Genomic DNA, 56,287 nt, shown 5'->3' on the forward strand with positions numbered 1-56,287 from the left:
CCACGTCATCAACGTTTGTCACGCCCAAAAGCTGAGCAGCCACCTCTCCTGCCGGGTAATAGCGTTTGTATTCACGCTGGGGATAAACGCCCGGCGTGCGCAGGTCCAGAATTCGCTGCGCAGCCTCTGGCGTCATTTGCCGCCGTAAGTACATGAATTCACGGCCACTAAAACGCTCCACACGGGAATCGAAATCATCCAGCGTCATCCCTAGTGCCTGTGCCAGCATTACACGTTGGATGGCATCTTCCGGCAGCTCTTGAGGGTTCGCCCATAGGGTGACAACAGGCGTGGAAATAGCCAGAGGCTCACCATTGCGGTCGGTAATCATTCCCCTATGGGCAGGGATAGCCTCGTGGCGTAGCGTGCGGGCATCGCCCTGACTTTGTAGAAACGGCCGGTCAATCACCTGAAGCAGGGTAATACGCCCAATCAGGATGCTTGAGGCCAGGGCAACTGCAATCAATATAAATAAAAAGCGGCCACCACCCAGTGGAGGCGCAATTGGTAGTTGCCGGGATACCCCACCCCGCCGCTCTCGATTCATGGCCGAATGACCTCGACATCATTTACATCGGGAATGCGCATATCCAGCCGTTCCGTGGCGATTTGTTCAATGCGCGCAGGTGTAGACCACGCGCCCTCTTCAAGTAGCAGTTGCCCCCACTCCGTCTGGAGCTGGTTTTTCTCCTGCTCCAACTGCTGAAGCTGGGCAAACTGCATTCTGGTCATATGAGTGGTGGCAACAACAGCCAGACCGGTTGCCATACATGCAAAGAAAAGCAGGCTAATCACTACAGGCCACGTGCGCAAGCGCAACTTGAACGGCCATTCAGCGCGTAATGATGAGACCCAATGCTCAATCCGATCCATGCTCATGGTCACACTCGTTTACGTGCGGCTCGCATCACTGCACTGCGTGCACGAGGGTTAATGTCCACCTCATCATCGCTTGGCCGCACTCCTTTACCCAGCGCCTCAAGACGACGACTTAACTGATCATCGCGGACAGGAACACCTCGGGGCAAGTGGGTATCCCCACGCACATGATGGCGTATGAATCGTTTAACGCGACGATCCTCCAATGAATGAAAGCTAATAACGACCAAATGCCCACCCGGCGCTAACGCCTCCAGCGCAGCATCCAAAGCGGCATCCAACTGATCCAGTTCGCCGTTTAAATAGATTCGCAACCCCTGAAATGCCTTGGTGGCAGGATGTTTACCCTTTTCCCAGGCAGGATGAGCTGCTTTTAACACCTCAGCCAGGTCAACTGTGTGGGTAAAAGGCGTCTCAGCCCGGCGTGTAACGACTGCCCGAGCCAGCCGTTTCGCATAGCGCTCTTCACCAAAGGTTTTAAACACATGGGCAATATCAGCTTCACTGGCACGTGCCAAAAACGCTGCAGCGCTCTCACCCCCGCTAGGGTCCATACGCATATCCAGCGGGCCATTGCGCATAAAACTAAACCCGCGCTCAGGATCATCCAGCTGTGGCGACGAGACACCTACATCTAATAGCACACCGGAAAGTTTCCCATACACCCCCTGCTCTTCGGCAAACTCGCCAAGGCGGGCAAAGTCTCGCTGGGTGATTTGGAAGCGGGGATCATCAATCCCTCCGGCAGCGGCAATTGCCTGAGGATCACGATCCATCGCCATCAGGCGCCCTTGCTCACTTAGCCGAGAAAGGATAACGCGTGAATGGCCTCCACGACCAAAGGTGCCGTCCAGATAAATGCCATTGGGGTCATGCACTAGCGCATCAACAGCCCCTTCGAGCAAAACGCTGGTATGGCGAAAGCGAGGAACGACCTGGTCAGCGTCAAGAGAAGGCATGTTACTCTCACACAATGTTTGAAAGGGCGTGCTCTACACACCCTTTATGGAAATGGGGAGTCGGCCGATAAGCCGGGTTCTGTCGTGGACAGTCATTCCTCTAGGCACTATGTCACCATAGCGCTCAAGCAACCTACCCGGACCCAGCGCGGGCCACGCCATGGGGTCCCTATTTGGTCTTGCTCCGAGTGGGGTTTACCATGCCACGCACTGTTACCAGGCGCGCGGTGCGCTCTTACCGCACCCTTTCACCCTTACCGGCCCCGAAAGGCTTGGCGGTCTACTCTCTGCTGCACTTTCCGTCGGCTCACGCCGCCCAGGCGTTACCTGGCACTCTGCCCTATGGAGCCCGGACTTTCCTCCCCCAACCCCCCTTTCGGGAATATTAGCGGCGACTGTCTGGCCAACTCCGGCGGCAAGCATACCAGCGCCCCGCCGTCGCCTCAATGCTCACCTTTCATTGCCTGCAATCTGGCATACCACTCCTGCTTGCGTCCGCCGAGCATTCGCGCAGCAATCGCCGCCCCCTGCTTAACCCCAACCCCTTCGGCTAATAAGGTTTTCAGTAACTCATCAGCATGAACAGCCTGATGATCACCTTGAGCAACCTTGGGTGCGCCAGCCACAATCACCACGAATTCGCCTCTGGCCTGATTAGGGTCACCCGCCAACAGATCGAGCAGCTCATCGGCAGAGCCCTGCAGAAAGGTCTCAAATGTCTTGGTTAACTCCCTCGCCAGTACAACGGTCCGCTCAGGCATCTGCTCGCGCAGCGCCTCCAGGGTATGCACGATCCGGTGTGGTGACTCGTAGAAAACCAGAGTTTCCTCCCGAGCCAGCCACTGCTCCAATACTTGTCGGCGTGCACCGGGTTTCGCGGGCAGGAAACCACCAAAGGTAAAGCGGTCGGTAGGTAACCCCGCCCCCGAAAGCGCCGTGATCAACGCACAAGGCCCTGGTAACGGCACGACCTTTCTCCCCCGTGCACGCAGTTCTCTCACCAACACAAAGCCAGGATCACTGATTAACGGGGTTCCTGCATCACTAATCAGCGCGATATCCTCCCCCGCCTCCAGGTAGGCATCCAAGATATCCACCCGCCGCGCCTCATTATGGTCATGCAGCGAAATCATCGGCTTGTTAACCCCCAGGTGGCCCAATAGACGGCCACTATGACGCGTATCCTCAGCGGCTATACGCGATACTTCCGCTAATACCCGGGCTGCACGTGGCGTTAAGTCTTCCAAATTCCCAATTGGCGTAGCAACCACGTACAATGTGCCCGGATTATGGTGTGTCATCGTGACTCCCGATTTGTTAATGGCGTGCCTGACAGTGCGCTATGCTTGTGCAATGGTCTATCCACCTGCCCCTGAACGGCGACAGCGCAAATGGAAACTAAGGAAGGATACATGAAACAGTCACTACGTGGTTTACTCGCCACTGCCTTCATGGCACTTCTCATCACGGGGTGTGCCATGCAGCCCCCTAGCGTGGTTGACCGCGCTCCTGATCAGGATGCCAACCGTTTGTTGAGCCAGGCTGAGCAACAAGCACCTGAACAAGCAGCAAAAACACGCTTGGAAGCAGCCAACATACTTGCTCAGCAGGGTCAGCGGGAAAATGCCTTTGAAGCCGCTGATTCAGTCGATGAAAGCGTACTTTCTGAAACCGACCGGGTACGCTGGGCCATGCTTTACTCTGAACTTGCCAGGGCACTCGACAACCCTCGCGCTGTGTTACGTGCCACCCAGGTGCTTGATGACGAACTCCCCATGCAAGCCAATCAACAGGAAACACTCTCCGAGCGGCAACAATGGGCAAGACAAGCCCTGGAGCCAGACCGGGAGCAGGTCACTCTCCCCGAGCTTGAGGGTGCCGATATTCGCCGCATTGTGGTCGCACTGCCTGAGTCCGGCCCGTTAAGCGGCGTTGCCAATGCTATCTCCTCTGCAATGCGTGATCACAACAATATCCGCAATGATGGTGTCGAGCTGAGCTTTTTAGACGCGTCCCAATATGCCATGGACGAGCTTTATAGCCGTGCAGAACAAATGAATGCACAGTTAATCATTGGCCCTCTGGATAAAGACCAGGTAACCCAGCTAGAGCAGCGTGACAGCGTGCCACTGCCGACACTGGCGCTTAACTACGGCCATGGCGAGTATAACCAGGCAGCCCGGCTGTTCCAGTATGGCCTATCGGCTGAGGATGAAGCGCGCCAGGCCGCACGCCGCGCCTACCAGGACGGCCATCGTCAAATGTCAATTATGGTGCCTGACAACGACTGGGGCCGACGGGTAGGTGAAGCCTTCTGGAACGAGTATCAGCGCCAGGGCGGTGAAGTGACCAACGCGGTGCGCTACAACCCCAACAGCCCGGTTTCGAATGCCGTGCAAACGGCACTGAATGTTAGCGGAGAACGTGCGCGGCTGGGCAATATTGATGCCCTGTTCCTGCTAGCGCTCCCCGAATACGCCAGGCAAGTACCACCCACCATGGACTACTACTACGCCCCGGATCTGCCCATCTATGCTACGTCGCATCTCCATGAAGGCCGCCAGCAGAGACGTTTGGACCAGGATCTGAATGATGTCATGTTTATGGACATTCCCTGGCAGATTCCTGATGCAGCCGTGGGCGGCGAGGAAGTCCTGCCTTTCTATGACACCTATCAGCGCCTGCAAGAAGAGCCTGACGCCTCCATGTTCCGCCTGATGGCCATGGGTGTAGATGCCTATGAGATTGCCACTCACTTATCCGACCTTGCAGCACTGGAAGGAATGAGCGGCAGCACCGGCACGCTCTACCTTGCTGGTGATGGCCGGATATACCGCGAACTTCCATGGGCAAGATTTCAGAATGGTATCCCTTCACCCATTCTGATCCCAGGCCTGCTGGGCGATGACGAATAATAACGCCCGAACTGCCAGATCACGGGGTGCAGCCATTGAGCAACTTGCTGCTCAATGGCTGCAGCAACACGGCCTGACACTTGTTGCCAGCAATCACCATGTTAAAGGCGGCGAGTTGGATCTTGTGATGTATGATCAGGATATTTTGGTCTTTGTTGAGGTCAAACACCGTGCCACCACCCATTATGGTCACCCTCTCGAAACCGTAACAGTACAAAAACGCCAGCGCTTGATACGTTCAGCAAGGCTCTATATAGCTCGGCATGCTATTTCCAGCCCCTGCCGCTTTGATATTCTGGCGATTACAGGCATGCTGCCCGCTCTGGAGTTTCAATGGGAAAAAGCAGCCTTCGACGCTTACTGACTCTCTTAACGAGGAAGCCCTAATGGACTTTCAATCCCGCATACTCAACCATTTCAATGCCAGCATTGATACGAAAACCTATGCCAGCGAAGTGCTGCCACCCTTTATTGAAGTAGCCAGCCAAATGATGGTGCAGTGTCTGGTAAACGAAGGAAAAATTCTGGCATGCGGCAATGGTGGAAGCGCAGGTGACAGTCAGCACTTCTCCTCTGAGTTACTTAACCGCTTTGAGCGTGAACGCCCAAGCCTTCCCGCCCTGGCGCTAACCACCGATACCTCCACACTTACCTCCATTGCCAATGACTATAGCTATAACGAGGTGTTTTCAAAGCAAATTCGTGCCTTAGGGCAGCCTGGAGATGTTTTATTAGCGATCTCAACCAGTGGCAATTCCGCCAATATTGTCCAGGCGATTCAAGCAGCCCACGACCGCGACATGACGGTTGTCGCACTGACAGGGCGCGACGGCGGCAATATGGCATCGCTTTTAGGCCAGGATGATTGTGAAATTCGTGTTCCCGCGACCTCAACTGCCCGTATTCAGGAGGTTCACTTACTGGTCATCCACTGTTTATGTGATTTAATTGACGAACAGTTATTTGGCGGCACCGTTTAAGCACGCCGCTTATTTACTCACTATGAAAAGGAGTCATTGTTATGACCCTGCGTATTTCTTCTCGCAAACTAATTTTAGCGGCTATATGTAGTGCTGTCTTACTCAGTGGCTGCGCCAATAATTCAGCTTCTAATCCCGATAATTATGGGCAGCGCAGCCAAGACGTGGAAGCAGTGGATAGCACCATCGAACGCGAAGCCGAACGCGCCCTCGCACGCGCAGATGCCCGCCTTGGCGACGCCCGCATCCGCGCGCATAGCTATAACGGCACATTACTGCTGGTAGGCCAGGTGCCAAGTGAAGAACTGCGCACCAAAGCAGGCGAAGTGGCCAGTTCATTGCGTGGTGTTAATGAAGTGCATAACGAACTCACTATTGCAGCACGCCTGCCAGCCAGCCAACGCCTGACTGATACATGGCTAACCACTAACGTCATTAGTCATCTGGCCACCAATGACCGCATTGATTCATCGAAATTGAAAATAACAACTGAAAATGCCAGCGTTTATCTGATGGGCATGGTGACACGGGAAGAGGCTGACCGAATCGTGAACGCAGCGTCATCGGTGGGCGGTGTTCAGCGTATTGTCAAAGTGTTTGAATATATCGACTAACGATAGTTGTAGCCATCTCCAAAAAAAAAAGCCTCACATGCTATCGCCATGTGAGGCCTTTTTATTGCTGCCGGTTTTGAATCAAGCCCTTTGTAGTTGGCTCTATTTCACTACACGTAGCGTCGGTTTTTTCTTAGGCTTTTGTGGCTTGCTCTCGGACGACGTTTCGTCTTTCTCAGGAAGCGGCTCCGTTACGGTAAGTTCCGGCTTGGATGCTTCAGCAGTGGCGTCTGACTCGCTGTCTTCCAGCTGAGTATCATCAAACTCTGCGGTACCCAACTCGGGCTCATGACCGAAGACCATGCCCGCGCCATTTTCCCGCGCATAAATAGCAATTAGCGCAGGCGTAGGAATCATCACCTGCATCGGCTGCCCACCAAAACGCGCATTAAAACCAATTGCCTGATTTTCCATGAATAAATCACGCACTGCCGTTGGGGCTACATTCAGCACGATCTGACCGTTTTGAACAAACTGGCGCGGCACTTCGACCCCTGGCTGCGTTGCATCGACGACCAAATAGGGCGTGAGTTCATTATCCAGCAACCATTCATAAAGGGCTCGGGCGAGATAGGGACGGCTCGACTTCATAAGACCCCCTCCTCCTTGCAAGTAAGGCCCCCACCCTCACTGAGCAAAGGGGCCATATGAATTCAAGCGCGCATCTCTTTTTCACGCTCATTCAGGGATGCTTTAAACGCTTCACGCTCAAACACCCGCGTCATGTAGCCAAGAAGCGGTTTAACCTGTTTTTCAGGTAACTCGATGTTCAGCTCTGGCAAACGCCACAAAATCGGCGCCAGACAGCAATCGACCAAGGTAAACTCTTCGCTCATGAAATAAGGCATATCTTCAAAAATTGGTGAAATACCAATCAGGCTTTCACGCAATTCCTTACGCGCCTTTTCTGCTTCTTTCTTTCCACCACTACGAATTTGCTCAAGCATCGGGCACCATTCGCGCTCAATACGATGCATCCAAAGGCGGCTTTGAGCCCGCGCAACCGGATAAACCGGCAGCAGTGGCGGATGCGGGAACCGCTCATCCAAGTACTCCATCATGACTTTTGATTCATAGAGCACCAAGTCACGATCTAATAGTGTAGGCACACTATTGTACGGGTTGAGGTCTGCTAATTCTTCAGGTGGCTGTTCATCGACCACTTCAACAATATCGACAGCAACCCCTTTTTCAGCCAGAACAATGCGTACACGATGACTGAAATGATCATTACTACCAGAGTAAAAAATCATTGACGACCGCTTGGCCACAACACCCATGAAAGCATCCTCGCATCAAAACAATTCAGAATAATAACACGTCAGCACCACCTAAGGGGAAGGTAGCCGGCTTTGTCTTACCACGGACAGGACAAGCAAAAGGCGCACGACTTTCGCCGTGCGCCCACACTGCCAATCAACAACTCCTAATTAGTGAACGTCTCGCCAGTACTCACGCTTCAGGAAATAGGCAATCACACCAAAAATAAAGATGAAAATCAGCACTTTAGGAGCTAACGTCTGCGCCTGTAGCTTGGAAGGCTCACCAACGTATGCCAGGAAGTTGGTTAAGTCATATACCGCTTCCTCAAACTCCGCTGGCTCCATTGAGCCGGGCTGAGTCACCTGTAGTACATCACATGACTGGTATTTGCCAGAAAGTGGGTCTGGCGACTGACCAGGCACAGGCTGGTCAGTCTCAGTACACACCATCTCCTGCACACCTTGCAGCGGCTCCAGAACATTCGGCATCGCCACCAGGTCGAAGACCGCATTGTTAACACCCGTCGCGCGGCTGGGATCACGGTAGAAACTCAGCAGGTAAGAGTAGATCCAGTCGGCACCACGCAGGCGGCCGTGCAGCGTCAGGTCCGGGGCAGCCGCACCGAACCAGTTATCGCCATCATCACGCTGCATGGTAGTCTGCATTAAATCGTTAAACGCAAGCGAAGATGAAAAGATCAGATTCTCCTCAACCAAGTCTTGCGGCATATCGAAATCAGCCGCAGCCCTGGAGAATCGCTGGTGTTCGAGCGAGTGACACCCCATGCAATAATTGACGTACAGCTGCATACCACGCTGCAACGACTCTTTATCCTGCAGATCAGGCGTCATTGAGTAAGGCACGTCAGGCCCCGGTGCCGCGATAGCCATAAGAGGCACCAACGCGAATAGCAGTGCGAACAGTTGCTTTTTCATTAGCCAGTCACCCTTTCCGGAACGGGTTTAGTCTTCTCAATGCTTGTGTAAACAGGCATCAATATGAAGAAAGCGAAGTACAGCAACGTGCAGATTTGGGCAGTCAGAGTACGCGCTGGTGTGGCAGGAATCGCACCTAACACCCCCAACACTACGAAACTGACCGAAAAAATCACAAGCGCTATGCGCGATAGCCAACCTTTATAGCGTATCGACTTAACCGGACTACGATCCAGCCAAGGTAACACAAACAGAATGGCAATCGCCCCACCCATGGCCAATACACCAAGGAACTCTGCACGCAAGCCGAGGAAGTCAAACGTGATGGCGCGCAAAATGGCATAGAACGGCGTAAAGTACCAAACTGGTGCAATGTGGTCCGGCGTTACCATCGGGTTAGCAGGCTCAAAGTTAGGCCGCTCAAGGAAGTATCCTCCCCCTTCAGGGAAGTAGAACAGTACAACCGCGAAGACAAAGAGGAATACCGCAACCCCCACCAGGTCTTTTACCGTGTAGTAAGGGTGGAAAGGTATGCCATCAAGTGGCTTGCCAGTTTCGTCTTTCTTCTCTTTGATCTCAACGCCATCGGGGTTATTCGACCCTACTTCATGCAGCGCAATGATATGCAATACAACAAGCGCCAGAATAACAATGGGCAGTGCAACGACATGGAGTGCAAAGAAGCGGTTAAGCGTGATACCGGAGATCAGGAAATCGCCACGAATCCACTGGGCAAGATCAGGACCAATACCAGGAATGGTAGCAAATAGAGAAATGATAACCTGCGCGCCCCAGTAGGACATTTGCCCCCATGGAAGCAGGTAACCCATAAATGCCTCTGCCATCAGAAGCAAATAAATGGCCATTCCAAATATCCAAACCAACTCACGCGGGGCTTTATACGATCCGTACATCAGCGCACGGAACATATGCAGGTAAATAACAACAAAGAATGCGGAGGCACCTGTTGAGTGCATATAGCGGATCAGCCAACCATACTCTACATCCCGCATAATATACTCAACAGAGCGGAACGCCCCTTCTGCCGATGGGTTATAACTCATGGTGAGCCATACACCGGTGAGAATCTGGTTCACTAACACCAGTAACGCCAGTACGCCAAAGATATAGAGGAAGTTGAAGTTCTTCGGCGCATAGTACTTGGTCAGGTGATCCTGCATCATCTGCGTTGCGGGGAAGCGATCATCGACCCAGCGCATGATACCGCGTTCAGCTTTGACTTTATTTGGATTACCCATTATGCGGCCTCCTCATCTTCACCAACAATGATGTCATCACCATCAAAACGATAAGGGGGCACCACAAGGTTCGTAGGTGCGGGTACATTTCGGAAGACACGCCCCGCCAGATCGAAGTAAGAACCATGACAGGGGCAAAAGAAGCCTCCAGGCCAGTCAGTGGTTACCGCAGCCTCAGGTTCAGGGCGATAAAGCGGCGAACACCCCAAGTGGGTACAAACCCCTACCATGACACCTACTTCAGGACGCACAGAACGCAACGGCCCCGAGATATAATCCGGTTGCTGCTGCTCTGCTGAATCTGGATCAGACAAGCGACCAGGATCCAGGCTCTCCGTACGTTCAATCATTTCAGGCGTGCGATTAATGATCCACACTGGCTGCCCACGCCACTCGATGGTGACACGCTGCCCCGGTTCAAGCTTGGAAAAGTTAGCTCGAACCGGCGCCCCTGCCGCCAACGCACTGGCACTAGGCTGCCAAGAAGCCACAAAGGGGACCGCAACCCCGACAGCGCCCACCGCCCCCACAACGGAGGTGGCGCCCACGAGGAAACGGCGCCGACCCTTGTTTACGCCGTTATCTGCCATTTCTGGTTTCTCCCATCAGCTTACCCGATCCGTCGCAAAGGCGTCTTGCGACGACGAATATCAAATACGCTCTATGTTAAAAAAACAAAACGCTCGGCACAAGAACAACCACCCGTGACCATGGTGGTATGAACGTTATAATTTTTTGATATTCCAACAAAAAACGCCCAGGTCGTTGACCTGGGCGCTTTCAAGCATAGCGCAAAATTAACGCTTAGAGAACTGCGGACGACGGCGTGCTTTACGCAGACCGACTTTCTTACGCTCAACTTGACGTGCGTCACGTGTTACGTAACCAGCAGCACGCAACGTGGGACGCAGATCTTCGTTATAGTTCATCAGTGCACGGGTGATACCGTGACGAATAGCACCAGCCTGAGAGGAGCCACCGCCCCCTTCAACCGTCACGTATACATCAAACTGATTCAGAGTCTCGGTCAGCTCAAGAGGCTGACGAACCACCATACGTCCGGTAACGCGACCAAAATACTGATCAAGCTCACGGTTATTAACGGTGATTTTGCCGGAACCCGGCTTTAGAAACACACGAGCGGTGGAAGTCTTGCGGCGCCCGGTACCGTAATACTGCTGTGTCATGGCGAAGATTTCCTCAGATGTTCAGTTCAAGCGGCTGTTGGGCAGCATGCGGATGCTCGGCACCGGCGTACACTTTCAACTTGGAGTACATGGCGCGACCCAATGGACCTTTCGGCAACATGCCTTTAACAGCAGACTCAATGATACGCTCAGGCGCATGGTCGAGCATTTTGTCGAATGTCATGGAGCGCAGACCGCCTGGGTAACCTGTATGGCGATAGTAGGTTTTAGCCTTCGCCTTGTTACCGGTTACCTGGACTTTCTCTGCATTGATAACGACGATGTAGTCGCCAGTATCAACGTGAGGGGTAAATTCGGGCTTATGCTTGCCACGCAGGCGGCGAGCAATCTCGGTTGCCAGACGACCGAGCGTTTTGTCCGTAGCGTCGACAACATACCAGTCGCGCTGGACGGACTGCGGCTTAGCACTGAACGTCTTCATGGAGGAAATCACCAGATTAAGTGTATTGGGTCACTAACACCGCCAGGCGGTGAAGCACCATCCCTATTTTTTTTGGTTGCCGACTGACGCCAACAACATGCAGCGAGGCGGCATTCTACAGCAACTCCATTGGCAAGTTAAGCACCATCACCACTTTTTTAATATATCGTTCGCCCTGGCTGCCATTATCAACGCCCCACCATGCCAACGTATCACCCACTTAAGGTTTATGGGGCAGAGCAAGGTACTCCTGGGACTGCATCTCCTGCAAGCGTGACAGGGTACGTTGAAACTCAAACGTTAACTTACCATCGGTATATAACAACTCTACGGGCTGCTCAGCCGACATTAACAACTTAACGCCGCGGTCATAAAACTCATCCACCATATTAATAAAGCGACGTGCCTGATCGTCAGTTTTGGCGTCCATTTGTATGACATTTGACACCAGAACAGTGTGAAACTCCCGGGCAAGCTCAATATAGTCATTCTGACTGCGGGGACCATCACATAGCTCAGCAAATTCAAACCATGCCACATCCTCATGCAACCGGCGAGTTTGAAGCACACGGTGGTTCACTTCCAAAGGTGCCCCAGCCTCTCCTGCGTGCCCGGCTATTTCTCTGAAGCTACGTGCAAGCTCACGCTCTGCGGCCTCATCAAGCGGAGCGTGGAAAATTTCGGCGCGCTCCAGGGCACGCAATCTGTAATCCACCCCCGAATCGACATTTACGACGTCACAATGGCGTTTCACAAGATCGATGGCGGGCATGAACCGCGCCCTCTGCAAGCCATCTTTATACAGATCATCAGGCACAATATTTGACGTGGCGACCAGTACAACACCACGCTCAAACATTGCCTCCAACAAGTTGGCCAGAATCATTGCATCGGTAATGTCTTTAACAAAAAACTCATCAAAACAGATAACTCTGGCTTCAGTGGCAAATTTACCGGCAATGAGTGTTAAGGGGTTTTTTTCCCCCTTATAATGGGTCAGCTCGTTATGCACCCGCTGCATAAAGCGGTGAAAATGCGTTCGCATTTTATCCGGGAATGGCAACGCATCATAAAATGTATCCACCAAATAGGTTTTGCCACGCCCTACGCCACCCCAAAAATAGAGACCTCGTACCTGCGGCAATACAGGCTCATCCAATGTCTTCTTTTTACCTATCAGTCCTGCCATTCTGGCTTTAAGGCCTTTATTAGCCACCATTGCCTTGGGCACCGCTGTCGGTGCTGCCACCAAATCATCATAAAGCCGCTGAAGGTGTTTAACTGCTTCTTCCTGGGCCGGGTCATATTGAAAGTCGTCGCGCTGTAAGTCGTTGCGATAACGTTCAAGCGGGGTTAGCCTTTGAACCCGCCCCACCTTCTGTTGTGCAGATATTGATGACATCCCATTCGCCTCCCACAGCATTTTGCACACGCCTCGCAGTCTGAAACCAACCCGTGGCCTGCCCCACAAAAGAGGCTGATTATACGCTGCTCGACAGCCAGGCGCATGAGCGGATTGACCGAACAGGCACGCAGACGCCTATAATGGGCCTTGTTTCGTAAGTGCACCACCGGTACATGCTCCAGGTGGAGCGCATCAAGTTTCAGGGAGAACACCGTGGAAGCAAACTCGCCATTCACCTTTGCGATCGTTGGGATCATCATTGGCTTTATTCTTGGCATGGCCTGCTATCGCCTATTTAGTAAAGGCGAACGCAAAAGCACTGCCCTTAGGCAAACGCTGTTAGAGCGTGAGCACCAAATTGCTGAACTCAAAAAAGCAATGGGTAGCCATATTACAGACGTTCGCCAACGCCTGGAAAACATTCGCGCTGAGGCAGACCAACTTGAGCAGCAGCTTGAAGAGGATACCGCTCAATGGAGGCTTGGCAAGATAGCAGTGACAGGCTCTATAACGCCGAGCATCACTGATATTGATCATACACTCACGACACCGCGAGATTATGCGGATGGCAAGGGAGGCACACTCTCCGAAGACTTTGGCTTAAAAGAAAGCGCCAAAGAAAAAGACGCCTCAACCCCGCAACCGCCCCGCTATTAAGGCACGCAACATCATCACGCGGCATAGCAACACAGCGGTGGTACCAATAGCACCACCGCTTTAACGCTCAAGCTGGGTTATCTATATCGACAAAGCGGTGCTCAACCCCATATTCGCCTGCCAGCCACTCACCCAACGCCTGAACACCGTAACGCTCTGTGGCATGATGCCCGGCAGCAATGTAATGAATCCCCATTTCACGCGCAAGATGGGTAGTACGTTCAGATATTTCACCCGATATAAACGCCTGCGCCCCCGCCTCATAGGCAGCCGTTATCATATCCTGGGCACCCCCGGTGCACCACGCAATCCTGTCTACCTCCCCCACCCCAGGCGCTTCAACCACCAGCGGGGCACGCTGAAGTACCGATGTCATCTGCTGAGCCAGCGCATCAATATGCTGCGGCTCAGCAAGACGCCCTGACCATAGTAACCCTTCCCCCAACTCACCATCCAGGCACCCCTCCACTTTCCAGCCATGCCGTCTGGCCAACTCAGCGTTATTACCCAGTTCGGCATGGGCATCAAGGGGAAGATGATAAGCCAATAAGTTAATATTATGATATAAAAGCGTTTTTATACGTTTTTGCTTCATGCCTGTGATGGCTACCGGTTCGTTCTTCCAAAAGTAGCCATGGTGCACCAACACCAAATCAGCCCGCCAGGCAACGGCCTCCTCCAAAAGCGCCTGACAGGCAGTCACGCCAGACATAACGCGCGTTACCGTGTCACGCCCCTGTACCTGTAGGCCATTAACGGTAAAGTCTTTAAATTGCGAGGCTCGCAATTGATGGTCGCACGCGGCTACTATTTGGTCACGATGATTCACATTGACTCCTTAATTGATTCGCTGCCTGGCATGAGGAAGAGAACGATAAAGTGTTACCATATAGGTATTGTAAAACTCGCATCGCGTTATCGCGAACCTCACGATGATTAAGACCTCCACCCGCTGAGGAATTTTTGCATGCACCGCTTTGTGCTGCCCTATTTATGGCCGATTATCACCGGGCTGCTACTGGCTGCCCTGGCACTACTTGCTTTCCCGGAAAAAATACCCAACCCTTTTCAGCAAACTCCGCCACCCACTGTTGAAGCCCCCCCCTCCTTAGTGTCCACCACCAGTGAGCAGGCACCAAACCGGCCAGCACCTGAAATTCGCCAGGCAGAACCACTGGCGCGCAATCAGGGACCTACCAGTTATTCAAGCGCCGTCAACCAGGCGGCTCCCGCCGTCGTGAACATTTATTCATCACGCATTGTTGAGCGCGATCAGCATCCATTAATGTCGGACCCCTTCTTCCAACAGTTTTTTAGCGGTGACGATGCCACCACTCATCAGCGCATGCTTTCCAGCCTGGGATCAGGCGTTATAGTGAGTCAAGATGGGTATGTATTGACTAATCACCACGTCATTAGCGGGGCAGATCAAATCCAAGTGGCTCTTCGCGATGGCCGGGAAACCCTTGCGGAAGTGGTCGGCACTGACCCTGAGAGCGACCTTGCCGTACTGCGTATCAACCTTGATAACCTGCCAATTATTGAGCTGGCCGACTCAGAGGGGGTAGCGGTCGGGGATGTCGCTTTGGCAATAGGCAACCCATTTGGCGTTGGTCAAACCGTTACCATGGGCATTATCAGTGCAACGGGACGCAGCCACCTGGGCCTTAATGCTTATGAAGACTTTATTCAAACCGATGCCGCGATTAATCCCGGCAACTCAGGCGGCGCACTGATAAATCCCGACGGAGCATTAGTGGGCATTAATACTGCCATTTTTTCCCGCTCGGGGGGCTCTCAAGGCATAGGATTTGCCATTCCCGCCAATCTGGCGCATAGCATCCTCAACGAGCTGGTAACGCAAGGACGCGTGATACGCGGCTGGTTAGGTATTGAGGCCCAAGCTCTTTCCCGCGAGCTGGCGGCATCATTTGGCTTACGTACCCCGCAGGGTGTGATCGTAGCGGGAGTCGTGAGCGGTGGGCCAGCTGCTGAAGCGGGACTACAGCCTGGAGACGTACTGCTCTCAATAGATGGTCAAGCTATTATGGATGCGCGGGCGACCATGAGCGATATCGCTTCCGTTCCACCGGGCACTTCGCTACCGTTAACCATTGTACGCAGCGGTGAGCGTATGGAAATGACACTGGAGGTTGGCGAACGGCCAGTACCTACCAATGCCACTTCAGGCGAGCGCCAGAGCGGCTCCTAACCGCTTCGCTTCCCATACATCAATCAGTCTCGCCTCAATCTCTAATACGGTACTCCGCTGACCGCGCATGGGCGGTCAGCGACTCTCCCCTGGCAAGCACAGAGGCCACTTTGCCCAATTCAGACGCCCCCTCTGCAGAGCAGTGAATAAGCGACGAGCGCTTTTGGAAGTCATACACCCCCAGCGGAGACGAAAAGCGCGCAGTTCCCGAGGTGGGCAAGACATGATTAGGGCCAGCGCAGTAATCACCGAGTGCCTCTGCTGTATAGCGCCCCATGAAGATCGCCCCCGCATGGCGAATATTGTCAAGCCACGACGCTGGCGCTTCAACAGAAAGCTCCAAGTGCTCTGGCGCAATGCGATTAATAAGATCAAGCGCTTCGGTTTTATCCTGGCAAAGGATGAGTGCCCCCCGACGACTTAATGAGGCACGCACAATGCTTTCTCGCTCCAGAGTAGGCAACAGCCGCTCAATAGCAGCCTCTACTGCATCAAGATGAGCGGCATCCCAACTGACCAGAATCGCCTGCGCATCTTCGTCATGCTCAGCTTGAGAAAACAGGTCCATCGCCAGCCAGTCAGGATCGGTTTTACCGTCAGAAACCACGAGGATTTCCGAAGGCCCTGCAATCATATCGATGCCCACCTGACCAAAAACCGCTCGCTTCGCAGTTGCCACATAGATATTGCCGGGACCCACAATTTTATCAACACGGGGAACGCTTTGGGTGCCATAGGCAAGCGCCGCCACCGCCTGAGCTCCCCCAATCGTGAACACATGGTCCACACCCGCCAAATGAGCCGCCGCCAACACAAGGTTATTCAATACACCATCCGGGGTTGGCACCACCATGACAATCTCTCGAACACCTGCCACATGGGCAGGAATAGCGTTCATTAATACAGAGGAGGGATAGGCAGCTTTTCCACCTGGCACATAGATACCTGCCCGATCCAGCGGTGTCACCTTCTGCCCCAGTAAGGTGCCATCAGCTTCTTCATACTGCCAGGAGCTGGGTTTTTGGCGCTCGTGGTAACGTTTGATGCGCTCAGCGGCTACGGTCAATGCATCCCGCTGCTGATCCGGCAACCCATCAAATGCCGCCTTTAGCTGCTCAGCAGAAAGGCGCAGTTGATCCATATGATTTACTGACAGTCGGTCAAAGCGATTCGTTGCCTCAATAACCGCATCATCTCCGCGCAGCCTTACATCCGCCAGAAGCTCTTCAACGCGCGTCTGCACCTCCTTATCCGAAACACCTTCCCAGTCCAGAAGCGTATCTAAACGCTGATGAAACGCCGTGTCAGCCGTTGAGAGTCGAGCTATCGTGTTATCGCTCATGGAAAACCTCGCGTCATTCAGTAAGCTGTGCCTGGCGCTGCTTTACAGCACCATCCAAACGAGCCAGTAACGGCTTAATGCGATCATGCTTCATGGTCATGGCCGCTTTATTCACGACCAGCCGGGTGCTGATATGCGCAATTAACTCACGTGGCTCCATACCATTGGCACGCAGGGTATTACCTGTATCGACGATATCGACAATTTCATCGGCCAGATTCATCAGCGGCGCCAGCTCCATGGCACCGTAAAGCTTAATAACTTCCGCCTGTATACCCTGCTCGGCATAGTAGCGGCGCGCCACATTAACAAACTTCGTGGCTACCCGGCGGCGGGCGTGGGAAGGAGGCAAACCGGAAACACCAGCGGTCATTAATTTGCAGCGGGCAATATTAAGATCAAGGGGTTCATAAAGTCCCTCGACCCCATGTTCCAGCAGTACATCCTTGCCTGCAATACCTAAGTCCGCAGCCCCCAGTTGAACGTAGGTGGGTACATCCGTTGCCCGAATCACAACCAGCTTTACATCGGGCAGGTTAGTATCGAACAGCAGCTTGCGACTTTTGCTTAAATCCTCTGCGGGGGTAATACCCGCATCCGCCAAAAGCGGCAACGTTTCGTCCAGAATACGCCCTTTTGAAAGGGCTAGAATCAGTTGCTTACTCATTGTATCGGCCAATGGTTAATAGCATGGCTCAGCCAGGAATACGACGAATCTTCGCACCCAGCAGCTGCAATTTTTCTTCAATACACTCGTAGCCACGGTCAATATGATAAATACGGTCAACGAGGGTTTCGCCTTCCGCCATCATGGCCGCAATTACCAGAGATGCTGAGGCACGTAGATCCGTTGCCATTACTGGCGCACCCGAGAGCTTGTCCACACCTTTAATCAGCGCCGCATTGCCTTCCAAAACGATATTGGCTCCCATGCGGTTAAGCTCTTGCACGTGCATAAAGCGATTTTCAAAGATGGTTTCCACTACCCGGGAGTCACCTTCCGATACGGCATTCATGGCTACAAACTGGGCCTGCATATCGGTGGGAAATGCCGGGTAAGGTGCGGTACGAATATTGACAGCCTTGGGACGCTTGCCATGCATATCCAGCACAATCCAGTCATCACCACTGGTAATTTCAGCGCCCGCCTCTTCCAGCTTCGCCAACACGGCTTCGAGAATATCAGCACGGGTGCGCTTTACTTTCACCCGCCCACCCGTCATTGCCGCCGCAACCAGAAAAGTTCCGGTCTCGATACGGTCTGGCATTACGTCATGCTCACAGCCATGCAGTGACTCAACGCCCTCAATCACGATCGTGTCAGAGCCATGACCACGAATATTGGCCCCCATCTTGATCAAGCACTCGGCAAGATCAACCACTTCGGGCTCGCGGGCGGCATTTTCAAGAATTGTTTTACCGTCCGCAAGGGTAGCGGCCATCAACAGGTTTTCGGTACCCGTTACCGTGACAGTATCGAAATAGATGGTAGCGCCTTTAAGGCGGCCATCAACCCTGGCACGTATATAACCGCTTTCTACACGAATCTCAGCTCCCATCGCCTCCAGGCCGCGAATGTGTAAGTCAACCGGACGCGAGCCAATGGCGCAACCGCCAGGCAGGGAGACATCCGCCTTACCGAAATGCGCCAGAAGCGGGCCAAGCACCAGAATCGATGCCCGCATTTTCTTAACCAGCTCATAAGGGGCATGACACCGGGTTACCTGGGAACCATCCAACTGAATGCTTAGCTTCTCGCCCATCACGGGCTCAACTCCCATTCGGCCAAGCAATTCCAATGTGGTCGTTATGTCCTGCAGGTGGGGTAAATTGCCAATGACCACAGGGCCGTCGGCTAACAGGCTGGCACATAAAATTGGCAATGCAGCATTTTTTGCACCGCTTGCCCACACTTCACCGTCAACTGAACCGTTTCCGGTAATAATCAGTTTATCCATGCGGCCGCCCGTTACTGGGCGTTCTCCGGTGCAGTTTGCCACTGCGCCGGAGTAAACGTTTTAATACTGATGGCGTGCAGCGCACCGGAAGCGATCTCATCGCTTAACGCTGCATAAACAAGCTGCTGACGCTTAACCGGGGAAAGACCTTCAAAGGCTTCACCAACTGCAATCACCTGAAAATTACAGCCTTCACCCTGGATATGAAAGTCACACCCTTCGATGCGGGATTCAAGCAGCGCTTTTACCTCATTGGGTTGCATGGGACAGGAAACTCCTTTGGGGGCCATCTGAATAATAGAAAATGAGGAGACATGATAAAGAAAAGCATCACACTTGGCGATGCTGGTCTGCATAGCTAATGTATTGCGCCGTGGCGCGCAATCAGTTCATCCAGCTCCGCCAGGGAGGCAAGTCGGCTTAGGGGCGCCGATAACCGGATCGACTCAATAGCAATATTCTGGTGATGACAGGTGCGCAACCACTCAAACAGTACGCTTATCGCAACGCTACTGGCTTTGCCAACACCAGTAAAATCAAAGGCGGCCACCTGCAAATCATTAGTTTTTAACCACTTCATGCCCGCAGCGGCCAACTCGACCGCTGCGTTTATTTCCAGGTCTCCAGTAACAACGAGCGTATGCCCATTCTCTTGGAGCGAAACGCTAGCCAGAGACAGTAACGGCGTCACGCATCGCCTCCCTGCTCCAGCTCTTCAACGCCGATATCGGGTGACCAACCACGAATAACCGCATCATAGTCACGATTGTTTTCACGCATGGCTTGATCAAACTGATTACGGAACGTCAGCCCCAGGTTAATACCGTTGACGATGACATTCACCACACGCCATTCACCATCAGAGAGTCTCAGGCTATAACTAACCGGATAAACTTGACCATTATTGGCCACCACTTCCATATCAACACTGGCCTGGTCTTCATGCCGCTGGCCACGCTGATTATTCAGCACACGCAGCTCGTCATAATCAAAGGTCACCAGTCCCCGGGTATAGGTATCGATCAGGGTTTGACGAAACACATTGGCAAACCGGCTGCGCTGTTCAGGAGTGGCATTGCGGAAATAACTCCCCATCACACTGGCACCGATATAGCGGAAGTCGGCTATGTCATCCAGGCTGTCATTAACCAACGCCTTAAGTTCATCCAGATTATTTGCGTAGTAGTCTTCTCTACCTTCGATTTGGGCCATGAAGGAGCTGATATTTTCACGAATCATAGCCTCAGGAGTCTGGGACTGCGCCTGGGTGGCCAACGGCACAGCCATTGCCACAACCGCCAATAAAACAAACATCCAGCGGCATAGTGTCATGTTTATATGTTGCATTACTTTCACCTCATCGTTCCGGGGTGCTATCAGCCAGTGTGCTTTAGCGTTAACCCATCAGCTGCTTGCCATATTGGATACAAATTGCTGGATTAGTTCTTCCAATACCAGTGCGGACTGGGTGTCTCGAATAGTATCACCATCTTCCAGCATCTCTGGGGCACCACCCACGCTCAGACCGATATACTGCTCTCCCAGCAGCCCCGCGGTCAGGATAGCGGCGGTGGTGTCTTGAGAAAGCTGGCCTTCCAGGTCACTATCCAACCTCAATATCACCCGGGCGTCATACCAGTCAGTATCAAGCTCAATCGCTTCGACACGCCCAACGGTCACACCTGCCATGGTGACTCGGGCACGTGGTTTCAAACCACCTATGTTGGCAAAATTGGCCTCAAGCCGAAACGTATCAGTGGGGGCTGAGAGCGACAGGCCACTGACCCGCAAGCCAAGAAACACAAGCCCCAAGATACCCGCCAGCATAAAAAGGCCAACGCCAAACTCCATGGTTTTACTGCGCTTCATGAAACTGCTCCACCCATTAAAGGCCGCCGAACATGACGGCGGTTAATACGAAATCAAGCCCCAAGACGGCCAGTGATGAATACACGACGGTTCGCGTTGTGGCACGTGAAATTCCTTCCGATGTAGGCACCAGATCATAACCCTGGAATACTGCTATCCAGGTGACGACTACTGCAAACACCAAACTTTTGATCATGCCGTTGCCCACATCATTGATAAACGAGACGCTGGCCTGCATATTGCTCCAATAGGAGCCTTCAAAGACGCCCAACCACTCGACCCCAACCAGATAACCGCCCCATATCCCCACAACGCTAAACCCAACGGTAAGGATGGGCAGAGCAACAAACCCTGCCCACAGCCGAGGAGCCACCACACGGCGCAGTGGATCGACACCAATCATTTCCATACTGGTTAGCTGCTCGGTTGCCTTCATTAACCCTATTTCAGCCGTTAGTGCAGAACCCGCCCGACCTGCAAATAACAGCGCAGCGACAACGGGAGCCAGCTCACGCAGTAACGAAAGTGCCACCATCTGCCCTAACGCCTGCTCCGCGCCAAAATCCACCAGGATAGTGTAGCCCTGCAGCGCCAGCACCATGCCAATAAACAGCCCGGACACCAACACAATGGCTAACGAAAGCACTCCAACAAAATGCATTTGACGGAGCCACAATCTCCACCCTTCGCGGGAAGGTATTCCGACCGCAGACTGTCCAAGGAAAACCCCGGCACGCCCCAAAGCCTCCATCGCGTCACACCCCTTCCGCCCCAACCGGGTGATTTGGGTAGCACCTTGCTTAAATTTTGACTGCATTTACCCTGCCCTTGTTACCTAAGCGTGGCCAAGAATATCGCGATAAAAGCTCTCAGCGGGATAGTGGAATGGCACCGGCCCATCCGGCTCACCATGAACAAACTGGCTGACCCGGGGATCCTGATTGGTATCGAGTGTTTGCGGCGTGCCATGGGCGACGACCTGACCATCTGCAATAAGATAGAGGTAATCCGCGATACTCAACGTCTCTTTAATATCATGAGAGACCACAACAGAAGTTAATTGCAGCGCCTGGTTCAGCCGTTTAATGAGCTGCACAAGCACACCCATGGATATAGGGTCCTGCCCCACGAAAGGTTCATCATAGAGTATCAGCTCTGGGTCCAGGGCCACGGCACGTGCTAACGCCACGCGCCTCGCCATTCCTCCCGAAAGCTCTGCGGGTGTCAGCTTACGTGCACCGCGCAATCCAACTGCCTGTAGCTTTAGTAACACCAGATCACGAATCATCGCATCAGGCAGATCCGTATGAACACGCAGCGGAAAAGCGACGTTTTCAAACACATCCAGGTCCGAAAACAGCGCACCGCTTTGAAACAGCATCCCCATACGTTTACGCAGTGCAAATAACGCTTTACGTGAGAGGCTATGCACCTCCTGTCCGTCGATCAATACTCTCCCACGATCAGGCGTTAACTGGCCGCCAATCAACTTCAGCAGCGTTGTTTTACCCGTACCACTCGGCCCCATGATGGCCGTCACCTTCCCCTGGGGAATCGTCATATTAACGCCCCGGAAAATATCGTGCTCTCCGCGCGAGAAGTACAAATCTTCAATTTCTATGAAGGGAACATCTGTCATGGGCTGATTGACCTTCATCGTCGCCTTATAGTAACGCGCCGGTATGTAGCGACTACATACCACACAGTTCAACAGCACGCAGTTAAAAAAAACAGTGTTTTTAAATATTATCGAACATCGTATCCTAACACCACTCACAGTAACAGATGCAGCAACGGCCGCTGACGGCATATACCTTGCACGATTACAGCGGATAACCGGCAAGCGCTTTGGCTATACACAGCACCGAGATGTTATTCTTACCTGATTCACTCTTGACCATTGACAATGATGAGACAACCCATGGGCCAGCCACTCTCTACACCCAGCCAACTGCGTGAAAGTGCGCTGCGCACCCTGCAAATTGAACAGGCCGCCATCGGTGGCCTGCAGGGAAAGCTTGATGAGAACTTCGATCATGCCTGCCAGTTGATCCTTGCCTGCAAAGGGCGGGTGGTCGTCACTGGCATGGGCAAATCCGGGCATATTGCCGGCAAATTAGCGGCCACACTTGCCAGCACCGGAACACCGGCTTTTTTTGTCCACCCTGGCGAAGCCAGCCACGGAGATCTGGGCATGATTACTCGTGGCGATGTCGTATTGGCACTGTCAAACTCTGGCGAGACTGCCGAGGTAACCGCTCTTCTACCGCTGCTTAAACGACTTGGCACCCCCCTTGTCAGTATGACTGGCCGCCCGGGATCAACACTGGCCAAGCATGCTGATGCCCACCTGAATAGCGGTGTTGAACGCGAAGCCTGCCCTCTCGACCTTGCCCCCACCAGTTCAACAACAGCGGCGCTTGCCCTGGGTGATGCCCTTGCCGTGGCATTATTAGAGGCACGGGGCTTTACCGCTGAAGATTTTGCGCTTTCACACCCTGGCGGCAGCCTGGGCAAACGCCTGCTCTTGAGAGTGAAAGATTTAATGCACGACGGTGCACGGCTGCCACAGGTTGCACTGGGCAGCCCGCTTCGCGATGCCCTGCTTGAAATCACCCGCCAGGGTTTGGGCTTTACCTGCGTGGTAGATAGCAATGGCCGCTTAGCCGGTATTTATACCGATGGTGACCTGCGCCGTACACTGGATCAGTTTCACGACCTGCGTGAAGTGTGCGTAGATGATGTTATGACCCGTCCTGGCAAACGGATTGGCCCCGAAGTGCTGGCTGCAGAAGCCGTGCGCATTATGGAAGATAGCCGTATTACCGCCCTCGCGGTAGTCGATGAACAGCAACGTCCCATTGGTGCCTTACATATGCATGACCTTTTGGCCAGCGGCGTTATCTAATAGCCTTGCTCAACTACTATTAAATGGAGGCTTTATGGCCCTACCTGATGCTCTACTTGACCGCATTCGCCGCATACGCCTGTTCGCCCTGGATGTAGACGGCGTCCTGACTGATGGCCGCCTGTATTTTCAGGCCGATGGTATTGAGATAAAAGCGTTTCATACCCAGGATGGTCATGGGCTTAAATTATTAAAGCGTGCCGGTATTCATGTGGCGCTCATCACGGGCCGTGACTCCCCAATGGTCAGCCAGCGTGCGGCCTCCTTAGGCATCACCCACGTATACCAGGGTTGTGAAGATAAACTCTCGGCACTAAAAGCACTCTGCCAGCGCCTGGGCATTACCTTGGAGCAGGTCGCCTACTGTGGCGATGATTTACCAGACCTGGCAGCCATCAAACGGTCAGGTATCGGGATTACAGTACCCAATGCACCTGACTACATGCACACCCATGCCGACTGGATTACCGACCGCCTGGGCGGACACGGCGCGGTACGCGAAATCTGTGACACACTACTCACGTCCCAGGGCCATTGGGATGCGGTGATGGACACCTACCTGCACAGGCATGTGTGATGGTTAAACGGGTTAAAAGGCGCATCTGGCTGGCGGGGTTAGTGGTTACACTGGGCGCGATGCTGGTGTGGATTGACCCACGCGGCCCACAGGACAGCACGCCAGACCCAGAGGCTCAGGCTCAGGAACCGGGGCATGTGCTGGAGAACGCTGAAATCACTCTGTTCGGAGAAACAGGAACCATCCAGCAATCGCTGCAGACACCCTATTTAGTCCATACACCGCAAAGCGCTTTGACGGAAGCAACCTCACCCAGAGCGACGCTGTTCGATAATGAACAACGTCGTTGGTTAGCCACTGCCGACTCCGGCACGCTTAATACCGATACTCTGGCGCTGACACTATCAGGCTCTGCAAGACTGCTTGCCCCAGATGAAGGCTGGCAGTTAGATACAGAGTTATTACAATATAACGGTGTCACACGCCACGCATGGAGCGAAGTACCGGTAGAGCTGCAACAGCCGCCACAACACATCAGCGCTTCACGCATGGATGTATGGTTAGACGACAGCCAGGTCCGCTTAACAGATAATGTGCGCGGCTCGCACCCACCCGCCACACAAACCCCTTAGGAGTCGCCATGAAAGTACTTATCCGCACCGCGCTTTTTGCTCTGGCGGTGCCGCTCTCAGCGGCTGCCCAAACCAGTCAGCTCCCCGTAGAGGTCGAGGCTGACCGTCTCGATCTTGACCAGCGGGCAGGTACTGCTGTGTATACAGGCAATGTCGATATACGCCAGGGCAATATGCAGCTGCGTGGCGAGCGTGTCGAAATCCAACGCAACGATGCCGGCGAACTCTCACGAGCCACCGCGACCGGTGAGCGCGCCTACCTGCGTAACCAGCTGGAAGGCGAAGATGTTCCCATGGAAGGCTGGGCACGGCGTATTGTTTATCATGTCACCGAGCGCCGCGTTGAGCTCATTGATCAGGCGGAACTTATCCAGAAGGGAGATCGCTTCCAGGGAGGGCGCCTGGAGTACTTCATTGACCAAGAGGTCGTGCAGGCCCGCTCTGACGTTAGTGGCAGCGAGCCACAGCGAATTCGCATGACTCTCCAGCCGGCCCAATAGGGAGTTCATTTGTGGCGACAACCAACACCATGGCAACCCCCGAATCAACGCCAGTAAAGACACTTTACGCCCACCACCTGGCCAAAAGCTACAAACGCCGCCGAGTGGTTAAGGATATTAATTTAGAAATTGCCCAGGGTAGCGTTGTTGGACTGCTCGGGCCCAACGGCGCCGGCAAAACCACCTCGTTCTATATGATTGTAGGCCTGGTAAAATCCGATGCTGGTAAGGTTGGCATTGATGAACTGGACCTAACCCGCGCTCCCATGCATGAGCGTGCTATGGCTGGCATTGGCTATCTGCCCCAGGAAGCCTCTATTTTCCGCAAGCTATCGGTGGCCGATAACATTATGGCCATCCTGGAAACCCGCAAGGAGCTTGACCGTAGCGCCCGTGAGCAGCGTTTGGAGGCGCTACTTGAAGATTTTCATATTACCCATATCCGCGACAATCTGGGCATGAGCCTGTCCGGTGGCGAGCGCAGACGAGTTGAAATTGCCCGGTCACTGGCCACAGAACCTGCCTTTATCCTGCTCGACGAGCCTTTTGCAGGTGTAGATCCTATCTCTGTAGGAGAGATAAAAACCATCATTAGAGCGCTCAAACAGCGCCATATTGGCGTCCTGATCACAGATCATAATGTTCGTGAAACACTGGATATTTGCGATATTGCCTATATTGTTGGCGATGGTCATATCATCGCCAGCGGTGCCCCCCAATCGATACTCGACAACCAAAAGGTTCGCGAAGTTTATCTTGGGGCTGATTTCCGCCTGTAAACAGGCACCTGCAGCAAAATTACTTTTAGTGGCATACTTATTGCACTTGCACCGAGCCATAACTCGCACTAGGGTGGAGCTTTCCGATTAACGAGTGGTTCTCAGATGGTCATGAAAGCTTCTCTCCAACTGCGTATCGGTACCCAGCTGACCATGACACCTCAGCTGCAGCAGGCGATTGCACTGCTACAGCTGTCCACACTGGACCTCCGTCAAGAAATCCAGCAGGCGTTAGATGCAAACCCGATGCTGGAACAGGAAGATGAGTTCGGTGAACAGACGGTCAGTGAGACACCAGAAGTGGAATGGGCTGAAAGTATTCCCACAGAGCTTTCTGTTGATAGCGACTGGTCAGACACCTACCAGGACATGGGTAGTGCAGGCGGCAGCAGCAGCGAAGGCCCGGATTTTGAGCGTCAGGCGGCTGGCCAAAGCCTGCATGGTCACCTGCTTTGGCAGTTGGCAATGACCGACTTCTCCTTGCGCGAGCATACGATTGCCGAAAGCCTGATCGATGCTCTCGATGCCAACGGTTACCTCACACAGCCACTGAATGACATTCGTGAAGGGCTAAAATCCCAAGACCTGGAAGGCCTGAGCCAGCGCGAAGTCGAGAATACCTTACTGCGCTTACAACAGTTTGAGCCAACGGGCGTCTTTGCCCGGGATTTGCGGGAGTGCCTAATGTTACAACTGGCCTCGCTACCCGAAGACACACCGCTCCTGGTGCCTGCAAAACGACTGGTTCGTCAATTTCTTGAGGCGCTAGGCAAAGATGATATACGGCTCCTGAAACGGCGTTTAAGCCTGGATGAAGAGCAACTGGGCGATGTTATACGTTTAATTCGCAGCCTTGACCCACGCCCAGGTAGCGCTTACGGCGTTACCGATGAGAGCTATATCACCCCGGACCTGGTAGTACGCCACGATAACGAAGGCTGGCACCTCGAATTAAACCCAGAGGCTCTGCCACGCCTGCGCATCCAGCCCGACTATGCCAGCTTAATCAAACGGGCAGACAAGAGTCAGGACAACCAGTTTTTGAAAGAGCATTTGCAGGAAGCCCGCTGGCTAATCAAGAGCCTTTCAAGTCGCAATGATACACTTCTACGGGTGGGCCGCGAGATCATCGCCCGCCAAATCGGCTTTTTGGAGCATGGCGAGGAGGCCATGAAACCACTGATTCTGGCGGATATTGCCGAAGCTGTTGAGATGCATGAGTCCACCATTTCCAGGGTCACCACCCAGAAATATATCCATACCCCCCGCGGAGTTTTCGAACTCAAATACTTTTTTTCCAGCCAGGTTAGCGGGCAGGATGGCAGCGACAGTCACTCAAGCACTGCAATACGCGCACGACTAAAAAAACTTATTCAGGAAGAGCCTCCGGGCAAGCCCCTCTCAGACAGCCGTCTGGTTACTCTGCTGGAAGCAGGCGGTATTATGGTTGCCAGACGTACGGTGGCGAAATATCGCGAGTCGATGGGTATTCCGTCCTCGAGTGAGCGGCGCCGTTTGCGCTAGTTAAACGGAAACTCTGCACTAAGGCTTTGCAAGCGCGCAAAAAGGGTTACAATCGAAGTACAGTCCGACGGATAAGGAGCACGTCAATGCAAGTAAATATCACTGGTCATCACGTAGAACTGACTGACGCCTTGCGTGACTATGTTAACGAAAAACTGGAACGCGTTGAGCGCCACTATGACAACATTACAACAGTCCAAGTGACCTTATCTGTTGAAAAGGAGCGCCAGCAGGCTGCCTGTACGCTGCATGCGGCAGGTGCCGACTTACACGCCGAAGCATTAGATAGTGATATGTACGCCGCCATTGATGCACTGGCAGACAAAATTGATCGTCAACTCGTTAAACACAAGGAAAAAGCACAAGCCCGCGCCCAAGGCGCTGGCGTGCGTTAATTCAATGACGTTGGAAACCATCCTCCCCCCGGAACGCGTGCTCTATGACGTTCCCGGGGGCAGCAAAAAGCGGGTGCTGGAATTCTTCAGCACCTTTATTGCCCAAAACACACCCAGCCTGGATAGCCAGGAAGTGTTCAATCGTTTGATTGGTCGTGAACGCCTGGGGAGCACAGGGATCGGCAACGGTGTTGCCATTCCCCATGCCAGAAGTCCCCACTGCAGCTCACCGATTGCCGGCTTTTTAAAGCTTGCAGAGCCAGTCGACTTCGATGCGATTGATGGCGACCCTGTGGATTTGGTGTTTGTCTTGCTGGTGCCGGAAGAGGCTGATGACACTCACTTAGCGTTACTGGGTCAAGTCGCTACCATTATGAACGATGCAGACACACGGCAGCGGCTGCGTAAAAGCGGTAGCCAGCGCGAACTTCTTGACCTTATTACATCCAAAATCCGGGAGCAGTCGGCACAGTAAGCATTGTCCACACGACTTAGCCACTGCTTGTGCTGCGCGTCATCCTTACTTATCCCTGACAGGCCAAGAGAGTCTTTATGCAACTGGTGATCATTAGCGGCCGTTCTGGATCCGGTAAATCTATCGCCTTACAAGCGTTGGAAGATCTTGGCTACTATGCCATCGACAACCTGCCAGCCATGTTGCTCGGCTCTCTGGTGGATGAGCTGCGCGAGCAGGGAGAGCGCACCCATCTAGCAGTAAGTATTGATGCGAGAAACCTGCCAACCGCACTTGAGCGGCTGCCCGCTCTTTTGGAAGAGCTCAAACAGCGGCAAATCCGCTTCCAGGTTATCTACCTGACCACCGATGCACGGATTCTCTTAGAGCGTTATTCGGCCACGCGCCGCCGCCATCCACTCACCCGCGATAGCGACATGACGCTTGAAGAAGCGATCAACAAAGAAGAGGAGACACTACTTGAGATACGTGACCTTGCCGACCTGATGATCGACACGTCACGTTTGTCGGCGCATGACCTGCGACGCAGAATTGCCGACCAGGTTGCTCACCAGCACAGAGGTCAGCTAACCCTTACCTTTGAGTCGTTTGGTTATAAACGTGGCGTTCCCATGGATGCCGACATCGTATTTGATATGCGCTGCCTGCCCAACCCCTACTGGGACCCCACGCTGCGTCAATACACGGGGCGAGACGCCAACATTGTCGCCTTTCTCAGTGGCTACCCGATCGTAGAAACCATGAGTAACGATATTCACCAATGGCTGGAGAAATGGCTTCCAGCCTACCAAAACAGCCAGCGAAGCTACATGACCGTTGCCATTGGTTGTACCGGAGGACAGCATCGCTCTGTTTATATGGTCGAACAGCTGGCACAAAAACTTGTAAAACACACCGGGGAAGTTCAGTTACGACACCGTGAACTGGGGATTCAATACACCCTAAGCGAGCAACAGGCGCAACCACTAGCCTCGGTTTCGGTCAAATCCGATTAGCTTTTTAGCGCTTTGCACATTAATACCTATCATTAACGACACCACTCGGCAAAAAGGAACCAGGGTGCCAGAAAGAACCTTAACTCTTACCAATCAGCGCGGCCTGCATGCGCGTGCAGCCACTAAACTGGTCAAATGTGGTCAACAATTTGCAGCCAACATTTACGTATATAAACAGCAAAAAATGGCAGATGCTGCCAATATCATGTCACTACTGATGCTGGCGGCCCCTTGCGGTACTGAACTACGCGTAATAGCCGAAGGTGATGACGCCGAACAGGCCCTGGACGCAATACAGGCACTGTTCGACGCGCGATTTGATGAAGACCAGTAGCAGGGAAACCAGGATTGACTGGACGGGGTTCCAGTAGCCAATGAATAGTAATTTGACCACTAGACCCCATCCATCTGGATTCCTTAGCTACCCGCCACCGTCATGGCATCCATCAGCCAACTACCCGTATGTATACTCCCCCGGGTATCAACGTCATCACCAATACCAACCACCCCTGAGAACATAGCAGTCAAATTACCCGCGATGGTGAACTCCTCAATAGGATATTGCACCTCACCGTGCTCAACCCAGAACCCTGCGGCACCTCTTGAATAATCGCCGGTGACACCATTCACCCCCTGCCCCATTAGTTCGGTGACCCATACTCCCCGCCCCATCTCCTTCAACAGCCTATCGCGGCTTTTATGAGGAGCTACCAGGCGGATATTCCGTGCGCCCCCCGCATTGCCCGTGGTTTGCATACCTAAGCGGCGAGCGCTGTAGGAGGAGAGCATATAGCTGGCTATTTTGCCCTGATCAATAAAGCGGTTATTGCGTGTCTGTACGCCTTCACTGTCAAAGGGAGAGCTTGCAGTTGCCCCCACCTCCATAGGCCGCTCCTCCAAGCTAAACCAGTCGGGAAACAGCGGCGTCCCTAACCGGTCACATAGAAAAGATGCCTGGCGATAAAGGGCCCCGCCTGCCAGCGCCCCCATCAGATGCCCAATTAACCCACTGGCAAGCGTCGGGTCAAACAACACCGGGAATGTACCTGTAGGTGGCCGCTTTGCACCCAGGCGCCTTAGGGTACGCGCAGCCGCCTCACGCCCCACACTCGCCGGATCCCTTAGCATTTTGGGGTCACGGGCCGAGGTATAATCGTAGTCCCGCTGCATACCATTGTCGTCCTGAGCAATCAGCATGCAGGAGAGTGAGTGGCTGCTACCCTTTTGAGTGCCCAGAAAGCCATGGCTATTAGCATAGACACGCACCCCCTCACCGCTGGAGAGCGACGCCCCCTCAGATTGATGGATACCTGCCACGTCACGACCTGCCTGTTCACAGGTCAGCGCAAGCTCAATAGCTTCATCGGTTGTCAATGACCATGGATAGTGAACTTTCAGGTCTGGCAGATGCGTTGCCATCAGCTCAGCATCCGCAAGCCCGGCAGCTGGGTCTTCACCGGTATAGCGGGCAATCGCCAGCGCTTTTTCCACAGATGCTTTAATGGAGGCACTGCTGGCATCGGTTGAGGAAGCACTGCCTTTACGCTGCCCAACATAAACGGTAATGGCAATCCCTTGATCCCGGGACAGCTCAACGGTTTCCACTTCACCTAAACGCACGCTTATACCAACACCCTGGTCAACGCTGGCGCCTACTTCAGCGGCATCAGCCCCCAGTTGCTTTGCCAGTGCCAGCGCTTCTTCTGCTCGCGCTGTTAGCAGCGACTGCTGTGACGTAGCATCAAATGCCTGTGCCATATGGTCTCCTTTTCGCCTGAATCGCGTTGGCGAATCAATGTTGTTGTCGCAACTGATATAATGCTGCAAACGAAACTGATCAGTGAGTTCTAATATGCCCAAGCAACGCCCCGAGCCTGTCGATAGTGATGAACAGGAAGAACGCCCAAGTAAATCGCAGCTCAAGCGAGAAATGCATGCGCTACAAGCGCTTGGCGAAACCCTAATCGCCATGAAGCCGGCTGAGCTAGCCCGTTTTCCGCTTTCCGACGACATGCTGCGCGCCATTGAAGAGACGTCCCGCATCCGCTCCCATGAAGGGCGCCGCCGCCATATGCAATATGTCGGCAAGCTTATTCGCAAAGAGGACCTCACGGCTATTCAAGGGGTATTCGATGCCATCGAGCAGGAGAAAGAGCAGCGCGACCATGCCTTTCACCGGCTGGAAAAATGGCGTGACCGCTTAATCGACGAAGGCGATGCTGCGGTTGACCTGTTTATGGCGGAATACTCCGACGGCGACCGCCAGACGCTGCGCCAACTAGTACGCAATGCACGTAAGGAGCGCGAACAGGGTAAGCCGCCTATCAGCTCGCGTAAGCTATTTAAACACTTACGCGATACCCTGGCCCTATAAATAAGGGTTAGGACGACTGGGTGCCCCCTACGGTCAGCTCATCCAGCTTTAAGGTGGGCTGGCCTACTCCCACGGGCACACCCTGCCCCTCCTTACCACACACGCCTATCCCAGTATCCATCTCCATGTCATGGCCAATCATGGAAACACGTCCCATCGCTTCAGGACCGTTACCGATCAACGTGGCACCTTTAACGGGCGCGGTAATGCAACCATCCTCAATGAGGTATGCTTCACTGGCAGAGAACACAAATTTTCCTGAGGTAATATCCACCTGCCCTCCACCAAAACTGGCCGCATAGATACCCCGCTTAACACTTTTAATAATATCCGCCGGTTCATCCTGACCAGCCAGCATGACCGTATTGGTCATCCTCGGCATCGGCAGGTGTGCAAACGACTCCCGCCGCGCATTGCCCGTAGGGGTCATGTTCATCAGGCGCGCATTGAGTTTGTCCTGCATATAGCCAGTAAGAATGCCATCTTCAATTAACAGCGTATTCTGGCCTGGCGTTCCTTCATCATCGACACTTAACGAGCCCCGGCAATCCAGAAGGGTGGCATCATCCACTACCGTAACGCCTTTAGCGGCCACCCGCTGCCCCATACGCCCGGCAAAAGCGGAACTGCCTTTTCGGTTAAAATCCCCCTCAAGGCCATGGCCTACCGCTTCGTGAAGAAGGATGCCTGGCCAACCGGCCCCCAGCACTACCGGCATCTGGCCGGCAGGGGCATCTATCGCTTCCAAATTCACCAGCGCTTGGCGCACGGCTTCTTTTGCATACCACTCAGCAACATGCTCATCACGCAACCTGGACATGGAGTAACGACCGCCACCGCCTGCGCTGCCGCGCTCTCTACGCCCGTTTTTGACCGCGATAACACTGACGTTAAAACGCACCAAGGGACGAATATCTGCCGCGAGGGTTCCATCACTTGCACGCACTAATACGACTTCATAGGTGCCTGACAAAGAAGCACTGACCTGGCTAATACTGGGATCAGCCGTCCGGGCTACGCGATCCGCCTCTTTCAGCATGGCCACTTTTTCTTCGGCGGTTAACCCTGCCAACGGATCAAGCCCGGCATAGAAGGGCGGCGCAGCGATAACCCGTACCGCCTGCCCCGTTAGTTGTTTGCCGCTGCGCACAATCCCCGCAGCTGTACGACCAGTATCGACCAGTGCATCTGCGCTAATCTGATTGGAATAAGCAAAACCGGTTTTTTCACCGGCAAGCGAACGAACTCCCACGCCCCCATCAATGTTATAGCTGGCCTCTTTCACTTCACCATCTTCCAGTACCCACCCCTCTTGCCAGGTACGTTGAAAATAGAGGTCCGCATAATCAATGCCAGCCCCCATCGCGTAACCCAACCCAACATCAAGCGCGTCAAGGTCAAGCTCACCAGGCGTTAATAAAATGGAAACAGCAGTATCTAAATCGCTCTTATGTGCGGTCATTAAGGGCCTTCTAAGATAACCTGCGGCGACGTCCAGGGACCTCGCACGCGATAATGAATTGTGGTCGCCCGATCCAGGGCATCGCCAAACAGCTGGTCGGCAATAAATAACGCTCCACCCACGATGGGCGCCCCCACAGCGATGGCCGCGATTGGCAAACTTTGGGTGACTGGCAGTGAGACGCCCAGGCGCTGGTCGAGTTCACGCTGTATAAGGTTAACGCTACCGGTAAGGGTCAGCGTGGTAGCCGGCGCTTCAATACGCAAGGGTCCGCGCAGCATTAGCTGGCCGCCTGCCACATCCGCCGTTCCATAGACTCTATCGAAGGCAGTGCCTTGCCCGGTGACATCGGAAAAGTCCAAACGCAATCGACGCAGTATGTTGTCGAAGTTAAGTAATCCCACCAAACGCGCAGGAGTTGAGTCCAGCGTTACGAAACGTCCATTGCGTATATCAGTACTAAGCTCTCCGCCTGCCCGGCTCAAATCGAACTGCCAGGGAGCACCCGGCCACATCAGTTCTGCATCTATACTGGTCGTGCGGCTACGCATGGCAACAGGTTGGTCAAGACGCTCCAGCGCTGTACCTACATCGCCACCCTGGATAGTGATATCCGCTCGCGTACGGCTGTTGACCGCGCTACCTTCCCAGAACAGTTCTCCCCGGACAGAAAGCTGACCAAGGGTAAGCCCAACCGGCGACAGCGAAAAACGCTGGTCATTCGTTTGCCAGTAAGCCGTTAACGGCCCAAAGCGGCTCTCTCCAATGGTTACCTCTGCCAGTCGCAGCCTTCCATCAGGAAAATCAGCCAGCCAGGAGGGAATAGGCACTACCGACGCATGTTCAGTTTCCACAGCCTCTACCCAGGAGGCTGGAGCAGGAGTATCGCTATCATGCTCTTTCGATGGCATATCGAGTAATCGATCCACTGCAAGCGAAGTAAGCATAATATCCAGCGGCCGGTCTGCGTCCGGCTGATACGCTACGCGGCCAGCCCCCAGATCACCGCTTAGCCGTACACCAATCTGCTGGCCTTCAATACTGCCTGAAGCATTGAGTTCGCCGAAACATTCGCCGCGGTAGCGCAGACAGGGCGTGCTGAACATCATGGAAACAGGCATTGCAAAGCCATCAAACGACCTACTCGCATGTGATTGGCCCTGCATTAGCGGTGCTAGCGATGCCTGCCACGCCATGAGGTCCAGCTCAGGCAATTCTGCCGACACCTGCACACCAGGCTGGGCTGGCCAGGAACGCAATGGTGCTGCGCCTGCTAACGCCAATTCACCGGCTAACCTGCCGCTCTGTAAGCGTTGTATACGGGCACTCGCCACCCCGGCTAACTGCGTCTCCAGGCGACCACTGGCAGTATCGGCGGTCAACCGCCACGACCAAGGCTGGTCTGCAGCTTTATCAAAGGGCGCTGGCAAATGGCTCACAACGCCCAGTAAGCGGCTTTCCAGGGTTACGCTGGGCGTTGGCTCGATACGAACCAGCCCACTCCACTGGGTTCTGCCTTCAAACACTTGCCGCCCCTGCTCAGGTGAAATATTCGCGAGACGAAACAGAGCAGCGGTATCAAGATCGCCATGTAAAGCGATTCCCTCCTCCTGGGTATTAATATCTGCCTCTATATGTCCCCCAAGGAGCTGCCCATGCGCATTACCCAACAAGGTGTTGTTTTGGCCATGCTGTTGCCATGTCAACTCACCCCCTACGTTAGTTAAAGGGAGCGCTAATGGCTGGTAAGCAATGGTGGTGAGGTCAGGGATTGCATGTATCTCCAGTTGTAATGACTCAGGGTTTTTTAACGGCAGCGATAATGCAATATCGCCCTCTACGCTTCCTGCGGCATGCACATCACTGAGTAGCGACATATCGACATCTGGAATCGCCTGAAGGAGCTCGATGAGTGATTGGCCATCACTGCTTAAACGCCCGGAGAGGTTTAATAACTCGTCGGCCATTACCAGCTCACCTTCAGACGCCTCGACCCCATGGCTCTGAGCACGATCAATGCGTGCCTCCAGTACTTGTCCTCTCCAGAGCAGGCGCCCTTCCACTTCATCCAACCGCGGCCACTCAGGCGCTATAGGCAGATGCCCCTGGGTGATCGACAGTGCCAGGGTGGCCGACAATTGATCAACTGACACATTGGCAGATAGCGGCAAACTAAGCTGCAGTGAGCCTCTGGGCACATACCCGCCCACATCATCCAGCAGCCACTCACGTAGCTCAGTTTCAAAGGTCTTGATGGGTAACCACTGGGATAAGGGATACTCAAGGGCATCCACATTAGCAAAATCAATGTCAAGGCCAAATTGGCCACTTTGATTACCTGTTACCAGACCGAATCCCCCGCTGACCTGAGCGCCATCCCAGTCGGCATGCAGATTCCGGCCACTAATCATGGTATTTGGGCCATCATATACCCACTCCACGACCCCTTCGGCATGACGCAGCTGCATGGGCGCAGCAAACAGCTCAGGGAAGTGGAGGGTGCTATCTCCAGCGCTGTTAAACGTTACCCGGCCACGAAAATCCCGTGCTTGCACCCAGGCGTCCAATGGACCACCACCTGGCGCTTGCTGCCAGGGCAGCACGGTAACATTGGTCAGCGCAGCGTCAACGCCCCAGTGCCCCTCATGCTGCCCCACACGCAACCCTTGAACCTGACCACTGGGCGAAAGGGTTTGCAATACCCGGGTTACTGATTCAGGCAGTAGTACATACTCACGCCATGCCACCAGTGACGCAAGTTCAAAGGCACTGGTGCGTAGCTCCCAACTCCCCGGCTGGTGGGTTAAATACCAGTGCTGGGGTAGTGCCGGACCATCGCTGACTCCTTCTGGCTGCACCCACTCCGCGCTTTCCGCATTACCGCTTAACCACGCCTCGCCACCGTCATCATCCCTCTGCCACAGGCCATTTGCTTCAATATCTCGCAGTATGGCGTACTGGCCGTTATGGCGCAGAGTAAGCTGCGGAATATCCACTTCAAGCCGGGCCTCATCAAGCCCCCCGGCATGCCAACGCCCCCACAGCTTGACGACACCGCCAGCCTGCTCCACATGCGCCATATTCTCAGGCCGAAGCACCGCCACCAGCGCCACCAGGTGATCAAGTTGCATATCCAACTGCAGTGCGGCTGAAAAGTCGCCAAACCCTCGCCGCCCCGGCTGCATTTCAGCCTGCATGTTCAACGCGGGTAGCGCTTCTTCACTCCGTTGGCTGGGCGATTCCAGAATATTGATCGCCCCTTCCAAGCGGGTGCGCCGCTCATCGCCAGTAAGCAACAGACGAGGAGCATGTAATGTTGCCTCCTCCTGCCGCCCGTGTAATACCACAAGGGTATTATCAACCCACAGGCGTTGGCGCAAAATAATACCTGCCCACTTGTCGATTGCCGCTAAATTCAACTCCGGGTCTGGCGCCAGGAAAAGAGGTAGCTCCGCAGGGTCAGGCCATCCCCAGATCACGTCCTCCTGTTGATACAGGTGGAATTCAAGCCCCGATACGCGGGCATCATTAAACACCGGAGCGGCATTGAGCAGTGAGGCCCAACTATCAAGCCTCAAATGAGCGCTTTCGAGGGACATAAGATGCTGCCCCACTGGTGTTACGGCCTCCAGGCCCTCTATTCGTAAGGCAAGATCGTTGCGTTCCAGCGTAAGAGACAGATGTTCTATAGAGACAGGCACACCAATACGCGCTTCCAGCAGCGCTTCTATCTTTGGTGTTAATGCCCCCACCTGACTAATCAACAGGCGCATCAACAACAATAAAACAGCAAGTGAACCAAGGAACCAGGCCAGTGCCGGTAAGCACCATCGAGCCAGCGAACGTAGCGCCATCATTACATCAGCACAATATCGTACTGTTCTTGGGAATAGTGCTGCTCTACCTGGAAGCGAATCGTCTTATTGATAAACGTTTCAAGGTCAGCCACGGCCGCCGACTCCTCATCAAGCAGACGATCCACTACTGGCTGAGACGCCAGCACCATATATGTTTCAGCACTATATGCTCGCTCTTCACGCAATATTTCGCGGAAAATCTCATAACAAACCGTTTCCGGCGTTTTCAAGGTGCCCCGCCCGTGGCAGGTTGGGCAGGCCTCACACAGTGTTTGCTCCAGGCTTTCCCGTGTGCGTTTACGAGTCAGTTGCACCAGGCCCAGCTCAGTGACTCCGGTACACTTGGTTTTGGCATGGTCACGCTCAAGTGCTTTTTCCAATACCCGCAACACCTGACGCTGATGCTCAACATCCACCATGTCGATAAAATCAATAATGATGATACCACCCAGGTTACGTAATCGTAGTTGACGGGCAATGGCAGTAGCCGCCTCCAGATTCGTTTTAAAGATGGTTTCTTCAAGATTACGATGCCCGACATAGCCACCGGTGTTGACATCAATTGTTGTCATGGCCTCGGTCGGGTCAATCACCAGATATCCCCCGGATTTCAGCTGAACTTTGCGTCCCAGTGCTTTTTGAATCTCATCTTCAACACTGTAGAGGTCAAAAATGGGGCGCTCACCGGGATAGTACTCAATACGTTCGACCGCATCAGGCATAAACTCTTCAGCGAACTCCACCAGCTTGACGAAATTCTCGCGGGAATCAATACGCACTTTCTCGATATCATCACGCATGACGTCACGCAGTGTGCGCATGAAGAGCGGTAAATCATCGTAAATCACCCGTGGTGGCGCTGCAGTGATTTTGCGCTCACTGACTTTACGCCAGATACGCAACAGAAAATACATGTCACTGGCCAGCTCTTCATCACCGATACCTTCCGCCGCCGTACGCACAATAAAGCCGCCAGTGACGTCGATGGTCTGCTCTTCAATACTTTTATCAAGCAATGCTTTTAGACGCTCCCGTTCTCGCTCATCTTCAATGCGCTGGGAGACGCCATGGTGAGGAGAGTCCGGCATATAAACAAGATAGCGCGAGGGAATTGACAGGTGTGTTGTAAGCCTCGCCCCTTTGGTCCCTATCGGGTCTTTAGTCACCTGAACGACCAGAGCCTGCCCTTCATGAAGCAACTGCCCAATGGTTTGCTGCTCATCACTGGGAGTACCCGATGGCATCACCTCATGGGCGTGAATAAAGGCGGCACGTTCCAGGCCAATATCAACAAAGGCAGCCTGCATACCAGGCAGCACGCGCACTACTTTGCCTTTGTAGATATTACCTACGATACCACGCCTGCGGGAGCGCTCTATCAGCGCCTCTTGCAACACGCCATTCTCCACCAGCGCAACGCGGGTCTCCATTGGCGTTAAATTGATGAGGACTTCACCGCTCATGCAAAATTCCTTATTGAGTCACATATTCCTTACCAGCGCAGCAGACGGTGAAACGGCGGTCTCAGCTACTACGGAATCGCCCCGCCCAAATTGGCACCCCTTGCTGGCATAGCAAGCGTGTCGTTTCGAATAGCGGCAATCCCACGACTGCCGAGTGGCTGCCGTGAATTTCCTCAACAAACACCGCTGCCAAGCCTTGAATGGCATAGCCACCGGCTTTGTCTGCGGGCTCACCAGTTTGCCAATAGCGGGCTATTTCAGTTTGCTGGATGACACGCATCTTAACGTGCGTTGTTACACAACAAGAGAGTACACCCTGAGGGCCTGTTACCGCGACTGCTGTCAGCACCTGATGGGTACGCCCTGATAATTGCGCAAGCATTGCCGCAGCATTCTGCTCGTCACGTGGCTTACCCATAATAGCGCCATCAATCACCACCGCCGTATCCGAGCCTAACACCGGAAGCGTGGTCTTCGACACCGCCAGTTTTGCCTTGGCAATGGCCAGCCTCTCCACATAGACATCGGCAGGCTCATCGGCCAGCGGCGTTTCATCCACATCGCTTGGCAGCACGCTCACCTCAACTCCAATTGAGGCCAGCAAGTCTCTACGCCTGGGTGAAGCAGACGCAAGGCATAACACAGGGTTACCTACAGGTGTTATCACCGATGGCGGTTGCTGAAACGGTGGCATTGCTACTCCTTGGGGGTGCACTCGCCCTGGTGCCATTCACTCATACCCATAACATATCCCATATCCTGCATGCTCATACAATGATCTCAAACACCGGCCAGACGCCGCTCCAGGGCACGCAGCATGGTTGACAACCATGGCCATAGCACCGCACTGATCATTGAGGGAATCAAAAAGGACAGGTGGATCGAGAACTCTCCTGTCAAGGTGCGTACCCACTGTTCAATCAACTGCACCAAACCTAACAGCACAAGCACCAATACCGACTGCTGCACCAGGGAGTAGGCACGAAAACGTGGGTAGACCAACGCACACAAGAAGGCGAGCAGCGAGAGGACTAACGCATGCTGGCCAAGCGGGGTCCCTTCGATCAAGTCCATTAAGATACCGATCACAAAGCCATGAAACACACCCACTCTATCCGGTGATCGCATACACCAGTAAATCAGCATTAGTCCGATCCACTCAGGGCGAAATACCTGCCAGCCATCTGCCAGGGGCATTACCTGCAGGCATAGTGCTAACAGGAAGCTGAGCCAAACCACCGCCAGTGGCACTACCGGCACTCTTGCCATCAAGGCACCTCCTGGGACTCTGGATGCCGCCCCAACTGCTGGGCTGCCTGCAAGGCTGTGGCAGAAATATCCATGGAATCATCCCACTCAGACTCGTCCAATTCTTCAGGCGGCGGTGGAAAGAGAAGGAGAAAATGGCGTGAACGCTGCAACTGGGCTGAGGGTTCAGCAGTCACCCGAGCAAAAGGCTGCCCGGGGTCATAATAAACCTCTGTCACTCTGGCCACTGGATAACCGGGAGGAAAACGTCCTGCCAAACCGGAAGTGGTGAGCAAATCCCCCTCACGAATATCCGCCGTATCCGGTACATGCAGTACATTGACACTGCCATACCGCCCGGTACCCTGGACGATAAAACGCAACCCATTACGGTTTACCTGAACAGGCAATGCATGGCTGGCATCCATCAACATCAAGACACGGCTGGAATAGGCCGAAACTGCCGTCACCTGCCCCACCAAACCAAACGCATCAATCACAGGCTGTCCCACATAGGCACCGTTGCGATGCCCACGGTCAACCACCATCTGATGACTAAAAGGATCATTATCCAGCGATAACAGCTCTGCCGTCATATATGGAATTTCATGACGTTCGGCTGCTTTAAGCAGACTACGCAACTCAGCATTCTCAGCCGTTAAATTGGCCAGGCGCTGGCCACGATGAGAAAGCGTCACAATTTGTTCACGCAGGCGGCGGTTTTCATCCACCAGTGCCTGCTGGTCAGAAAGGGCAAGCGCCCCCCAGTTCAGCAGGTCGCTTGGTACACTAACGACCCACTGAATAGGCGCAACAATCATCGTCATTTGGGCACGAACATCTTCCATGCGCGTAAAACGATGGTCGACAAACATCAGAGCGCTTGCCGCCAACGCGCAGAAGAACAGCCGATATCCTGGCAAAGGCCCATGCGAAAACAGCGGTTTAATAGGCAATCCCCCGCGATAAACCGCTATGATCAGTCGCTCGATAGCAACTCAAAAGTGTGCTGATCAATCATCTCTAGCGCCTTACCGCCGCCACGCGCCACACAGGTGAGCGGATCTTCGGCCACAATCACCGGCAGACCCGTCTCATCCGCGATAAGCTTGTCGAGATCACGTAACAGTGCACCGCCCCCTGTCAACACCAAGCCACGCTCGGCGATATCAGAGGCAAGTTCAGGCGGAGACTGTTCCAGCGCGCTCTTGACCGCAGCGACGATAGAGCCGAGCGTTTCCTGGAGCGCCTCTAAAATCTCGTGGGAATTGAGCGTGAAGCTGCGCGGAATACCTTCCGCCAGATTACGGCCACGCACATCAATCTCGCGTAGTTCGCCACCTGGGTAGGCACACCCTATCTCTTCCTTAATGCGCTCTGCCGTCGCTTCGCCAATCAAACTGCCGTAATGGCGGCGCACGTAGGCGGTGATCGCCTCATCAAAACGGTCACCGCCTACGCGGATAGATTCTGAATAGACAACACCATTGAGTGAAATAATGGCAATTTCCGTGGTACCACCCCCGATATCCACCACCATTGAGCCCTGGGCTTCTTCCACCGGAAGACCAGCACCGATAGCAGCAGCCATTGGCTCTTCGATCAGAAACACTTCGCGGGCACCAGCACCTTCCGCTGATTCGCGGATAGCGCGCCGTTCAACCTGGGTCGACATACAGGGTACACAAACCAAGACACGGGGACTTGGAGTCAAAAACGTACTCTGATGGACTTTACGGATGAAATGCTGAAGCATCTGCTCGGTGACGGTGAAATCGGCGATAACACCGTCTTTCATCGGACGAATAGCAGTGATATTGCCTGGCGTACGACCGAGCATACGCTTAGCATCGGCACCTACCGACGCCACGCTGCGCATATTGCCAGACTGGCGGATGGCGACTACGGACGGTTCATCAAGAACGATGCCACGACCGCGTACATAAATCAGTGTGTTGGCCGTACCCAGGTCGATCGATAGATCGCTGGAAAACAGCCCCCTCAAACGTTTGAACATGGATGTTGTTACCTAGTGCAGACCGGGAACCCTGTGCGGATGCAAACGGTATCACCGCAACCCCTTGGCAGCAAGCACGAGACGCGCCTAACACTGCCAGCCAAGGCTATTTTGTGGTACCTTTTGCGGCTATTTTCCACGTCTGCAACACAAGACGAATTTAAGATGACCGTATGTATACCGCTGAACGCGGGATATGTTCCATTACGTTTGCGAGGAAATTTCAATCATGGCGCTTGAAGAATCTCATGTGCGCCGGGCCGCGCACTTGGCCCGGCTCGCCGTCAGCGATGACCAGGCCACTGGCTTTGTGGAAGATCTAAGCCGCATCCTGGACATGGTCGATCAACTACAACGTGTTGATACAGAAGGTGTTGCTCCCCTTGCGCACCCATTGGATGCCACCCAGCGCCTACGTGCCGATGAGATAACGGAAACCAACCAGCGCGATAGTTTTCAGCGCTGTGCTCCGGCTGTGGAAGATGGCCTCTATCTTGTACCCCGCGTGGTTGAGTAATACCCCACGCCACTGATACCGCTATTTTCCGTTTCCCCTATTCGCCCCCAAACGGAGCTTCTGGGACATGCATGATAAAACTGTAACCCAACTGGCCGCTGCCTTGAAAAGCGGAGAGTTTTCCAGCCGTGAGCTTACCTCGCATTTTTTACAGCGCATTGAGAAAATCGATGCCAAACTCAATAGCTTTATCAGCATTACCGCTGAACAGGCGCTTACCCAGGCGGAAGCCGCCGACAAAGCGCGAGCTGCTGGCAAAGCAGGCAGGCTCACAGGTATTCCGCTGGCACTGAAAGATATTTTTTGCACCCAAGGCGTCAAAACCAGCTGCGGCTCGAAAATGCTGGATAATTTTATTTCGCCTTACAATGCAACCGTGGTGGAAAAACTTAATACGGCGGGCACCATCAGCCTGGGCAAAACCAATATGGATGAGTTTGCCATGGGCTCCTCCAATGAAAACAGCTACTACGGCGTGGTGAAAAACCCCTGGGACCTGTCTGCGGTACCTGGCGGCAGCTCAGGCGGTAGTGCAGCGGCAGTGGCGGCAGGTCTGGTCCCAGCAGCGATGGGTACCGATACCGGCGGCTCTATCCGCCAGCCAGCGGCTTTTTGTGGTATTACCGGGCTAAAGCCTACCTATGGCCGTGTTTCCCGTTATGGCATCATTGCCTATGCATCCAGTCTTGATCAGGCGGGGCCTATGGCCCGTAGTGCGGAGGACTGCGCTCATCTCTTGAATGTGGTCGCAGGGCACGATGTTCGTGACTCTACCAGTGTGGCACGGGGCGTACCTGATTACACCGAGACACTCAACGCACCTCTGTCGGGCCTTAAAATCGGCCTGCCTAAAGAGTATTTTGGCGATGGCCTGGCTCCTGATGTGGAAAAAGCCGTCCGTGATGCGGTTAAGGTTTATGAATCCCTGGGCGCAACGGTACGTGAAGTCAGCCTGCCGCATACTCACTTCGCCATCCCGGCCTACTATGTGATTGCCCCCGCAGAAGCATCCTCCAATCTCTCACGCTACGACGGAGTACGCTTTGGGCATCGTTGCGACTCCCCTGACGACCTGATCGACCTGTACACACGCTCTCGGGCAGAAGGCTTCGGTGAAGAGGTAAAACGGCGCATCCTGATTGGTACCCATACTCTGTCCGAAGGCTTTTTTGACGCCTACTACACCAAGGCTCAGAAAGTGCGCCGTTTGATTCGCCAGGACTTTCTGGATGCCTTTGAGGATGTGGATGTTCTTATGGGGCCTGCGTCCCCTACGCCCGCTTTTGATCTTGGTGCCAAGAAAGACCCTGTCTCCATGTACTTGCAGGATATTTACACCATCGCAGTGAACCTTGCCGGCATACCAGGTATCAGCGTACCTGCAGGCTTTGCTGGAGGCCGCCCGGTAGGCCTACAGATTTTAGGCACCCATTTCGCCGAAGCGCAGTTACTCAATGTCGCGCACCAGTTCCAGCAAGTTACTGATTGGCATCTCACACTTCCTGCCTTAGCCGAGGAGAACGCCTGATGCAATGGGAAACCGTGATTGGGCTTGAAGTCCACGTTCAGCTCGCGACACGCTCCAAAATTTTCTCCGGAGCTTCAACCGCCTTTGGTGCAGAACCCAACACCCAGGCCTGCGCCGTTGACCTTGGCTTACCCGGTGTACTGCCGGTCCTTAATGAGCAAGCGGTGGCCATGGCGGTACAATTTGGTCTTGCCGTACACGCTGAGATTCCAGAAGTTTCTGTGTTTGACCGCAAAAACTACTTCTATCCAGACCTGCCCAAGGGCTATCAGACCAGCCAGATGTACCACCCCATTGTGGGCGCTGGTGAAGTCGAGATCACCCTGGATGACGATAACACCAAGTGTATTCGCATCCACCACGCCCACCTTGAGGAAGACGCCGGTAAGTCGCTGCATGAAGACTTTCATGGCATGACGGGTATTGACCTGAACCGGGCCGGAACGCCCCTGTTGGAAATCGTCTCCGAGCCCGATATGCGCAGCGCCAAAGAGGCCGCAGCTTATCTAAAAGCGATTCACTCCATTGTCACCTACCTGGGCATTTCCGACGGCAACATGGCCGAAGGCTCCATGCGCTGTGATGTTAACGTGTCGGTGCGGCCACAAGGACAAGCAGAGTTTGGTACCCGCGCAGAAATCAAGAACGTCAACTCGTTCCGCTTTGTTGAGCGGGCGATTGCGTTTGAAGTGGAACGCCAAATCGAACTGATCGAAGATGGTGGCAAGGTAGTACAGGAAACGCGTTTATTCGACCCTGAGCGCGACGAAACCCGCAGTATGCGCACCAAGGAAGAGGCCAACGACTATCGTTACTTCCCCTGCCCGGATCTGCTGCCTGTGGTGCTTGATCAGGCTTATCTGGACCACCTGCGTAGCCAGTTGCCTGAGCTACCCGCCGATAAGCGTGCACGCTTCCAGACAGAGCTTGGCCTATCGGCCTACGATGCTAACGTGCTATCGGCCAGCCGCGAAATGGCTGAGTTTTTCGAGGAAGTGCATCGGGTGTGCGGTGACGCCAAACAAGCCGCCAACTGGGTGCAGGGTGAGCTTTCTGGCGCTCTAAACCGTGAAAATCTCAGTATCCAGAACAGCCCGGTTTCTGCCCACCAGTTGGGCGAGCTGATCAGTCGCGTTCTGGATGACACTATTAACGGCAAGGCGGCGAAACAGGTCTTCCAGGCACTGTGGAACGGACAGGGAAAAAGCGCTGACGAAGTCATCGAAGCAAAAGGCTTGAAGCAGGTCACCGACGCCGGAGCGGTTGAATCAATGATCGACCAGGTGATTGCAGAAAGCCCGGCCCAAGTGGCGCAGTACCGGGATTCAGAACCGGAAAAACGCGGCAAGATGATTGGCTACTTTGTGGGTCAGGTGATGAAAGCGTCCCGTGGTACTGCCAACCCGCAGCAGGTGAACGGCCTGCTCAAAGAGAAGCTGGATGCACTGCTGTAATCACCTTTGCGGCCATAACCCATAACGGCTGCCAAGGCAGCCGCTTTTTTAATGCTATAACAGTTGGCTAGGCTGGGTGAAGCGTGTGAGCTGCGCGCAACCGGCAGCCCACACATCGGCTTCCAGCTCCGCAATAGCAGCGGTAGGAAACCCTATTCCCTGGCTGGGGGCACCCTCCACTAACAGCCCGGCCAGGCTACCCACCAATGGCATATGGCTGATCAACATCACCGATGCCCCATCCGGTTGAGCCAACAGCCAGTCACTGACCTCTGACAGCGCATCCTCCGGGGTAATAAACTCCAACGTCTGCAGCGGGCAATCCAATGCATCGCTTAACCGTTGCGCTGTCTGCTGTGCACGCACGTAGGGACTTGCATACAGCGCAGGCAGCGGCAATTCCCCTTGCTCAATACGTGCCGCCAACCAGCGCGCCATCACACCAGCTTCCTGCTCACCACGGGGAGTCAGCGCCCGTACAGGGTCTGGAAACCCTGGCGCCGCTTCACCATGGCGCATGATAAGTACCCGGCCCGCCCCACTATTCATGCCAACCCCCGCTATCACGATGGGCCTGCTGGACCGCTTCGCGGGGCAGAATAAACTCCACATCGCTACTTTGCTCACCCATCATCAGCGTCCGTGCCATTTCCTGGGCAGGCACCCCCTCGAACAGTACGCGGTTCAAACCTTCCGCCAGCGGCATATACACGCCCATCTCGCGTGCCTTCGCACATACCAGCTTAACGGTATTGACCCCTTCCGCCACCTGACCAAGGGCAGACACTGCCTCATCCAGGCTATTCCCTTCGCCCAAGGCATAACCCACCCGATAGTTACGGGACAAGCTGGAAGAGCAGGTAACAATCAGGTCGCCGACCCCCGCCAGGCCCAAAAAGGTCATCGGGTTTGCCCCTTGGGCCACTGCAAAACGACTCATCTCAGCCAGCGCACGCGTCATCAGCATGCTGCGGGTGTTTTCTCCCATGCCCAGTGCCGCAGCCATCCCCGCCGCGATGGCATAAATATTTTTGAGCGCCCCGCCCAACTCCACGCCATGGCGATCATTACTGGCATATACCCGAAAATAGCGGCAACCCAGCGCCTGCTGCACGCGGGTGCGGGTCAGTGCATCGGCACTGGCAATCACAGTGGCCGTTAACTGTTTATCGGCAATTTCAGAGGCCAGGTTGGGGCCTGCAATCACTCCGATATGGGGAAAGCCGGTCTCCTGTTCCAGCACCTGACTCATCAGCAGAAAGCTATCCTGCTCAATACCTTTGGTCGTACTCACCAAAATCTGCTCTGGCGTTAACCATGGTTTGGCTGCCTGCACCACGCTACGAAACGCCTTGGATGGTATCGCCACCAACACCAACTCCGCCCCTTTCAGCACGGCCTGCAAGTCGGTCGATGCCAGCACTACCGGGTTAATCGCATAATGCGGTAAATAGCGCCCGTTACGGTGCTCTTGGTTAATTTGCTCTACCAGCGTTGCATCGCGCATCCATTGGCGCACCTGCGCGCCGTTATCTGCCGCGATACTGGCCAGGGCGGTACCAAAACTCCCTCCCCCTAACACTGCGACATTAATCTGCTGCTCAGCCATGACGTATCCCGCCCGTTGATCACCCACATTTGGCATTTACTTTATCACTAACCTTACCAAAACAAGCGGCCCGTTTGGTGTTCCAAACGGGCCGCTTGTAAAGTTACTGATGCATCAGGCTGTCAGCACGCTGTTAAGCCGCTTAACATAGGCGGCGGGGTCATCCAGATGTCCCCCTTCAGCAATAATGGCCTGGTCGAGCAGGATATGGGCCAACTGGCCAAATAAATCCCCCTCGGCATTCTCAAGCCGCGCTACCAGCGCATGGCTGGGGTTCAACTCAAGAATGGGCTTAACGTCAGGCATTTTTTGACCAGCAGCTTCCATGATACGGCGCATCTGGTAACCCATCTCATGCTCAGGCAGCACCACGCAGGCAGGTGAGTCGGTTAAACGATGGGTAATTTTTACCTCCTGCACATCATCACCCAGCGCTTCCTTCACTCGCTTCACAAGGTCTTCCTTGGCTTTCGCTGTCTCCTCCTGGGCTTTCTTCTCTTCTTCGTCTTCCACATCGCCAAGATCCAGCTCACCTTTGGCCACATCCGCGAAGGACTTACCATCGAACTCAGTGAGATGGCTCATTAGCCACTCATCAATTCGGTCTGAGAGTAGCAGCACTTCAATCCCTTTCTTACGGAAGATCTCCAGATGGGGACTGTTTTTCGCCGCATTGAAGCTATCGGCCACCACGTAGTAAATCTTTTTCTGCCCCTCTTTCATCCGCTCAACGTACTCGGCCAGCGATTGCTCCTGGGCAGCCGTATCGGTATGGGTGGAGGCAAAACGCAGTAAGCCGGCGATTTTTTCCCGGTTGGCAAAATCTTCGCCCGGCCCTTCTTTCAGTACACTGCCAAAGGTGTTCCAGAACGTCTGGTACTGCTCGCTATCCTTGGCAAGCTTCTTAAGCATATCCAGCGCGCGTTTGGTGAGAGCACCTTTGATCTTATCAACCTTGGGATCCTGCTGGAGCAGCTCACGGGATACGTTCAGTGACAGGTCTCGGGTATCCAGCACCCCTTTAATAAAGCGCAGATACAGCGGTAGGAACTGTTCAGCATCATCCATAATAAAGACGCGCTGAACATACAGTTTCACGCCACGGGCGCCATCACGGTCAAACATATCAAACGGCGCACGGCCCGGCACATAAAGCAGGCTGGTATACTCCAGCTTGCCTTCCACTTTATTGTGGCTCCAGGTCAGCGGGTCGCTAAAGTCGTGGGCAACGTGCTTATAGAACGCCTTATACTCGTCGTCAGATACTTCACTTTTTGGGCGAGCCCACAAGGCGGTGGCCTCGTTAACGGTTTCCCAGGTCGTGACTTCACTACCCTCAATCTCATTACCATCGTCGTCTTTTGCCGTTTCAGTTTTCGGCATACGCACCGGCACTTCGATATGATCCGAGTATTTACGCACCAGACTCTGCAGGCGATAGTCATCGGCAAACTCTTTGGCATCCTCTTTCAGGTGCAGCGTAATCTCGGTGCCGTGTACGTCACGCTCGATATCCGCAACGGTGAACTCTCCCTCACCCTTTGAACGCCACTCAACGCCAGCAGCAGCGTCATCGCCCGCTTTACGGGTACGTACGGTGACGTCATCGGCAACGATAAACCCGGAGTAGAAGCCAACACCGAATTGTCCGATCAGCTTGGCATCCTTTTGCTGCTCGCCGGAGAGTTGCTTGAGAAACTCCGCTGTGCCCGAACGTGCAATGGTACCCAGGTTGGCAATCACGTCTTCACGGTTCATGCCAATACCATTATCGCGCAGCGTAATGGTATTGGCTTCACGGTCATGCTCTATCTCAATACGCAGTTCGCTGTCGCCTTCATAGAGCGCATCATTATCAAGCGCGGCGTAACGTAGCTTGTCGCAGGCATCGGCAGCGTTTGAAATAAGCTCACGCAGAAAGATCTCCCGGTTTGAGTACAGGGAGTGAATCATCAGGTTCAGGAGTTGCTTAACTTCCGTTTGAAAGCCAAGTGTCTCTTCGTGGGTCGCAGTCGTCATGCGGCTTAGCCCTCATTGTTCACGTTTCGCTGGGTGTTCCCGCCTATCCTGTAGACGGGATCAAAAAGTGTGTGAACTCAATATGGGGCTAAGCAGAGCAATTTCAAGAAGGTGAGTGTTGAGAAGCAGCAGGACCAATGTCCTCGCTCTTCCACACACGGTAATCTTCCAAACGCTGGTCTATACGATTAAGCAGCCAGCCAATGATTATCACATCATCCACCAACCCAATTATCATCAGAAAATCGGGGATGAGATCAAAGGGCATGACCAGATACGCCAATGCCAGCGCCATCATTCCAAACGCAGACCATGGGACAGGGCGAAAATCGCCGCGTATTACGTCCCGTGTCATGGGTAGAAACAACCTGAGCGCCCGACCAATGCGTTTTATCGCCCAAACGCGAGCTTTAAGTCGACGCAATAACCACCAAGTGGGTAATCGTGCCATCGTAATTGAATCCTCCAAGTATCACGATTGTCAGAACACTATTTGTTCTTATAGTTCATTATAGTGGTTCTAACACCACTAGCGAGCAAGAGGGAGTGCCATGCAGGCTTCGCCATTTCGTTCCACCTTTCGTACCCTGTGCACGGCTGTGCTGGTAGGTTTTCCGGCTATATCCTGGGCCGCCTCTGACGCTGCCATGCGTGATGCGTTGGAAGCCGCACGCCAGCAGCAGTGGCACCAGGTTGATGAGCGCGCCATAGAGGGACACATTCTTAGTGGCTACGTTGAGTACCACCGCTTACGCAACCAACTACCCAATGTCTCTTCAAGTCAGGTACTGCAGTTTATTGACCAGTACGCGGACTCACCCTTATCTGAGTGGTTGCGCGGTCAGGCCATTGCCAACTATGGTCATGCCGGACGCTATGGCGACCTGCTTGCCGTGGCTGACGGCGAACCTGCGGGAACTGCCCGACAGTGTTATTACTACACTGCCATGCTCGATAGAGAGCCACAGCAGGCGAGAGAGGCCGGGCTCGCACTGTGGCGGGTTGGCAGCTCTCAGCCCGATGCCTGTGACAACCTCTTCAGCCGCCTGCGAACGGATGGAACGATTGATGCAACGGCTATCTGGGAGCGCAAAATGCTTGCCTGGCAGTCAGGCGAGGAACGTCTCAGCAATTACCTTGGCGGATTACTCAGCGGCCAGTGGCAAACGGCACTGGATACTGTTGAAAATGTTAGCAATAACCATCGTGCCGTGACCTCAGCTCCAGCCTGTCTTGGCCCTGAGTGCGCCGCAACAGCCGCGTTTTACAAAGCCGCCATGCAACGCTACACACAAGAAAACACGCCAGCCGCGTTTGCTGCATGGCAGGAAATAGCGCCTCGCCTCACCCTGCCTTCCTCCTACCAACAGGCCATTGAAGAGGAGCTGGCATTTTATGTGCTGGTGCGCGATGTACCCGGAACGATTAACTGGGTAGATAGTGTGTTACCCATCCTGGGTAGTGAACGAGTACTGGAACTACGGGTTCGCCGTGCACTTGCTGAGCGTCAATGGAGCGATGTGATGCACTGGATTGCGGAAATGCCTACCAGCCAGCAGGAGAGCAGCCGTTGGCAGTATTGGCTTGCAAGAGCCAATGAGCAGCTAGGCAATCAGGATGCCGCGGAGGCCCGCTACCGACAGGCAGCCACAGATCGTAGTTTTTATGGCTTTGCCGCCGCGGAAAGATTGGGCCAGCCCTATCAGCTCAATTTAGAGCGTAACCATTTTGATGAAGCTTCCAGGGAACGGACGGCCCAATTGCCAGCGGTTCAGCGTACGGAAGCCCTGTTGCGTATTGGTGAGGATGGGCTTGCTAACAGTGAGTGGCTCCATGCCGTGCAGAACGGCTCTCCACAGCAGGCGCGGGCTCTTGCCGACTACGCCGCCCATCAGCAGTGGCATGCACGCTTGGTACAAACCACCATTGCCGGAGAAATGTGGGATGCCCTGGACTGGCGCTTCCCCCCCGCCTATCGTGATAGCTTCCTGCACTGGGGGCGACTCACAGGCGTAGACCCCTATCTATTAATGGCGATTACCCGTCGTGAAAGCGCCTATAACCCAGTTGCACTTTCTCCAGCGGGTGCTCGTGGGCTAATGCAGTTGATGCCAGGTACCGCAAGTCTGGTAAGCCGACAGTTAGGACTTAACGACCCAGGCCCTTACGGAGTATTGGAACCAGAACTAAATATCCGCTTAGGCAGTACCTACCTGCGCGATAAGCTGGATCGCTACCAGGGCAATCGACTCGCCGCAGCAGCCGCTTACAATGCTGGTCCAGGCCGGGTTGATCAGTGGCTTGGCAGTGGTGTTGAGTCCTTCGATCTGTTTGTGGAGAGCATTCCGTTCCGTGAAACCCGCGATTATGTTCAGGCGGTGCTGAGCTATCGGGTTATTTTCGAAAGCCTGGCTAACGGCGGCAACAGTGAAGGCGTATCACTATTAAGTGACAACGAAAAGATGGTGCGTTATGACCGGGCACTACTGGCTCGCCGGTAACGAACGTATAACACCGGTTTTCAACGCCTCTGCGCCCGGCTATACCGGGCGCTGCTCTAACGCTAAGCGAACTCCAAAAATCACCAGCACTACCCCCGTGGCAGCGTTAAGGGTTTGCGCAAAGCGAGCGCTGGCCAGCCATTTACTCGCTCCCCCTACCATCAGTACAACGCTAATCTGCCAGATGTTGGCAATCACAAAGTGCACTCCGGCGAGCCATAACGACTTTAATAGGGCGGGGTCGGTTGGGGCAATAAACTGGGGCAAAAAAGCCATGTAGAACACCACCGTTTTGGGATTTAACACATTGGAAAGCAATCCCTCTTTAACAGGTTGCCAGAAAGGCACTGGCGACACATTTTTCAACACACTGTGCACGGGCAAAGGGGTTCCACGGCGCGCCGCCAACAAACTGGACACACCCAGCCAGATCAGATAGGCGGCCCCGGCGAGCTTCAATAAATGAAACGCCCAGGCGGACTGCAATAAAATCAATGAAATTCCCAATGCAGATATCGTGGCGTGCACAAACAGACCACAGCAGATAGCAATGCTGGTGGCTACCCCATCACGAACCCCTCCGCGGGCGGTGTTGCGGATCACTAGCAGGGTATCGACACCTGGACTTACTGACAGCAGTGTAATCGCAATTAAAAAGGGTAGAAACTGCGCATCAATAAGATTGATCTGCATCATGGTACGGGCTCTCAGGCGATAATAAATCGTTAATTCGTCACTGGACGATCAGTTTTTTTGCTTCTACATTGATGTTGGCGGGCAGACACAGTGTATGCCCGCTCAATCATTAAGCACGTTAAGGATATGGACGATGGCAACTGGCACTGTCAAGTGGTTCAACGATACCAAAGGTTACGGCTTCATCTCTCCGGATGACGGCGGTGACGATCTGTTTGCCCACTTCTCTGAAATTCAAGCTGAAGGTTTCAAGACCCTGCAGGACGGTCAGAAGGTCAGCTTCGAGGTGACTCAGGGTAAAAAAGGCCTTCAGGCTTCCAACATTCGCCTCGCTTAATTGGCCAGCGAATGACACAAAGGCCCGCAAACTGCGGGCCTTTCTATGGAGCATTCCCAGCATTGATTGCTACCGCTTACTGAACCGCACCCTGGCTATCAAGCTCTGTGTCGGAATCGGCCCCACCATTGACTACCCGATGTTCACGCTCGATCTCTTCATACTGCTCGTTTAAACGCTGCTGTGCCTCCTCAAAACGACGCTCAGTATCTTCAATCAGTGCATCAACATCGGCTGCCTCAAGATCATCCTCCAGACGAGGACTTTCTGGCAAACTACTCTCGACCTCCCAACTGGAGGAGAAATCCTCACTATCCATCGGCTCCAATTCCGTAGCCTGACGCTCTACCTCCTGGAACTGCTCTTCCAAGCGGCGCTGGGCCTCCTCAAAGCGACGCTCAGTCTCAGCGATGACATTGTCTATATCCGAGCGTGTTGTCTCGCCAGGCATCGCGCTTGCCTCGTCCAGGGCATCCTCCGGGTCTGCTGCCAGCGTATCTTCCCCTGCCTGCACCTCTTCACCACTTTCAAATGGCTCGGAGAGTGCATCTCCGTCCTCTTCTCGAAGCGCATCAGCCTGCTCAAGCTCTTCGGCCGCCTGGCGTGCCTCTACTTCATCTTCAATTTCATCAGGTTCAGGTACTTCTGCGGCATTTTCAGCGGCAACAGGTGCTTCCTCTTCCTGGACCACCTCGTCATCCGATATGGAAGAAGCACTCTCTTCAGGGGCAACGGTGGGATCCTCCTGGCTATCTCCGCAGGCGCTTAACAACAGCGCCAGCGTGGCAAAAGCAGGTATCCATAGACGATTTACCATCGGACCATTCTCCTTAGGTGGCAACCCATAACATAGTCATAACAATTAGTGTCGGTCGTTCGCCGATAACAACGGGCACCCATCCGGTAGCAGCACCCGTAACGCCAGCGGGACCACCTCTGCACTAAAGCGATCATAACGCTTCGCTTCGCCATCCAGCGTTAATGGCCAGGGTGGATCATCCTGCTGGGTCGTCACTGTTAGTTGGCTGGCAGTGAAATAACTGACATACCTCCCATCAGCAGGGAACTGTTGCAACTCGCTGATCAGCGTAGGCAACTCCAATACAGATGAGAAGTCCTTAACAATCAACACATCCAAACGCCCATCATCAAGCTGCGCCCTTGGTGCCAACACCTGGCCACCACCTGACTGGCGTCCATTACCCAATGCCAACAATAGCAACGAAGCACTCTGCTCTCTATCACCCCAATGCAGGGTGCCGCGATAACTACGGTGCCTCCATGCTTTAAGGGCACCCATCAGGGAATAGGCGCCTCCTCCCAGCATACGCTTCAGCGTCTTCGGCGTAGATGAGGTAATTTCAGCGCCAAAACCACCTGTTGTCATATTGACATAATAGCTGGTGGAGCTTTCCCCCTCAGCATCAGCCGTAATGCGGACAACATCAATGGGAGATGCAGAAAGCGCCATTGCAGCCGCCAATGCAGGAGCAGGCTCAAGGGGCAGCCCCACAGAAGTGGCAAAATCGTTGGCACTGCCCAGAGGCACAATACCGAGTGGTGGGCGCTGGTCGTGGGCCAGGCGCATCAAACCATTGACCACTTCACTAACGGTACCATCGCCTCCACAGGCGATGACACAGGTCATCCCCATATCGACTGACTGGGCAGCAAAATCAGCCGCATCCCCGCCCTCCCATGTTGCACGAACAGTGATATGTTTCCCTGCCTTTCGCTGCTCTGCAACGGCGTCACGGAGTGCCGGATTAGCGGCAGACTTACCATTAATAATGAGTAAATAACGCTGCTGTGAATCGGTCACCGGCGTATTCCCTTTCCATGGTTATGCGCGCCCATTGCTAGGCCAGCGCTTTCTCGACCACCTCAAATACATTTGAGGATAGCGGCTCTTTCCTGATCCGCTCAAGCTGTTCCCGCATTAGCCTCTGTCGTTCTTCATCAAAGCGCTGCCAACGGGTTAAAGGCGTGATCAATCGTGCGGCGATCTCAGGATTTAGCGTGTTGAGTTTAATCACAACATCCGCCAACAGCACATATCCTTTGCCATCCAAACGGTGAAAATTAACCCGGTTCTGCGCAAACGCTCCCACCAGAGCACGTACCTTATTTGGATTTTGAATCGAAAATGCAGGGTGCTGCATCAGGTATTCCACCCTCTCCAACACGTCGCTCTGGGGGCGAGACACCTGAATAGTGAACCATTGATCCATCACTAGAGGGTCGTGTGCCCATTTTTCACCAAAGGCTTTTAGCGCCGGCGTTGAGAGGTCATCACGGTCACTATGTACCAACAACGTCAGCGCGTGGCGCACATCGGTCATATTATGATCCGCGGCAAACTGGGCCTCGCACAGCGCGACACCCTGCTCATCCTCAACCGCCATTAAATAGGTCAGGGCAATGTTTTTGAGACTTCGCTGAGCAATTTGTGCAGGCGTAGGGGCATAAGATTCATCTGAGCAGTTGGCCTGGTAAGTGGCTAAAAACTCATCGCGCAACTCCATCGCCAGCGATTGACGCACAAATTCGCGGGCCGCATGAATGGCATCGACGTCGACGATCGGCTGTTGTTCAGCAATATAAGCCTCTGAGGGCAAAGTCAGCATCTCTGCCAGTACAGCCTTGTCATCTATTTGGCCGGTCAGCAGCGTTCTGAATGCGTCTACCACACGGCCATCCATGACTTTTTCCACCCCGTTACGGTGCGCGGCAATCAGGTCATCCAGTGCCAACATGGCCAGACGCTGCCCCGCATCCCAACGGTTAAAGCCATCGCTGTCGTAGGTTAGCAGAAACGCCAGATCTTCACGGGAATAGGGAAAGTGCAGTTTGACTGGGGCCGAGAAATCGCGCAAAAGCGATGGAACCGGTGCCTCAGCCACATCGGTAAACACGAAGGTTTGCTCATCCTCGCGAAGATGAATGACGGTATCCTTGCCCAGCTTTTCACCTTCCAGGGTAAGCGCGAGATCCTGGCCGGACTTCGTACCCACCAACCCCATACGCACAGGTATATGCAACGGCAGCTTATCCGTCTGCCCTGGTGTTACCGGCGTGCGCTGCCGCAGTGTAAGATGGTACGTGGAGTGCACATAGTCGTACTCACCACGTGCATCAATCTCAGGCGTGCCAGCCTGGGAGTACCAGCGCATAAACTGCTGGAGGTCAGCTCCCGATACTTCCTGCATGCAACCCACAAAGTCTTCAATGGTGACGGCTTGTCCATCAAAGCGATCAAAGTAGAGATCAGCCCCGCGCCGAAAATCTTCCCAACCCAGCAAATGACACAGCATGCGCACTACTTCTGCCCCCTTCTCGTAAATGGTCAGGGTGTAGAAGTTCGTGATTTCAATAAAGTGGTCAGGACGAACAGGGTGTGCAGTGGGCCCCGCATCCTCAGCAAACTGCGCGGTACAAAAAAAGGAAACATCCTGGATACGCTTGACAGGCGCTGAGTTGGTATCTGCCGAAAAGCACTGGTCGCGAAAAACGGTAAAGCCCTCTTTTAAAGAGAGCTGGAACCAGTCCCGACAAGTAACCCGATTACCCGACCAGTTGTGAAAGTACTCATGGGCCACAATCC

General features: G+C 54.0%; 60 protein-coding genes and 1 other RNA gene (2 of these 61 only partly in view). 22 read left to right on the forward strand and 39 right to left on the reverse strand.

Annotated elements, in window-relative coordinates:
- The 5 genes from HP566_RS18475 to rsmI all read right to left on the reverse strand — a co-directional run.
- Positions 1 to 547, reverse strand: partial view of a peptidoglycan D,D-transpeptidase FtsI family protein gene (locus HP566_RS18475; protein ID WP_249978786.1) — the 5' portion only. It extends 1,160 nt beyond the left edge of the window; 547 of the gene's 1,707 nt are visible here — the first part of the coding sequence; its start codon is at positions 545 to 547; its stop codon lies beyond the left edge, outside the window.
- A complete protein-coding gene (ftsL, locus tag HP566_RS18480; RefSeq protein WP_249978787.1) occupies positions 544 to 879 on the reverse strand; it encodes a cell division protein FtsL in 336 nt (111 codons plus the stop codon). The genes HP566_RS18475 and ftsL overlap by 4 nt, the downstream gene beginning before the upstream one ends.
- Before the next feature lie 2 nt (positions 880 to 881).
- A complete protein-coding gene (rsmH, locus tag HP566_RS18485; RefSeq protein ID WP_249978788.1) occupies positions 882 to 1,838 on the reverse strand; it encodes a 16S rRNA (cytosine(1402)-N(4))-methyltransferase RsmH in 957 nt (318 codons plus the stop codon).
- A gap of 52 nt (positions 1,839 to 1,890) precedes the next feature.
- Positions 1,891 to 2,249: RNase P RNA component class A (gene rnpB / locus HP566_RS18490), an RNA gene on the reverse strand.
- 32 nt (positions 2,250 to 2,281) lie between these two features.
- Positions 2,282 to 3,139, reverse strand: a complete 858-nt coding sequence (gene rsmI / locus HP566_RS18495) for a 16S rRNA (cytidine(1402)-2'-O)-methyltransferase (protein ID WP_249978789.1) — start codon at positions 3,137 to 3,139, stop codon at positions 2,282 to 2,284.
- Positions 3,140 to 3,250: 111 nt separating this feature from the next.
- Between rsmI and HP566_RS18500 the strand changes: the two genes are divergently transcribed.
- From HP566_RS18500 to HP566_RS18515, 4 genes are read left to right on the forward strand one after another with little or no spacing between them, the layout of a single operon-like run.
- Positions 3,251 to 4,753: a penicillin-binding protein activator gene (locus HP566_RS18500; protein ID WP_249978790.1), complete on the forward strand. Its 1,503-nt coding sequence runs from the start codon at positions 3,251 to 3,253 to the stop codon at positions 4,751 to 4,753.
- Complete coding sequence (locus HP566_RS18505; RefSeq protein WP_249978791.1) at positions 4,743 to 5,117, forward strand: YraN family protein; 375 nt, start codon at positions 4,743 to 4,745, stop codon at positions 5,115 to 5,117. The genes HP566_RS18500 and HP566_RS18505 overlap by 11 nt, the downstream gene beginning before the upstream one ends.
- Positions 5,118 to 5,139: 22 nt before the next feature.
- Positions 5,140 to 5,733, forward strand: coding sequence for a phosphoheptose isomerase (locus HP566_RS18510; protein WP_249978792.1), 594 nt, complete (start codon positions 5,140 to 5,142; stop codon positions 5,731 to 5,733).
- Positions 5,734 to 5,774: 41 nt separating this feature from the next.
- A complete protein-coding gene (locus HP566_RS18515) occupies positions 5,775 to 6,347 on the forward strand; it encodes a BON domain-containing protein (RefSeq protein ID WP_249978793.1) in 573 nt (190 codons plus the stop codon).
- Between the two features lie 102 nt (positions 6,348 to 6,449).
- Here the strand turns inward: HP566_RS18515 and HP566_RS18520 are convergent, their stop codons facing one another.
- The 8 genes from HP566_RS18520 to zapE form a co-directional block, all read right to left on the reverse strand.
- On the reverse strand, positions 6,450 to 6,938 hold the full coding sequence (locus HP566_RS18520; protein ID WP_249978794.1) for a ClpXP protease specificity-enhancing factor: 489 nt from the start codon (positions 6,936 to 6,938) through the stop codon (positions 6,450 to 6,452).
- A gap of 62 nt (positions 6,939 to 7,000) precedes the next feature.
- Complete coding sequence (sspA, locus tag HP566_RS18525; RefSeq protein WP_249978795.1) at positions 7,001 to 7,627, reverse strand: stringent starvation protein SspA; 627 nt, start codon at positions 7,625 to 7,627, stop codon at positions 7,001 to 7,003.
- A 150-nt stretch (positions 7,628 to 7,777) separates the two neighbouring features.
- The gene (locus tag HP566_RS18530; RefSeq protein WP_249978796.1) at positions 7,778 to 8,545 is read right to left on the reverse strand and encodes a cytochrome c1; all 768 of its coding nucleotides are present in this window, start codon (positions 8,543 to 8,545) and stop codon (positions 7,778 to 7,780) included.
- Positions 8,545 to 9,804, reverse strand: coding sequence for a cytochrome b (locus HP566_RS18535; RefSeq protein ID WP_249978797.1), 1,260 nt, complete (start codon positions 9,802 to 9,804; stop codon positions 8,545 to 8,547). Before HP566_RS18535 ends, HP566_RS18530 begins: the two co-directional genes overlap by 1 nt.
- Entirely contained in the window at positions 9,804 to 10,394 is a 591-nt protein-coding gene (gene petA / locus HP566_RS18540) for a ubiquinol-cytochrome c reductase iron-sulfur subunit (protein ID WP_249978798.1), read from the reverse strand. The genes HP566_RS18535 and petA overlap by 1 nt, the downstream gene beginning before the upstream one ends.
- 207 nt (positions 10,395 to 10,601) lie before the next feature.
- Positions 10,602 to 10,991 carry a 30S ribosomal protein S9 gene (gene rpsI / locus HP566_RS18545; protein ID WP_044629966.1) on the reverse strand — a complete coding sequence of 130 codons (390 nt, stop codon included), beginning with the start codon at positions 10,989 to 10,991 and terminating at the stop codon, positions 10,602 to 10,604.
- A gap of 13 nt (positions 10,992 to 11,004) precedes the next feature.
- A complete protein-coding gene (gene rplM, locus HP566_RS18550; RefSeq protein WP_016913499.1) occupies positions 11,005 to 11,433 on the reverse strand; it encodes a 50S ribosomal protein L13 in 429 nt (142 codons plus the stop codon).
- Between the two features lie 220 nt (positions 11,434 to 11,653).
- Positions 11,654 to 12,835, reverse strand: coding sequence for a cell division protein ZapE (zapE, locus tag HP566_RS18555; RefSeq protein WP_249978799.1), 1,182 nt, complete (start codon positions 12,833 to 12,835; stop codon positions 11,654 to 11,656).
- A 216-nt stretch (positions 12,836 to 13,051) separates the two neighbouring features.
- Here zapE and HP566_RS18560 point away from each other — a divergent pair, with 216 nt between their 5' ends.
- Positions 13,052 to 13,495 (forward strand): ZapG family protein, encoded by a 444-nt coding sequence (locus HP566_RS18560; protein ID WP_249978800.1) that lies wholly within the window; start codon positions 13,052 to 13,054, stop codon positions 13,493 to 13,495.
- A gap of 67 nt (positions 13,496 to 13,562) precedes the next feature.
- Here HP566_RS18560 and HP566_RS18565 read toward each other — a convergent pair whose 3' ends face one another.
- Complete coding sequence (locus tag HP566_RS18565; protein WP_249978801.1) at positions 13,563 to 14,324, reverse strand: Nif3-like dinuclear metal center hexameric protein; 762 nt, start codon at positions 14,322 to 14,324, stop codon at positions 13,563 to 13,565.
- Positions 14,325 to 14,462: 138 nt separating this feature from the next.
- Between HP566_RS18565 and HP566_RS18570 the strand changes: the two genes are divergently transcribed.
- Positions 14,463 to 15,707 carry a Do family serine endopeptidase gene (locus tag HP566_RS18570; RefSeq protein ID WP_249978802.1) on the forward strand — a complete coding sequence of 415 codons (1,245 nt, stop codon included), beginning with the start codon at positions 14,463 to 14,465 and terminating at the stop codon, positions 15,705 to 15,707.
- Positions 15,708 to 15,741: 34 nt separating this feature from the next.
- On the opposite strand, the gene hisD is transcribed toward HP566_RS18570, so the two are convergent.
- From hisD to HP566_RS18615, 9 genes are all read right to left on the reverse strand, one after another.
- Positions 15,742 to 17,049: a histidinol dehydrogenase gene (hisD, locus tag HP566_RS18575; RefSeq protein ID WP_249978803.1), complete on the reverse strand. Its 1,308-nt coding sequence runs from the start codon at positions 17,047 to 17,049 to the stop codon at positions 15,742 to 15,744.
- Between the two features lie 13 nt (positions 17,050 to 17,062).
- Positions 17,063 to 17,716, reverse strand: coding sequence for an ATP phosphoribosyltransferase (hisG, locus tag HP566_RS18580; protein ID WP_249978804.1), 654 nt, complete (start codon positions 17,714 to 17,716; stop codon positions 17,063 to 17,065).
- Between the two features lie 28 nt (positions 17,717 to 17,744).
- Positions 17,745 to 19,007, reverse strand: coding sequence for a UDP-N-acetylglucosamine 1-carboxyvinyltransferase (gene murA / locus HP566_RS18585; RefSeq protein WP_249978805.1), 1,263 nt, complete (start codon positions 19,005 to 19,007; stop codon positions 17,745 to 17,747).
- Positions 19,008 to 19,018: 11 nt separating this feature from the next.
- Complete coding sequence (locus tag HP566_RS18590) at positions 19,019 to 19,270, reverse strand: BolA family protein (protein WP_249978806.1); 252 nt, start codon at positions 19,268 to 19,270, stop codon at positions 19,019 to 19,021.
- Positions 19,271 to 19,365: 95 nt separating this feature from the next.
- Complete coding sequence (locus HP566_RS18595; protein WP_249978807.1) at positions 19,366 to 19,698, reverse strand: STAS domain-containing protein; 333 nt, start codon at positions 19,696 to 19,698, stop codon at positions 19,366 to 19,368.
- Positions 19,695 to 20,354 carry an MlaC/ttg2D family ABC transporter substrate-binding protein gene (locus HP566_RS18600; RefSeq protein WP_249978808.1) on the reverse strand — a complete coding sequence of 220 codons (660 nt, stop codon included), beginning with the start codon at positions 20,352 to 20,354 and terminating at the stop codon, positions 19,695 to 19,697. The genes HP566_RS18595 and HP566_RS18600 overlap by 4 nt, the downstream gene beginning before the upstream one ends.
- A 57-nt stretch (positions 20,355 to 20,411) precedes the next feature.
- Complete coding sequence (gene mlaD / locus HP566_RS18605) at positions 20,412 to 20,876, reverse strand: outer membrane lipid asymmetry maintenance protein MlaD (protein WP_249978809.1); 465 nt, start codon at positions 20,874 to 20,876, stop codon at positions 20,412 to 20,414.
- A gap of 16 nt (positions 20,877 to 20,892) precedes the next feature.
- Entirely contained in the window at positions 20,893 to 21,693 is an 801-nt protein-coding gene (gene mlaE / locus HP566_RS18610) for a lipid asymmetry maintenance ABC transporter permease subunit MlaE (protein ID WP_249978810.1), read from the reverse strand.
- A gap of 18 nt (positions 21,694 to 21,711) precedes the next feature.
- Positions 21,712 to 22,515, reverse strand: a complete 804-nt coding sequence (locus HP566_RS18615; protein WP_249978881.1) for an ATP-binding cassette domain-containing protein — start codon at positions 22,513 to 22,515, stop codon at positions 21,712 to 21,714.
- 282 nt (positions 22,516 to 22,797) lie between these two features.
- On the opposite strand from HP566_RS18615, the gene HP566_RS18620 reads away from it, so the two are divergent.
- The 10 genes from HP566_RS18620 (at position 22,798) to HP566_RS18665 (ending at position 29,935) form a co-directional block, all read left to right on the forward strand.
- Positions 22,798 to 23,784 (forward strand): KpsF/GutQ family sugar-phosphate isomerase, encoded by a 987-nt coding sequence (locus HP566_RS18620; RefSeq protein ID WP_249978811.1) that lies wholly within the window; start codon positions 22,798 to 22,800, stop codon positions 23,782 to 23,784.
- Positions 23,785 to 23,818: 34 nt separating this feature from the next.
- Positions 23,819 to 24,361, forward strand: coding sequence for a KdsC family phosphatase (locus HP566_RS18625; protein WP_249978812.1), 543 nt, complete (start codon positions 23,819 to 23,821; stop codon positions 24,359 to 24,361).
- The gene (gene lptC, locus HP566_RS18630; RefSeq protein WP_249978813.1) at positions 24,361 to 24,933 is read left to right on the forward strand and encodes an LPS export ABC transporter periplasmic protein LptC; all 573 of its coding nucleotides are present in this window, start codon (positions 24,361 to 24,363) and stop codon (positions 24,931 to 24,933) included. The genes HP566_RS18625 and lptC overlap by 1 nt, the downstream gene beginning before the upstream one ends.
- 8 nt (positions 24,934 to 24,941) lie before the next feature.
- A complete protein-coding gene (gene lptA, locus HP566_RS18635; protein WP_249978814.1) occupies positions 24,942 to 25,433 on the forward strand; it encodes a lipopolysaccharide transport periplasmic protein LptA in 492 nt (163 codons plus the stop codon).
- A gap of 29 nt (positions 25,434 to 25,462) precedes the next feature.
- Positions 25,463 to 26,212, forward strand: a complete 750-nt coding sequence (gene lptB, locus HP566_RS18640) for an LPS export ABC transporter ATP-binding protein (RefSeq protein WP_249978882.1) — start codon at positions 25,463 to 25,465, stop codon at positions 26,210 to 26,212.
- A 105-nt stretch (positions 26,213 to 26,317) separates the two neighbouring features.
- Positions 26,318 to 27,736 carry an RNA polymerase factor sigma-54 gene (locus HP566_RS18645; RefSeq protein WP_249978815.1) on the forward strand — a complete coding sequence of 473 codons (1,419 nt, stop codon included), beginning with the start codon at positions 26,318 to 26,320 and terminating at the stop codon, positions 27,734 to 27,736.
- 86 nt (positions 27,737 to 27,822) lie between these two features.
- Complete coding sequence (gene hpf, locus HP566_RS18650; protein ID WP_007114683.1) at positions 27,823 to 28,131, forward strand: ribosome hibernation-promoting factor, HPF/YfiA family; 309 nt, start codon at positions 27,823 to 27,825, stop codon at positions 28,129 to 28,131.
- 4 nt (positions 28,132 to 28,135) lie between these two features.
- Positions 28,136 to 28,606: a PTS IIA-like nitrogen regulatory protein PtsN gene (ptsN, locus tag HP566_RS18655; RefSeq protein WP_249978816.1), complete on the forward strand. Its 471-nt coding sequence runs from the start codon at positions 28,136 to 28,138 to the stop codon at positions 28,604 to 28,606.
- A gap of 77 nt (positions 28,607 to 28,683) precedes the next feature.
- Positions 28,684 to 29,601 (forward strand): RNase adapter RapZ, encoded by a 918-nt coding sequence (gene rapZ / locus HP566_RS18660; protein WP_249978817.1) that lies wholly within the window; start codon positions 28,684 to 28,686, stop codon positions 29,599 to 29,601.
- Positions 29,602 to 29,665: 64 nt separating this feature from the next.
- A complete protein-coding gene (locus HP566_RS18665) occupies positions 29,666 to 29,935 on the forward strand; it encodes an HPr family phosphocarrier protein (protein ID WP_249978818.1) in 270 nt (89 codons plus the stop codon).
- Between the two features lie 83 nt (positions 29,936 to 30,018).
- On the opposite strand, the gene pmbA is transcribed toward HP566_RS18665, so the two are convergent.
- The gene (gene pmbA, locus HP566_RS18670) at positions 30,019 to 31,359 is read right to left on the reverse strand and encodes a metalloprotease PmbA (protein ID WP_249978819.1); all 1,341 of its coding nucleotides are present in this window, start codon (positions 31,357 to 31,359) and stop codon (positions 30,019 to 30,021) included.
- Positions 31,360 to 31,453: 94 nt separating this feature from the next.
- Between pmbA and yjgA the strand changes: the two genes are divergently transcribed.
- Entirely contained in the window at positions 31,454 to 31,975 is a 522-nt protein-coding gene (gene yjgA, locus HP566_RS18675; protein ID WP_249978820.1) for a ribosome biogenesis factor YjgA, read from the forward strand.
- Positions 31,976 to 31,982: 7 nt separating this feature from the next.
- On the opposite strand, the gene tldD is transcribed toward yjgA, so the two are convergent.
- From tldD to HP566_RS18710, 7 genes are all read right to left on the reverse strand, one after another.
- Positions 31,983 to 33,437 (reverse strand): metalloprotease TldD, encoded by a 1,455-nt coding sequence (gene tldD / locus HP566_RS18680; RefSeq protein WP_249978821.1) that lies wholly within the window; start codon positions 33,435 to 33,437, stop codon positions 31,983 to 31,985.
- On the reverse strand, positions 33,437 to 37,291 hold the full coding sequence (locus HP566_RS18685; protein WP_249978883.1) for a YhdP family protein: 3,855 nt from the start codon (positions 37,289 to 37,291) through the stop codon (positions 33,437 to 33,439). The genes tldD and HP566_RS18685 overlap by 1 nt, the downstream gene beginning before the upstream one ends.
- 2 nt (positions 37,292 to 37,293) lie before the next feature.
- Entirely contained in the window at positions 37,294 to 38,757 is a 1,464-nt protein-coding gene (gene rng / locus HP566_RS18690) for a ribonuclease G (RefSeq protein WP_249978822.1), read from the reverse strand.
- Positions 38,758 to 38,818: 61 nt separating this feature from the next.
- Positions 38,819 to 39,451 carry a Maf family protein gene (locus HP566_RS18695; protein WP_249978823.1) on the reverse strand — a complete coding sequence of 211 codons (633 nt, stop codon included), beginning with the start codon at positions 39,449 to 39,451 and terminating at the stop codon, positions 38,819 to 38,821.
- 86 nt (positions 39,452 to 39,537) lie between these two features.
- Positions 39,538 to 40,026: a rod shape-determining protein MreD gene (gene mreD, locus HP566_RS18700; RefSeq protein WP_249978824.1), complete on the reverse strand. Its 489-nt coding sequence runs from the start codon at positions 40,024 to 40,026 to the stop codon at positions 39,538 to 39,540.
- A complete protein-coding gene (mreC, locus tag HP566_RS18705; RefSeq protein WP_249978825.1) occupies positions 40,026 to 40,961 on the reverse strand; it encodes a rod shape-determining protein MreC in 936 nt (311 codons plus the stop codon). Before mreC ends, mreD begins: the two co-directional genes overlap by 1 nt.
- A gap of 23 nt (positions 40,962 to 40,984) precedes the next feature.
- The gene (locus tag HP566_RS18710; protein WP_249978826.1) at positions 40,985 to 42,022 is read right to left on the reverse strand and encodes a rod shape-determining protein; all 1,038 of its coding nucleotides are present in this window, start codon (positions 42,020 to 42,022) and stop codon (positions 40,985 to 40,987) included.
- Positions 42,023 to 42,251: 229 nt separating this feature from the next.
- Between HP566_RS18710 and gatC the strand changes: the two genes are divergently transcribed.
- The 3 genes from gatC (at position 42,252) to gatB (ending at position 45,521) form a co-directional block, all read left to right on the forward strand.
- Positions 42,252 to 42,539 (forward strand): Asp-tRNA(Asn)/Glu-tRNA(Gln) amidotransferase subunit GatC, encoded by a 288-nt coding sequence (gene gatC / locus HP566_RS18715; RefSeq protein ID WP_249978827.1) that lies wholly within the window; start codon positions 42,252 to 42,254, stop codon positions 42,537 to 42,539.
- Positions 42,540 to 42,606: 67 nt separating this feature from the next.
- Positions 42,607 to 44,067, forward strand: coding sequence for an Asp-tRNA(Asn)/Glu-tRNA(Gln) amidotransferase subunit GatA (gatA, locus tag HP566_RS18720; protein ID WP_249978828.1), 1,461 nt, complete (start codon positions 42,607 to 42,609; stop codon positions 44,065 to 44,067).
- Positions 44,067 to 45,521, forward strand: coding sequence for an Asp-tRNA(Asn)/Glu-tRNA(Gln) amidotransferase subunit GatB (gatB, locus tag HP566_RS18725; protein ID WP_249978829.1), 1,455 nt, complete (start codon positions 44,067 to 44,069; stop codon positions 45,519 to 45,521). The genes gatA and gatB overlap by 1 nt, the downstream gene beginning before the upstream one ends.
- Before the next feature lie 54 nt (positions 45,522 to 45,575).
- On the opposite strand, the gene sixA is transcribed toward gatB, so the two are convergent.
- The 4 genes from sixA to HP566_RS18745 form a co-directional block, all read right to left on the reverse strand.
- Positions 45,576 to 46,070, reverse strand: coding sequence for a phosphohistidine phosphatase SixA (gene sixA / locus HP566_RS18730; protein ID WP_249978830.1), 495 nt, complete (start codon positions 46,068 to 46,070; stop codon positions 45,576 to 45,578).
- On the reverse strand, positions 46,063 to 47,130 hold the full coding sequence (locus tag HP566_RS18735; protein ID WP_249978831.1) for an NAD(P)H-dependent glycerol-3-phosphate dehydrogenase: 1,068 nt from the start codon (positions 47,128 to 47,130) through the stop codon (positions 46,063 to 46,065). Before HP566_RS18735 ends, sixA begins: the two co-directional genes overlap by 8 nt.
- Positions 47,131 to 47,244: 114 nt before the next feature.
- A complete protein-coding gene (htpG, locus tag HP566_RS18740) occupies positions 47,245 to 49,149 on the reverse strand; it encodes a molecular chaperone HtpG (protein ID WP_249978832.1) in 1,905 nt (634 codons plus the stop codon).
- Positions 49,150 to 49,252: 103 nt separating this feature from the next.
- Positions 49,253 to 49,600 carry a YkvA family protein gene (locus tag HP566_RS18745; protein ID WP_249978833.1) on the reverse strand — a complete coding sequence of 116 codons (348 nt, stop codon included), beginning with the start codon at positions 49,598 to 49,600 and terminating at the stop codon, positions 49,253 to 49,255.
- A 100-nt stretch (positions 49,601 to 49,700) separates the two neighbouring features.
- Between HP566_RS18745 and HP566_RS18750 the strand changes: the two genes are divergently transcribed.
- The gene (locus HP566_RS18750) at positions 49,701 to 51,650 is read left to right on the forward strand and encodes a transglycosylase SLT domain-containing protein (RefSeq protein ID WP_249978834.1); all 1,950 of its coding nucleotides are present in this window, start codon (positions 49,701 to 49,703) and stop codon (positions 51,648 to 51,650) included.
- 39 nt (positions 51,651 to 51,689) lie between these two features.
- Here HP566_RS18750 and HP566_RS18755 read toward each other — a convergent pair whose 3' ends face one another.
- A complete protein-coding gene (locus HP566_RS18755; protein WP_249978835.1) occupies positions 51,690 to 52,346 on the reverse strand; it encodes a LysE family translocator in 657 nt (218 codons plus the stop codon).
- Positions 52,347 to 52,479: 133 nt separating this feature from the next.
- Between HP566_RS18755 and HP566_RS18760 the strand changes: the two genes are divergently transcribed.
- Positions 52,480 to 52,683 carry a cold-shock protein gene (locus HP566_RS18760; protein WP_249978836.1) on the forward strand — a complete coding sequence of 68 codons (204 nt, stop codon included), beginning with the start codon at positions 52,480 to 52,482 and terminating at the stop codon, positions 52,681 to 52,683.
- Positions 52,684 to 52,759: 76 nt separating this feature from the next.
- Here the strand turns inward: HP566_RS18760 and HP566_RS18765 are convergent, their stop codons facing one another.
- The 3 genes in view from HP566_RS18765 to pepN are tightly spaced (at most 45 nt apart) and all read right to left on the reverse strand, a layout consistent with a single transcriptional unit that may run on beyond the window.
- Complete coding sequence (locus tag HP566_RS18765) at positions 52,760 to 53,500, reverse strand: hypothetical protein (protein WP_249978837.1); 741 nt, start codon at positions 53,498 to 53,500, stop codon at positions 52,760 to 52,762.
- Positions 53,501 to 53,545: 45 nt separating this feature from the next.
- Positions 53,546 to 54,505 (reverse strand): lipid kinase YegS, encoded by a 960-nt coding sequence (yegS, locus tag HP566_RS18770; protein ID WP_249978838.1) that lies wholly within the window; start codon positions 54,503 to 54,505, stop codon positions 53,546 to 53,548.
- Between the two features lie 37 nt (positions 54,506 to 54,542).
- Positions 54,543 to 56,287, reverse strand: partial view of an aminopeptidase N gene (gene pepN / locus HP566_RS18775; protein ID WP_249978839.1) — the 3' portion only. Its footprint extends 886 nt past the window's final position; the window shows 1,745 of its 2,631 coding nt (coding positions 887-2,631); the start codon falls outside the window, past its right edge; its stop codon occupies positions 54,543 to 54,545.

Origin of the sequence: Vreelandella olivaria (assembly GCF_023507745.1) — a bacterium.
GTDB lineage: Bacteria > Pseudomonadota > Gammaproteobacteria > Pseudomonadales > Halomonadaceae > Vreelandella > Vreelandella olivaria_A.

Excerpts from the sequence above, each read along its gene's own strand:
- ftsL (WP_249978787.1), bottom strand. The coding sequence starts at position 879 with ATGAGCATGGATCGGATTGAGCATTGGGTCTCATCATTACGCGCTGAA.
- rsmH (WP_249978788.1), bottom strand. The coding sequence starts at position 1,838 with ATGCCTTCTCTTGACGCTGACCAGGTCGTTCCTCGCTTTCGCCATACC.
- rsmI (WP_249978789.1), bottom strand. The coding sequence starts at position 3,139 with ATGACACACCATAATCCGGGCACATTGTACGTGGTTGCTACGCCAATT.
- HP566_RS18500 (WP_249978790.1), top strand. The coding sequence starts at position 3,251 with ATGAAACAGTCACTACGTGGTTTACTCGCCACTGCCTTCATGGCACTT.
- HP566_RS18505 (WP_249978791.1), top strand. The coding sequence starts at position 4,743 with ATGACGAATAATAACGCCCGAACTGCCAGATCACGGGGTGCAGCCATT.
- HP566_RS18510 (WP_249978792.1), top strand. The coding sequence starts at position 5,140 with ATGGACTTTCAATCCCGCATACTCAACCATTTCAATGCCAGCATTGAT.
- HP566_RS18515 (WP_249978793.1), top strand. The coding sequence starts at position 5,775 with ATGACCCTGCGTATTTCTTCTCGCAAACTAATTTTAGCGGCTATATGT.
- HP566_RS18520 (WP_249978794.1), bottom strand. The coding sequence starts at position 6,938 with ATGAAGTCGAGCCGTCCCTATCTCGCCCGAGCCCTTTATGAATGGTTG.
- sspA (WP_249978795.1), bottom strand. The coding sequence starts at position 7,627 with ATGGGTGTTGTGGCCAAGCGGTCGTCAATGATTTTTTACTCTGGTAGT.
- HP566_RS18530 (WP_249978796.1), bottom strand. The coding sequence starts at position 8,545 with ATGAAAAAGCAACTGTTCGCACTGCTATTCGCGTTGGTGCCTCTTATG.
- HP566_RS18535 (WP_249978797.1), bottom strand. The coding sequence starts at position 9,804 with ATGGGTAATCCAAATAAAGTCAAAGCTGAACGCGGTATCATGCGCTGG.
- petA (WP_249978798.1), bottom strand. The coding sequence starts at position 10,394 with ATGGCAGATAACGGCGTAAACAAGGGTCGGCGCCGTTTCCTCGTGGGC.
- rpsI (WP_044629966.1), bottom strand. The coding sequence starts at position 10,991 with ATGACACAGCAGTATTACGGTACCGGGCGCCGCAAGACTTCCACCGCT.
- rplM (WP_016913499.1), bottom strand. The coding sequence starts at position 11,433 with ATGAAGACGTTCAGTGCTAAGCCGCAGTCCGTCCAGCGCGACTGGTAT.
- zapE (WP_249978799.1), bottom strand. The coding sequence starts at position 12,835 with ATGTCATCAATATCTGCACAACAGAAGGTGGGGCGGGTTCAAAGGCTA.
- HP566_RS18570 (WP_249978802.1), top strand. The coding sequence starts at position 14,463 with ATGCACCGCTTTGTGCTGCCCTATTTATGGCCGATTATCACCGGGCTG.
- hisD (WP_249978803.1), bottom strand. The coding sequence starts at position 17,049 with ATGAGCGATAACACGATAGCTCGACTCTCAACGGCTGACACGGCGTTT.
- hisG (WP_249978804.1), bottom strand. The coding sequence starts at position 17,716 with ATGAGTAAGCAACTGATTCTAGCCCTTTCAAAAGGGCGTATTCTGGAC.
- murA (WP_249978805.1), bottom strand. The coding sequence starts at position 19,007 with ATGGATAAACTGATTATTACCGGAAACGGTTCAGTTGACGGTGAAGTG.
- HP566_RS18590 (WP_249978806.1), bottom strand. The coding sequence starts at position 19,270 with ATGCAACCCAATGAGGTAAAAGCGCTGCTTGAATCCCGCATCGAAGGG.
- HP566_RS18600 (WP_249978808.1), bottom strand. The coding sequence starts at position 20,354 with ATGCAACATATAAACATGACACTATGCCGCTGGATGTTTGTTTTATTG.
- mlaD (WP_249978809.1), bottom strand. The coding sequence starts at position 20,876 with ATGAAGCGCAGTAAAACCATGGAGTTTGGCGTTGGCCTTTTTATGCTG.
- mlaE (WP_249978810.1), bottom strand. The coding sequence starts at position 21,693 with ATGCAGTCAAAATTTAAGCAAGGTGCTACCCAAATCACCCGGTTGGGG.
- HP566_RS18615 (WP_249978881.1), bottom strand. The coding sequence starts at position 22,515 with ATGACAGATGTTCCCTTCATAGAAATTGAAGATTTGTACTTCTCGCGC.
- HP566_RS18620 (WP_249978811.1), top strand. The coding sequence starts at position 22,798 with ATGGGCCAGCCACTCTCTACACCCAGCCAACTGCGTGAAAGTGCGCTG.
- HP566_RS18625 (WP_249978812.1), top strand. The coding sequence starts at position 23,819 with ATGGCCCTACCTGATGCTCTACTTGACCGCATTCGCCGCATACGCCTG.
- lptC (WP_249978813.1), top strand. The coding sequence starts at position 24,361 with ATGGTTAAACGGGTTAAAAGGCGCATCTGGCTGGCGGGGTTAGTGGTT.
- lptA (WP_249978814.1), top strand. The coding sequence starts at position 24,942 with ATGAAAGTACTTATCCGCACCGCGCTTTTTGCTCTGGCGGTGCCGCTC.
- lptB (WP_249978882.1), top strand. The coding sequence starts at position 25,463 with ATGGCAACCCCCGAATCAACGCCAGTAAAGACACTTTACGCCCACCAC.
- HP566_RS18645 (WP_249978815.1), top strand. The coding sequence starts at position 26,318 with ATGGTCATGAAAGCTTCTCTCCAACTGCGTATCGGTACCCAGCTGACC.
- hpf (WP_007114683.1), top strand. The coding sequence starts at position 27,823 with ATGCAAGTAAATATCACTGGTCATCACGTAGAACTGACTGACGCCTTG.
- ptsN (WP_249978816.1), top strand. The coding sequence starts at position 28,136 with ATGACGTTGGAAACCATCCTCCCCCCGGAACGCGTGCTCTATGACGTT.
- rapZ (WP_249978817.1), top strand. The coding sequence starts at position 28,684 with ATGCAACTGGTGATCATTAGCGGCCGTTCTGGATCCGGTAAATCTATC.
- pmbA (WP_249978819.1), bottom strand. The coding sequence starts at position 31,359 with ATGGCACAGGCATTTGATGCTACGTCACAGCAGTCGCTGCTAACAGCG.
- yjgA (WP_249978820.1), top strand. The coding sequence starts at position 31,454 with ATGCCCAAGCAACGCCCCGAGCCTGTCGATAGTGATGAACAGGAAGAA.
- tldD (WP_249978821.1), bottom strand. The coding sequence starts at position 33,437 with ATGACCGCACATAAGAGCGATTTAGATACTGCTGTTTCCATTTTATTA.
- HP566_RS18685 (WP_249978883.1), bottom strand. The coding sequence starts at position 37,291 with ATGGCGCTACGTTCGCTGGCTCGATGGTGCTTACCGGCACTGGCCTGG.
- rng (WP_249978822.1), bottom strand. The coding sequence starts at position 38,757 with ATGAGCGGTGAAGTCCTCATCAATTTAACGCCAATGGAGACCCGCGTT.
- HP566_RS18695 (WP_249978823.1), bottom strand. The coding sequence starts at position 39,451 with ATGCCACCGTTTCAGCAACCGCCATCGGTGATAACACCTGTAGGTAAC.
- mreD (WP_249978824.1), bottom strand. The coding sequence starts at position 40,026 with ATGGCAAGAGTGCCGGTAGTGCCACTGGCGGTGGTTTGGCTCAGCTTC.
- HP566_RS18710 (WP_249978826.1), bottom strand. The coding sequence starts at position 42,022 with ATGTTCAAACGTTTGAGGGGGCTGTTTTCCAGCGATCTATCGATCGAC.
- gatC (WP_249978827.1), top strand. The coding sequence starts at position 42,252 with ATGGCGCTTGAAGAATCTCATGTGCGCCGGGCCGCGCACTTGGCCCGG.
- gatA (WP_249978828.1), top strand. The coding sequence starts at position 42,607 with ATGCATGATAAAACTGTAACCCAACTGGCCGCTGCCTTGAAAAGCGGA.
- gatB (WP_249978829.1), top strand. The coding sequence starts at position 44,067 with ATGCAATGGGAAACCGTGATTGGGCTTGAAGTCCACGTTCAGCTCGCG.
- sixA (WP_249978830.1), bottom strand. The coding sequence starts at position 46,070 with ATGAATAGTGGGGCGGGCCGGGTACTTATCATGCGCCATGGTGAAGCG.
- HP566_RS18735 (WP_249978831.1), bottom strand. The coding sequence starts at position 47,130 with ATGGCTGAGCAGCAGATTAATGTCGCAGTGTTAGGGGGAGGGAGTTTT.
- htpG (WP_249978832.1), bottom strand. The coding sequence starts at position 49,149 with ATGACGACTGCGACCCACGAAGAGACACTTGGCTTTCAAACGGAAGTT.
- HP566_RS18745 (WP_249978833.1), bottom strand. The coding sequence starts at position 49,600 with ATGGCACGATTACCCACTTGGTGGTTATTGCGTCGACTTAAAGCTCGC.
- HP566_RS18750 (WP_249978834.1), top strand. The coding sequence starts at position 49,701 with ATGCAGGCTTCGCCATTTCGTTCCACCTTTCGTACCCTGTGCACGGCT.
- HP566_RS18755 (WP_249978835.1), bottom strand. The coding sequence starts at position 52,346 with ATGATGCAGATCAATCTTATTGATGCGCAGTTTCTACCCTTTTTAATT.
- HP566_RS18760 (WP_249978836.1), top strand. The coding sequence starts at position 52,480 with ATGGCAACTGGCACTGTCAAGTGGTTCAACGATACCAAAGGTTACGGC.
- HP566_RS18765 (WP_249978837.1), bottom strand. The coding sequence starts at position 53,500 with ATGGTAAATCGTCTATGGATACCTGCTTTTGCCACGCTGGCGCTGTTG.